57 protein-coding genes (2 of these 57 only partly in view) are annotated in these 54,517 nt (G+C 62.1%); 20 read left to right on the top strand and 37 right to left on the bottom strand.

The features are described 5' to 3' along the window. On the bottom strand, nt 1-762 hold the 5' portion of the coding sequence (locus NKJ13_RS11125; protein ID WP_352476915.1) for a ferredoxin--NADP reductase. Its footprint begins 66 nt before the window's first position; only the first 762 of its 828 coding nucleotides appear in the window; the start codon lies at nt 760-762; its stop codon lies beyond the left edge, outside the window. 218 nt (nt 763-980) lie between these two features. Here NKJ13_RS11125 and NKJ13_RS11120 point away from each other — a divergent pair, with 218 nt between their 5' ends. Both NKJ13_RS11120 and NKJ13_RS11115 read left to right on the top strand, forming a co-directional pair. Continuing rightward, entirely contained in the window at nt 981-3,065 is a 2,085-nt protein-coding gene (locus NKJ13_RS11120) for a hydantoinase/oxoprolinase family protein (RefSeq protein ID WP_352777723.1), read from the top strand. Between the two features lies 1 nt (nt 3,066). After that, nucleotides 3,067-4,809 carry a hydantoinase B/oxoprolinase family protein gene (locus tag NKJ13_RS11115; protein WP_352736905.1) on the top strand — a complete coding sequence of 581 codons (1,743 nt, stop codon included), beginning with the start codon at nt 3,067-3,069 and terminating at the stop codon, nt 4,807-4,809. A gap of 37 nt (nt 4,810-4,846) precedes the next feature. Here the strand turns inward: NKJ13_RS11115 and NKJ13_RS11110 are convergent, their stop codons facing one another. From NKJ13_RS11110 to NKJ13_RS11095, 4 genes are all read right to left on the bottom strand, one after another. Further along, nucleotides 4,847-5,503, bottom strand: coding sequence for a methionine ABC transporter permease (locus tag NKJ13_RS11110; RefSeq protein ID WP_352476918.1), 657 nt, complete (start codon nt 5,501-5,503; stop codon nt 4,847-4,849). After that, nucleotides 5,484-6,581: a methionine ABC transporter ATP-binding protein gene (locus NKJ13_RS11105; RefSeq protein WP_352736903.1), complete on the bottom strand. Its 1,098-nt coding sequence runs from the start codon at nt 6,579-6,581 to the stop codon at nt 5,484-5,486. The genes NKJ13_RS11110 and NKJ13_RS11105 overlap by 20 nt, the downstream gene beginning before the upstream one ends. A gap of 100 nt (nt 6,582-6,681) precedes the next feature. After that, the gene (locus NKJ13_RS11100; protein WP_352736901.1) at nt 6,682-7,530 is read right to left on the bottom strand and encodes a MetQ/NlpA family lipoprotein; all 849 of its coding nucleotides are present in this window, start codon (nt 7,528-7,530) and stop codon (nt 6,682-6,684) included. A gap of 308 nt (nt 7,531-7,838) precedes the next feature. Continuing rightward, complete coding sequence (locus NKJ13_RS11095; protein ID WP_254815751.1) at nt 7,839-8,138, bottom strand: DUF1236 domain-containing protein; 300 nt, start codon at nt 8,136-8,138, stop codon at nt 7,839-7,841. Nucleotides 8,139-8,340: 202 nt separating this feature from the next. On the opposite strand from NKJ13_RS11095, the gene NKJ13_RS11090 reads away from it, so the two are divergent. Beyond that, nucleotides 8,341-9,129, top strand: a complete 789-nt coding sequence (locus NKJ13_RS11090; protein WP_352686247.1) for a DUF1236 domain-containing protein — start codon at nt 8,341-8,343, stop codon at nt 9,127-9,129. A 117-nt stretch (nt 9,130-9,246) separates the two neighbouring features. Here NKJ13_RS11090 and NKJ13_RS11085 read toward each other — a convergent pair whose 3' ends face one another. Next, on the bottom strand, nt 9,247-9,489 hold the full coding sequence (locus tag NKJ13_RS11085; RefSeq protein ID WP_254815753.1) for a polymerase: 243 nt from the start codon (nt 9,487-9,489) through the stop codon (nt 9,247-9,249). A 233-nt stretch (nt 9,490-9,722) separates the two neighbouring features. After that, nucleotides 9,723-10,277, bottom strand: a complete 555-nt coding sequence (locus tag NKJ13_RS11080; protein ID WP_352507057.1) for a DUF4142 domain-containing protein — start codon at nt 10,275-10,277, stop codon at nt 9,723-9,725. A gap of 231 nt (nt 10,278-10,508) precedes the next feature. Here NKJ13_RS11080 and NKJ13_RS11075 point away from each other — a divergent pair, with 231 nt between their 5' ends. Continuing rightward, nucleotides 10,509-10,745, top strand: coding sequence for a hypothetical protein (locus tag NKJ13_RS11075; protein WP_352686251.1), 237 nt, complete (start codon nt 10,509-10,511; stop codon nt 10,743-10,745). Between the two features lie 74 nt (nt 10,746-10,819). Here the strand turns inward: NKJ13_RS11075 and NKJ13_RS11070 are convergent, their stop codons facing one another. Continuing rightward, the gene (locus NKJ13_RS11070; protein WP_352507056.1) at nt 10,820-11,131 is read right to left on the bottom strand and encodes a hypothetical protein; all 312 of its coding nucleotides are present in this window, start codon (nt 11,129-11,131) and stop codon (nt 10,820-10,822) included. 309 nt (nt 11,132-11,440) lie between these two features. Between NKJ13_RS11070 and NKJ13_RS11065 the strand changes: the two genes are divergently transcribed. Next, nucleotides 11,441-11,605 (top strand): DUF3309 family protein, encoded by a 165-nt coding sequence (locus tag NKJ13_RS11065; RefSeq protein WP_023677107.1) that lies wholly within the window; start codon nt 11,441-11,443, stop codon nt 11,603-11,605. Nucleotides 11,606-11,896: 291 nt separating this feature from the next. On the opposite strand, the gene NKJ13_RS11060 is transcribed toward NKJ13_RS11065, so the two are convergent. Then, nucleotides 11,897-12,094, bottom strand: a complete 198-nt coding sequence (locus NKJ13_RS11060; RefSeq protein WP_254815757.1) for a hypothetical protein — start codon at nt 12,092-12,094, stop codon at nt 11,897-11,899. Between the two features lie 498 nt (nt 12,095-12,592). Between NKJ13_RS11060 and NKJ13_RS11055 the strand changes: the two genes are divergently transcribed. Both NKJ13_RS11055 and NKJ13_RS11050 read left to right on the top strand, forming a co-directional pair. Further along, a complete protein-coding gene (locus NKJ13_RS11055) occupies nt 12,593-13,342 on the top strand; it encodes a Crp/Fnr family transcriptional regulator (RefSeq protein ID WP_502896173.1) in 750 nt (249 codons plus the stop codon). A gap of 166 nt (nt 13,343-13,508) precedes the next feature. Next, nucleotides 13,509-14,036, top strand: a complete 528-nt coding sequence (locus NKJ13_RS11050; RefSeq protein ID WP_254815759.1) for a YciE/YciF ferroxidase family protein — start codon at nt 13,509-13,511, stop codon at nt 14,034-14,036. Between the two features lie 135 nt (nt 14,037-14,171). Here the strand turns inward: NKJ13_RS11050 and NKJ13_RS11045 are convergent, their stop codons facing one another. Both NKJ13_RS11045 and NKJ13_RS11040 read right to left on the bottom strand, forming a co-directional pair. Further along, on the bottom strand, nt 14,172-15,170 hold the full coding sequence (locus tag NKJ13_RS11045) for an ATP-dependent DNA ligase (protein WP_352507054.1): 999 nt from the start codon (nt 15,168-15,170) through the stop codon (nt 14,172-14,174). A 30-nt stretch (nt 15,171-15,200) separates the two neighbouring features. Beyond that, nucleotides 15,201-15,368 carry a hypothetical protein gene (locus NKJ13_RS11040; protein ID WP_352507053.1) on the bottom strand — a complete coding sequence of 56 codons (168 nt, stop codon included), beginning with the start codon at nt 15,366-15,368 and terminating at the stop codon, nt 15,201-15,203. 225 nt (nt 15,369-15,593) lie between these two features. Between NKJ13_RS11040 and NKJ13_RS11035 the strand changes: the two genes are divergently transcribed. Both NKJ13_RS11035 and NKJ13_RS11030 read left to right on the top strand, forming a co-directional pair. Next, complete coding sequence (locus NKJ13_RS11035; RefSeq protein WP_352476927.1) at nt 15,594-16,298, top strand: MgtC/SapB family protein; 705 nt, start codon at nt 15,594-15,596, stop codon at nt 16,296-16,298. 103 nt (nt 16,299-16,401) lie between these two features. Further along, entirely contained in the window at nt 16,402-17,664 is a 1,263-nt protein-coding gene (locus NKJ13_RS11030) for a DUF763 domain-containing protein (RefSeq protein ID WP_352507052.1), read from the top strand. A gap of 10 nt (nt 17,665-17,674) precedes the next feature. Here NKJ13_RS11030 and NKJ13_RS11025 read toward each other — a convergent pair whose 3' ends face one another. The 7 genes from NKJ13_RS11025 to NKJ13_RS10995 all read right to left on the bottom strand — a co-directional run bounded on the left by NKJ13_RS11025 (nt 17,675) and on the right by NKJ13_RS10995 (nt 24,338). Next, nucleotides 17,675-18,118: a PPC domain-containing DNA-binding protein gene (locus tag NKJ13_RS11025; RefSeq protein ID WP_352507051.1), complete on the bottom strand. Its 444-nt coding sequence runs from the start codon at nt 18,116-18,118 to the stop codon at nt 17,675-17,677. A 24-nt stretch (nt 18,119-18,142) separates the two neighbouring features. Next, nucleotides 18,143-18,295: a peptide ABC transporter permease gene (locus NKJ13_RS11020; RefSeq protein WP_254815765.1), complete on the bottom strand. Its 153-nt coding sequence runs from the start codon at nt 18,293-18,295 to the stop codon at nt 18,143-18,145. Between the two features lie 107 nt (nt 18,296-18,402). Next, nucleotides 18,403-20,118, bottom strand: coding sequence for an HAD family hydrolase (locus NKJ13_RS11015; protein ID WP_352686262.1), 1,716 nt, complete (start codon nt 20,116-20,118; stop codon nt 18,403-18,405). A gap of 4 nt (nt 20,119-20,122) precedes the next feature. Then, entirely contained in the window at nt 20,123-21,094 is a 972-nt protein-coding gene (locus NKJ13_RS11010; protein ID WP_254815767.1) for an SDR family oxidoreductase, read from the bottom strand. Between the two features lie 190 nt (nt 21,095-21,284). Further along, entirely contained in the window at nt 21,285-21,587 is a 303-nt protein-coding gene (locus tag NKJ13_RS11005; RefSeq protein ID WP_352507049.1) for a hypothetical protein, read from the bottom strand. A gap of 471 nt (nt 21,588-22,058) precedes the next feature. Next, complete coding sequence (locus NKJ13_RS11000) at nt 22,059-23,459, bottom strand: phospholipase D family protein (RefSeq protein ID WP_352507048.1); 1,401 nt, start codon at nt 23,457-23,459, stop codon at nt 22,059-22,061. A 63-nt stretch (nt 23,460-23,522) separates the two neighbouring features. Continuing rightward, on the bottom strand, nt 23,523-24,338 hold the full coding sequence (locus NKJ13_RS10995) for an endonuclease/exonuclease/phosphatase family protein (protein ID WP_302893445.1): 816 nt from the start codon (nt 24,336-24,338) through the stop codon (nt 23,523-23,525). 177 nt (nt 24,339-24,515) lie between these two features. Between NKJ13_RS10995 and NKJ13_RS10990 the strand changes: the two genes are divergently transcribed. Next, nucleotides 24,516-24,926 (top strand): DUF427 domain-containing protein, encoded by a 411-nt coding sequence (locus tag NKJ13_RS10990; protein ID WP_352507047.1) that lies wholly within the window; start codon nt 24,516-24,518, stop codon nt 24,924-24,926. 30 nt (nt 24,927-24,956) lie between these two features. On the opposite strand, the gene NKJ13_RS10985 is transcribed toward NKJ13_RS10990, so the two are convergent. The 4 genes from NKJ13_RS10985 to ku form a co-directional block, all read right to left on the bottom strand. Next, the gene (locus tag NKJ13_RS10985; RefSeq protein ID WP_352507046.1) at nt 24,957-25,364 is read right to left on the bottom strand and encodes an HD domain-containing protein; all 408 of its coding nucleotides are present in this window, start codon (nt 25,362-25,364) and stop codon (nt 24,957-24,959) included. Between the two features lie 130 nt (nt 25,365-25,494). Then, the gene (locus NKJ13_RS10980; protein WP_254815773.1) at nt 25,495-25,866 is read right to left on the bottom strand and encodes an avidin/streptavidin family protein; all 372 of its coding nucleotides are present in this window, start codon (nt 25,864-25,866) and stop codon (nt 25,495-25,497) included. A gap of 75 nt (nt 25,867-25,941) precedes the next feature. Continuing rightward, the gene (locus tag NKJ13_RS10975; RefSeq protein WP_352736899.1) at nt 25,942-27,342 is read right to left on the bottom strand and encodes a PAS domain-containing HWE histidine kinase family protein; all 1,401 of its coding nucleotides are present in this window, start codon (nt 27,340-27,342) and stop codon (nt 25,942-25,944) included. A 93-nt stretch (nt 27,343-27,435) separates the two neighbouring features. Next, nucleotides 27,436-28,269, bottom strand: a complete 834-nt coding sequence (gene ku / locus NKJ13_RS10970) for a non-homologous end joining protein Ku (RefSeq protein ID WP_352476937.1) — start codon at nt 28,267-28,269, stop codon at nt 27,436-27,438. A 125-nt stretch (nt 28,270-28,394) separates the two neighbouring features. Between ku and NKJ13_RS10965 the strand changes: the two genes are divergently transcribed. Next, nucleotides 28,395-28,859, top strand: coding sequence for an NUDIX hydrolase (locus tag NKJ13_RS10965; protein ID WP_352736897.1), 465 nt, complete (start codon nt 28,395-28,397; stop codon nt 28,857-28,859). A 42-nt stretch (nt 28,860-28,901) separates the two neighbouring features. Here the strand turns inward: NKJ13_RS10965 and NKJ13_RS10960 are convergent, their stop codons facing one another. Beyond that, nucleotides 28,902-29,519 carry an alpha-ketoglutarate-dependent dioxygenase AlkB gene (locus tag NKJ13_RS10960; RefSeq protein WP_352777721.1) on the bottom strand — a complete coding sequence of 206 codons (618 nt, stop codon included), beginning with the start codon at nt 29,517-29,519 and terminating at the stop codon, nt 28,902-28,904. A 128-nt stretch (nt 29,520-29,647) separates the two neighbouring features. Here NKJ13_RS10960 and NKJ13_RS10955 point away from each other — a divergent pair, with 128 nt between their 5' ends. Then, on the top strand, nt 29,648-29,863 hold the full coding sequence (locus tag NKJ13_RS10955; protein ID WP_352736894.1) for a KTSC domain-containing protein: 216 nt from the start codon (nt 29,648-29,650) through the stop codon (nt 29,861-29,863). 133 nt (nt 29,864-29,996) lie between these two features. Then, on the top strand, nt 29,997-31,079 hold the full coding sequence (locus NKJ13_RS10950; protein ID WP_352736893.1) for a sensor histidine kinase: 1,083 nt from the start codon (nt 29,997-29,999) through the stop codon (nt 31,077-31,079). 34 nt (nt 31,080-31,113) lie between these two features. On the opposite strand, the gene NKJ13_RS10945 is transcribed toward NKJ13_RS10950, so the two are convergent. Both NKJ13_RS10945 and NKJ13_RS10940 read right to left on the bottom strand, forming a co-directional pair. Further along, a complete protein-coding gene (locus tag NKJ13_RS10945; RefSeq protein WP_352736891.1) occupies nt 31,114-32,295 on the bottom strand; it encodes an acetate/propionate family kinase in 1,182 nt (393 codons plus the stop codon). Beyond that, a complete protein-coding gene (locus NKJ13_RS10940) occupies nt 32,295-34,706 on the bottom strand; it encodes a phosphoketolase family protein (RefSeq protein WP_352736889.1) in 2,412 nt (803 codons plus the stop codon). The genes NKJ13_RS10945 and NKJ13_RS10940 overlap by 1 nt, the downstream gene beginning before the upstream one ends. A 303-nt stretch (nt 34,707-35,009) precedes the next feature. Here NKJ13_RS10940 and NKJ13_RS10935 point away from each other — a divergent pair, with 303 nt between their 5' ends. Next, nucleotides 35,010-37,010: a protein-L-isoaspartate(D-aspartate) O-methyltransferase gene (locus tag NKJ13_RS10935; RefSeq protein WP_352736888.1), complete on the top strand. Its 2,001-nt coding sequence runs from the start codon at nt 35,010-35,012 to the stop codon at nt 37,008-37,010. Between the two features lie 49 nt (nt 37,011-37,059). Beyond that, nucleotides 37,060-37,305 (top strand): hypothetical protein, encoded by a 246-nt coding sequence (locus tag NKJ13_RS10930; RefSeq protein WP_023720508.1) that lies wholly within the window; start codon nt 37,060-37,062, stop codon nt 37,303-37,305. A gap of 67 nt (nt 37,306-37,372) precedes the next feature. On the opposite strand, the gene NKJ13_RS10925 is transcribed toward NKJ13_RS10930, so the two are convergent. The 4 genes from NKJ13_RS10925 to NKJ13_RS10910 are packed head-to-tail and all read right to left on the bottom strand — an operon-like array spanning nt 37,373 to nt 42,789. Continuing rightward, nucleotides 37,373-37,963, bottom strand: coding sequence for a DUF1772 domain-containing protein (locus NKJ13_RS10925; RefSeq protein ID WP_352736887.1), 591 nt, complete (start codon nt 37,961-37,963; stop codon nt 37,373-37,375). Further along, nucleotides 37,960-39,498 (bottom strand): SpoVR family protein, encoded by a 1,539-nt coding sequence (locus NKJ13_RS10920; RefSeq protein WP_352736885.1) that lies wholly within the window; start codon nt 39,496-39,498, stop codon nt 37,960-37,962. Before NKJ13_RS10920 ends, NKJ13_RS10925 begins: the two co-directional genes overlap by 4 nt. Further along, nucleotides 39,498-40,820, bottom strand: a complete 1,323-nt coding sequence (locus NKJ13_RS10915) for a YeaH/YhbH family protein (RefSeq protein ID WP_352476946.1) — start codon at nt 40,818-40,820, stop codon at nt 39,498-39,500. Before NKJ13_RS10915 ends, NKJ13_RS10920 begins: the two co-directional genes overlap by 1 nt. 19 nt (nt 40,821-40,839) lie before the next feature. After that, nucleotides 40,840-42,789, bottom strand: a complete 1,950-nt coding sequence (locus NKJ13_RS10910) for a PrkA family serine protein kinase (protein ID WP_254815786.1) — start codon at nt 42,787-42,789, stop codon at nt 40,840-40,842. A gap of 270 nt (nt 42,790-43,059) precedes the next feature. On the opposite strand from NKJ13_RS10910, the gene NKJ13_RS10905 reads away from it, so the two are divergent. Next, the gene (locus tag NKJ13_RS10905) at nt 43,060-43,221 is read left to right on the top strand and encodes a hypothetical protein (RefSeq protein WP_254815787.1); all 162 of its coding nucleotides are present in this window, start codon (nt 43,060-43,062) and stop codon (nt 43,219-43,221) included. Nucleotides 43,222-43,237: 16 nt separating this feature from the next. Here the strand turns inward: NKJ13_RS10905 and ocd are convergent, their stop codons facing one another. Continuing rightward, nucleotides 43,238-44,305 carry an ornithine cyclodeaminase gene (ocd, locus tag NKJ13_RS10900; RefSeq protein WP_352736883.1) on the bottom strand — a complete coding sequence of 356 codons (1,068 nt, stop codon included), beginning with the start codon at nt 44,303-44,305 and terminating at the stop codon, nt 43,238-43,240. Between the two features lie 3 nt (nt 44,306-44,308). Further along, a complete protein-coding gene (gene rocF / locus NKJ13_RS10895) occupies nt 44,309-45,229 on the bottom strand; it encodes an arginase (protein ID WP_352476948.1) in 921 nt (306 codons plus the stop codon). A gap of 128 nt (nt 45,230-45,357) precedes the next feature. On the opposite strand from rocF, the gene NKJ13_RS10890 reads away from it, so the two are divergent. Beyond that, on the top strand, nt 45,358-45,795 hold the full coding sequence (locus NKJ13_RS10890; RefSeq protein WP_352476949.1) for an Lrp/AsnC family transcriptional regulator: 438 nt from the start codon (nt 45,358-45,360) through the stop codon (nt 45,793-45,795). 207 nt (nt 45,796-46,002) lie between these two features. After that, a complete protein-coding gene (locus tag NKJ13_RS10885) occupies nt 46,003-46,326 on the top strand; it encodes a hypothetical protein (protein WP_352736882.1) in 324 nt (107 codons plus the stop codon). Nucleotides 46,327-46,429: 103 nt separating this feature from the next. On the opposite strand, the gene NKJ13_RS10880 is transcribed toward NKJ13_RS10885, so the two are convergent. From NKJ13_RS10880 to cyoA, 6 genes are all read right to left on the bottom strand, one after another. Then, complete coding sequence (locus NKJ13_RS10880; RefSeq protein ID WP_352777720.1) at nt 46,430-46,609, bottom strand: hypothetical protein; 180 nt, start codon at nt 46,607-46,609, stop codon at nt 46,430-46,432. Between the two features lie 149 nt (nt 46,610-46,758). Then, on the bottom strand, nt 46,759-47,946 hold the full coding sequence (locus NKJ13_RS10875; protein ID WP_352736879.1) for a DUF3182 family protein: 1,188 nt from the start codon (nt 47,944-47,946) through the stop codon (nt 46,759-46,761). A gap of 281 nt (nt 47,947-48,227) precedes the next feature. Continuing rightward, nucleotides 48,228-48,656, bottom strand: a complete 429-nt coding sequence (gene cyoD, locus NKJ13_RS10870; RefSeq protein ID WP_352736877.1) for a cytochrome o ubiquinol oxidase subunit IV — start codon at nt 48,654-48,656, stop codon at nt 48,228-48,230. Next, on the bottom strand, nt 48,653-49,291 hold the full coding sequence (gene cyoC / locus NKJ13_RS10865) for a cytochrome o ubiquinol oxidase subunit III (protein WP_352736875.1): 639 nt from the start codon (nt 49,289-49,291) through the stop codon (nt 48,653-48,655). The genes cyoD and cyoC overlap by 4 nt, the downstream gene beginning before the upstream one ends. Next, nucleotides 49,288-51,294, bottom strand: coding sequence for a cytochrome o ubiquinol oxidase subunit I (gene cyoB, locus NKJ13_RS10860; protein ID WP_352507029.1), 2,007 nt, complete (start codon nt 51,292-51,294; stop codon nt 49,288-49,290). Before cyoB ends, cyoC begins: the two co-directional genes overlap by 4 nt. Before the next feature lie 2 nt (nt 51,295-51,296). Further along, entirely contained in the window at nt 51,297-52,220 is a 924-nt protein-coding gene (gene cyoA / locus NKJ13_RS10855; protein ID WP_352507028.1) for a ubiquinol oxidase subunit II, read from the bottom strand. Between the two features lie 633 nt (nt 52,221-52,853). Here cyoA and NKJ13_RS10850 point away from each other — a divergent pair. Further along, nucleotides 52,854-53,996, top strand: a complete 1,143-nt coding sequence (locus NKJ13_RS10850; RefSeq protein WP_352686285.1) for an extracellular solute-binding protein — start codon at nt 52,854-52,856, stop codon at nt 53,994-53,996. After that, a protein-coding gene (locus tag NKJ13_RS10845; RefSeq protein ID WP_352507026.1) for an IclR family transcriptional regulator crosses the window boundary here: on the top strand, nt 53,996-54,517 show its 5' portion. The gene runs 330 nt beyond the window's last position; the window shows 522 of its 852 coding nt (coding positions 1-522); its start codon is at nt 53,996-53,998; its stop codon lies beyond the right edge, outside the window. The genes NKJ13_RS10850 and NKJ13_RS10845 overlap by 1 nt, the downstream gene beginning before the upstream one ends.

The raw sequence follows: 54,517 nt of genomic DNA, 5'->3' as shown, positions 1-54,517 counted from the left end.
GTGGCTTTCAGCCAGCTCCTTGACGTCCTTGAGCATATGCATCGAGCCGCAGATCATGATGCGGTCGGTCTCGGGATTGAGCCTGTCGATGCCGAGATCGGTGTAGAATTTGCCCGAGCCGATCAGCGCGGTGATGCGGCCCATGCGCTCGGAGGTCTCGCGCGTCGTCGAATTATACAGCGTGACGCGGCCGCCGGTAAGCTCGCCGATCAGCGGATCGTTCTCCAGTGCGGCCACCAGTTCCTGGCCGTAGGTGAGCTCGGCATTGTCGCGGCAGGTATGGGTCAGGATAACCTGCTCGAACTTCTCATAAGTATCGGGATCGCGCAGCAGGCTGGCGAAGGGAGCAATGCCGGTGCCGGTCGAGATCATGAACAGGCGCTTGGCCGGCGTCAGCGCGTCGACCACCAGCGTGCCCGTCGACTTCTGCCGCATGATGACGGTATCGCCGATCTCGATTTTCTGCAGCTCCGAGGTAAGCGGGCCGTCCGGCACCTTGATCGAGAAGAACTCGAGTTCGTCGTCCCAGGACGGGCTGGCGATCGAATAGGCGCGGAACACTGGCTTCTCGGCATTGGGCAGGCCGATCATGACGAATTCGCCGGAGCGAAAGCGCAGCGACTGCGGCCGGGTGATGCGGAACGAAAACAGCCGGTCGGTATAATGCTTCACCGAGACCACGGTTTCGGCATAGACATTGGCCGGTATCGGGAACTGCAACGGCCGGGCGCCGGCTGTGTTGAACGCGGATGTGGTGTTCATCAAACCTAACCTTCTGGGCCGGCTCAGCGCCGGCGCCAAATCTCCACCTGCGCGCCCGAACCGGTCAGGTTCCAGCGTGCCGTTTGCACACTCCGAAGCGGTAAGCTCTTGTGTCCGGAATTTATTAGTATACAAACGATATTTGCGTCAAGACGCCGCCGTAAAACAGCTTTCCAAACTAAGGCATGTAGGCAGTTCGGGCATTTCGGGTTTCGACAATGGGACAGAATTTTTCGGCGCAAGCGCTGGATTCGACTGGCAGCGTCGTCGCCGGCATCGATGTCGGCGGAACTTTTACCGACCTCCTTCTGATCGACGGCCGTGACGGTGGCCGGGTGCACATCGCCAAGACCCCGACGACAGTCGACAACCAGGCGTTCGGCGTCGTTTCGGCACTTGGCGCCACCGGATTTCCGGTCGACGGCATCGACCTCATCGTGCACGGCACGACGACGACCACCAACGCGGTCCTGGAGCGCCGGCTGGCCAAAACCGGCATGATCACCACACGCGGCTTTCGCGACGTCATCGAGCTTGGCCGGCGGACACGGCCGCAGGCCTATGGCATGACGGGCACCTTCGTCCCGATCATTCCGCGTAATCTGCGGCTCGAACTGTCGGAGCGGGTCGAGGCCTCGGGCGCGGTGCGCATCCCGCTCGACGAGGCCGAGATGCGGACAGCGGTTTCACAACTGATCGCAGCCGGCTGCGAATCCCTGGTCATCCATTTCCTGCATTCCTACGCCAACCCGGCGCATGAGCGGCGCGCCGCCGAGATAGCGGCCGAGCTTTGGCCGAACGGCTACATCACGACAGGCCACGCCCTGCTTTCGGAAGCGCGCGAATTCGAGCGCGGCGTGACCGCTTCGGTCAACGCTTCGGTGCAACCGATCCTCGAACGCTATGTCGAGCGGCTGCGCAAGGAGCTGGCGTCAAAAGGCTACGCCCGCGACTTCCTGATTATGAACGGCAATGGCGGCATGATCTCGGCCCGCTTTGTCACACGTGAGTCGGCCAAGACCGTCATGTCCGGCCCCGCTTCCGGCGTCATTGCTGCCGCCTATACCGGCAAACGCGCCGGCTTCGAAAACCTGGTCACCTACGACATGGGCGGCACCTCGACCGACGTGGCGCTGATCCGCAACGCCGAGCCGGCGGTGTCGAACGAGATCGAAATCGAATATGCGATGCCGATCCACGTGCCGATGGTGGCGGTGCATACGGTCGGCGCCGGCGGCGGCTCGATCGCCCGCCTCGATGCGGCAGGCCTGATCCAGATTGGCCCGGAAAGCGCCGGCGCCAATCCCGGGCCAATCTGCTACGGACGCGGCGGCTTGGAGCCGACCATCACCGACGCCAATCTGGTGCTCGGCAGGCTAGCGCCGAAGAAGCTGCTCGCGGTGGAAAACCCGGTCACCGTCGAACGGGTCACCGGCATATTCGAGGACAGGATCGGCCGCGCCACAGGCTTGTCCGGCGTCGAGGCGGCGGGTGCGGTGCTGCGGCTCGGCAACGTGAAGATGGCCGGCGCCATCCGCATGGTCTCGGTGTCGCGCGGCCACGACCCGCGCGATTTCGCGCTGTTCGCCTTCGGCGGCGCCGGTCCGCTGCATGCGACGGCATTGGCGCGCGAACTAGGCTTGCCGAAAGTGCTGGTGCCGGCGCGGCCAGGCATCACCAATGCTCTCGGCTGCGTCGTCGCTGATCTGCGCCATGATTTCGTCAACACGGTCAACCAGCCGGTGGCCAGTCTCGATGAAAACCAACTCCGCGAGACATTGGAACGGCACCGAAACGAAGGCGAGGAGCTGATCGGCAAGGAAGCGGTGAAGCCGGAAGCAATCCGCGTCACGCATTCCGCCGACATGCAGTTCGTCGGCCAGACGCATATCATCAACGTGCCGCTGCCGTCGTCTGCGGTGACACGCCAGGTACTGCAGCAACTGTTCGAGAGTGCCTATTTCGCCCGCTTCAAGGTCGAGCTGCCGGAAATCCGCGCCAATCTGGTCAACCTCAACACGTCGGTTACCGGCGTGCGGCCGACGATCGATCTGTCCCGGCTGATCGACCCGGCCGGGCGCGCCAAAACGCTCGAAGAGGCGCGGCGCGAAATCCGGCCGGTCTGGTATGCCGGGCGCTGGTACGATACGCCGGTCTACAGCAGGGAAAAGCTGCCGCTCGACGCAGTCATCATGGGGCCGGCGATCCTCGAACAGATGGACGCTACTACCGTGCTCGAGCCCGGCGACCGGGCGCGCTCGGATGCCGACGGCAACATCATCATCGATATCGGTGAGGCCTGAGATGGCGCAGCTCGACACTATTACGCTTTCGGTCCTCCAGGCGGCCCTGCAGCAGGTCTGCGACGAAATGGACCTGACGTTTTCGCGCGCCGCGTTCTCGCCTGTTATCGCCGAGGCCAATGACCGTTCGGATGGCATCTATTCGGCGCTCGATGGTTCGCTGATCGCGCAAGGCAGCCAGGGTCTGCCGGTGTTCGTCGGCGTCATGCAGTATTCGACCAAAACGGTGATCGAGATGATCGCCGACGGACGCTGCCTGCCGCCCGAGCCAGGCGATATCTACATCGTCAACGATCCTTATCTCGGCGGCACCCATCTGATGGATGTGCGCTTCGCCATGCCGGTCTACCGGGACGGGAAGATCTTCTGCTGGCTGTCGAACACCGGCCATTGGCCCGACATTGGCGGTTCGGTGCCGGGCGGCTTCTCCGCTTCGGCAACGGCGGTCGAGCAGGAAGGCTTGCGGTTGCCGCCGGTGAAACTGTTCAAGAAGGGCGTGCTCGACCCGGAGATCTACGCCATCATCTGCTCCAACATCCGTGTTGCCGACCAGCGCATTGGCGATATCCGCGCGCAGGCGGCGGCACTGCTGATCGGCCAGGACAGGCTCAACGGAATCTTGGATCGTTACGGAGATGAAACGGTTGTCGAAGCGATCGCCGAATTGCGGCGCCGCGCCGCTGAACAGATGCGCGTCAACATATCGGCCATTCCCGACGGGATCTATCGTTCGCAGGCCTTCGTCGATTCAGACGGCGTGGTAAACGAGCCGCTGATCATCGCGCTGGCAGTCGAGAAAAAAGGCGACACGCTCAGCTTCGACTTCTCGGGCTCATCAAAACCCTGCGCCGGGCCGATGAACAGCGTTCTGGCGACGACCTTGTCCTCGGTCTATCTCGCCATGCGCCATATTTTCCCGGATGTGCCGATCAGCGCCGGCGCTTTCGAACCGCTAATCGTCAAGCGGCCGGAAGGCACCTTCCTCGACGCCAAATATCCGCGCCCTGTATCGGGCTGCGCAGCCGAGGTTTCGCAGCGCATCGCCGAGGCGGTGTTCGCGGCGATGGTGCAGGCTCTGCCGGACAGGGTGACGGCGGCTCCGGCCGGCTCCAGCGGCAATTTCGCACTCGGCGGCAACGACCCGGCGCGCGGCCGCGACTACGTCATGTACCAGATTTCCGGCGGCGGCTATGGCGGCAACGCCGATCACGACGGACTGACCAATGGCTGCTCGACCATAGGCATCTCCAAGTCGCCGCCGGTCGAAATCATGGAGCAGGCCTTTCCGGTGCTCTACCGCCACTATGCGCTGCGCGAAGGCTCCGGTGGCGCCGGCAAGCATCGCGGCGGTTTTGGGCTTGCCTATGAGGTGGAAATCCTGCGCGGCGATGCACGTGCCTCTTTCGTCATGGACCACGGCCGCTTCGGCCCGCAAGGCGCGCTCGGCGGCAAGGGCGGCGCGGTCAACACGGTGACCGTGTTCCACGACGGCAAGGAACATGTGCCGCCGCACCTGTCCAAGGAGCAGGACATCGCGTTGAAAGCCGGCGACCGCGTGCGCGTCGGCACGCCGGGCGGCGGCGGCTATGGTGATCCCTTGCAGCGGGACGCCGATCTGGTGGCGAGGGATGTCGCGCTGGGCTATTACACGCCCGCAGAAGCCGCCGAAAAGTTCGGGGTCGCTCTCTCGGCGGATGGATTGGGGATCGACCGGGCGGCCACGGAAAAGAGGCGCGCCGGATGACGGCGCGGCCTCGGATTCCCTCATTTGCGGCCAACAATCAGTTGCGGTGATCCAGCCTCGCGACCAGCCGGTCGCCGGCCCACTGGATGCCGCAGACCAGGACGATCAGGACGATGACCACGGCGATCATGACTGACGTTTCGAAGCGCTGGTAGCCGTAGCGGATGGCGAGGTCGCCGAGACCGCCGGCGCCGATGGCGCCGGCCATCGCCGAGGCGCCGATCAGCGTCACCAGCGTCACCGTGAAGCCGGCGACGATGCCGGGCAGCGCTTCCGGCACCAGCACCTCGCGAATGATCGTCCAGCGGTTGCCGCCCATGGCGCGCGCCGCTTCGATCAGCCCGTGGTCGACCTCACGCAGCGACACTTCGGCGATCCGGGCATAGTAGGGCGTCGCCGCGATCGACAGCGGAACGATCGCTGCCCAGGTGCCGATCGAGGTGCCGACGATCAGCCGCGTCACCGGGATCAGCGCAACCAGCAGGATGATGAAAGGCACAGAGCGGAAGCCGTTGATGACAGCGCCAAGCGCGCGGTTCACCCACAGGTTTTCGGCGATGCCGCCGCGGTCGGTGGCGACCAGCGCCAGGCCAAGCGGCAGCCCGAAAACCAGCGAGATGAGGCCGGAGGCGGCCGTCATCAGGATCGTTTCCCAGATCGAACGGACGAGAAGCTCAAACAGAACCGGCGACATGGCCAAGCACCTCCACCCGCGCTTGGCGGGCTTTCAAGAACGCGATCACCTCTGCCAGGTGAGCTTCATTGCTGCCGGCGACCGCAACGAACAGTGTCCCGACAGGCTGCTGCTGGACGTGATCGATGCCGCCATGCACGAGGCGGAACGAGCCGGGAACTGCCGAGGCAAGATCGGACAAAAGCGGGCTTCGCGCGGCCTCACCGGCCACGTCGATCCTGAGGATCGCCTCCACACCGGCGTTCTGCGTTAGCCGGCTTGCGATCTCCGCCGGCAATTGCGGCCGGATGCCGCCGAGCAGGCTCTGCGTGATCGCCGACTTGGGGTCCGCAAAAATCGACCAGACCGGGCCTTGCTCGACGATCCGCCCAGCGTCGATCACCGCGACACGATCGGCGATCGAACGGATCACCTCCATCTCGTGCGTGATCAGCAGGATGGTCAGGCCGAGCTGCCGGTTGATGTCTCTGAGCAAGGCAAGGATGGAGCGCGTCGTCTCCGGGTCCAACGCCGAGGTCGCTTCGTCCGACAGCAGCAGCACCGGGCGCGCCGCAAGCGCCCGGGCAATGCCGACGCGCTGCTTCTGCCCGCCCGACAGAGACGCCGGATAGGCTTTCGCCTTCTCCGACAGGCCGACAAGCTCGAGCAGCTCGGCGGCGCGCGCCAGGCGTTCGGCCCTGGGCCGGCCTTCGATCTTGAGCGGCAGCGCTACATTGTCTTCGACCGTCTTGGCGGACAGCAGGTTGAAATGCTGGAAGATCATGCCGATGCGCCGGCGCAGCGGCTGCAATTCGCGCTCGCCGAGCCGGCTGATGTCGCGGCCTTCGATGAAGACCTGTCCTGAATCCGGCCGCTCCAGGCCGTTCAGGCAGCGTATCAGCGTCGACTTACCGGCGCCGCTACGGCCAATGATGCCGAGGATCTCGCCCTGGCGCGCGCTGAGCGACACGCCGTCCAGCGCCGCTGTCGCGCCGAAACGGCGCTTCAGCTCGATGAGGCGCACGACGTCGTTCGGTCCCGCGGAGCGGCCGCCGACGGGATGCGTGACTTCGGTGACCGAGGCGAAATGCTGGTTCATAAAAGTTCCTGTATTGGTGTCCCGCAAACGCGATCGCGGTCCGCGTTGAAGCGCGGACCGCTTTATCATGCCGGGCTTCAGCGCCCAGTCGAGCTCGGCATCAATAGGCGCTGATGCCGGTTCCCTTGTAGACCCGGTCGAATTCGGCCTTCACCTTTTCGTTCTGATAGGAGGCGACCAATGTCTTTACCCAGGGCTGGTTTTCATTGCCGGCCTTGACCGCGATGAAATTGCGATAGGGATTGTCGGCCACCGCCTCCTGGGCGATGCGGTTCTCCGGTGTGAGGCCGCTTTTAAGCGCCCAATCCGTGTTGACTACGGCCCCGTCGAGGTCTTCCACCGAGCGCCCGACGATGCCTGCGTCCAGCTCCTTGATGACCAAGTGCTTCGGGTTTTCGGCGATGTCGGCGGTCGTCGCCAGAATGCCGGTGCCCTCCCTGAGCTTGATCAGATGTTCGCTCTGCAGGACGCGCAGTGCGCGGCCCTCATTGGACGGGTCGTTCGGCACGCCAATGACCGCGCCTTCGGGCAGGTCGGCAATATTCGCGTACTTCTTGGAATAAAGGCCGATCGGCCAGACCCCGGTATAGCCGACCGGGACGATGTGATAGCCCTGCGTCTTGATCTGGTTGTCGAGATAGGGCTTGTGCTGGAAGGCGTTGGCGTCGATTTCGCCACGCTCGAGCGCTTCATTCGGCTGGGTATAGTCGTTGAACACCACGGTCTCGATCGTCAGGCCCCTCTCCGCCGCCTGGGCGGTGACGACGCGCCAGACGTCCTCGTCCTCGCCGCTCATGATGCCGACCTTGACCGCCGTCTTGTCCTCGGCGAACGACGGCGCAGCAAGGCTGACAATCGCAACCGCTGATGCAAGAAGTACAGCGAAGCCGGCGCGCCGGCTTATAGTTGCCGAGAAGAATTGAAGCAAAGTGTTGGTGTTCCCAGGCATGGTCAATCTCATCGGTTTTGCAATCGTTGCGGCCAGGCGGAATGCGAAGCCTTGCGGGCATCATCGGAAATGCTGATCGCCAGATCAAAGAACAGTATTTCACACCAGATGAGGAGCCGGGAATATTCTCTCAAAGTTTCTGGCCTGGCGAGCACAGGACCCTGCCGCCTGGCGTGGTGACTCGCTATGTGGCCCGCCGTGCGTCGGAACGGCGGGCCTTTCTGCGTCGGAATGCCCAACAAGGGCAGCAGTCTGGGATGTCGACAATGCTGGACGCGCCGCATGTCCCTTCAAAGCGACGCGCTTGTTCACTCGATGACCTTCACGATCCTGCGCGTGCCAGGATCGACCAGGACGGTCCGATTGTCGACGACGACGTAGCGGTATTTGACGCTGGGAACTTCATGAAGCTCGACGGTATCGGGCAGTGTCGAGCCGACATTGAGCTCCACGCCGGGAAGCTGGACGGACGCCAGAGGCTGCTTTTTCACATACTCGCGTACGATCGTCTCCTGCTGCGGTTCGATGACCACGTCCTGGGCCGCAGCGGCGCCAACACCCGCAAGCAGCAAGAACCCAGCCGCAGCCGCGGAAAGATGCATTCTCATGATCGTCTCCTTTCGTCGTGAGCCACCTCTGCGCTGCGCCGCGTCATGCCGTTCGCAGCGGGGTCGCTAGGTCGGTAACGTCACCGGGCAAAGCTTGTTCCGCCGCTCGGATCGCTTGCCGTTTCGCTCGGTTAATTTGGAACAAAGTTTTTTAGCCGCAGTTTTACGCGGTGAAGGGACGCATTTTCCAAGGAGATCTCTCATGAAAGGCGTTCTGATTACCAGCATGCTAGCAATCAGCGTCAGCTGCGGAGCGGCACTTGCCCAGACGCAGCAGTCGACCGACGACCAGTCCGGCGCCAATTGCGCAGCCGGCACTGCCAACTGTCCAAATGGCGCAAAGATGGGCGAGCAGGCCCAGGGCAAGGCCGGCGCTACGACTGAACAACAGGCGCAGGGCAACAAAAAGCTGAAGACCGACGAGCAAGCCCAGGGCAAGGCTGGCGCTACGACTGACCAGCAGGCTCAGGGCAAGCCGAAAATGAAGACCGACGAGCAAGCTCAGGGCAACGCTGGCGCCACGACTGACCAGCAGGCCACGGGCAACACCAAAATGAAAACCGACGAGCAGGCCCAGGGCAAAACCGGAACCACCACTACCGAGCAGGCCCAAGGCAACACGAAAATGAAGACCGAGGAGCAGGCTCAGAGCAAGACTGGGACCACGACCAGCGAGCAGACTCAGGGCAACGCCTCTACGCAGACGCAGGACCAGAGTTCGACCGCTTCCATCAGCAATGTGACCGTTGAACAGAAGACAGAAATTACCCAGGTCATCAAGGAAACGAATGTCCAACCGGTTTCCAATGTCGATTTCGACATCTCTGTCGGCGTCGAGGTTCCGCGAAAGAAGGTCCGGCTGCATCGTCTGCCGGCGCGCATCGTCAAGATCGTTCCGGCTTACGAATCCTATGAATATTTCGTGCTGGCCGATGGCCGGATCGTCATCGTCGATCCGAATACCTACAAGATCGTGCTTATCCTGACCTAGTTGTAGCCGGACGGTTTGCAAGACCGTTTGATTGCACCGGTAAGCCCGCGGCGCGACTTGCGCGGCGGGCCTTACCGCATCCCGCTCCACAGCGTTGCAGCGTCTGCAAATCGCAGATCACGGTCCGTCCTCGGGGCGAGGAGCCAGCATGGTCTGATCGATGGTGTCGGGCAGGCATGGACTTGGAGCGCACCTTGTTCGGAATGACGCGGTGGCCATGGCATCAATATTCGGGACCAGCACCATTCTCGCGTAGTGCCGCGGCCACAGCGGTTCTCCAAACAAGATGAAGATGCCGCCAACCATCAGCGCCAGCAACAAGAGCGCCGTTGCGTTTGCAAATATCTCGCCGTAGCGCATGGTAACCTGTCCCGGCCGGAAATCGATTCAGCCTGTGACAGCGGCAATCGGAACGGCGCCGAAACCCAGCTCTACTGCCCTCGGCGCCTCGCGAATGCCGCCTCCCATTGGATCCTCCCGGGAATAGGCCAAGTGAATAACGGCACTCTCGGTACTTTGTTCCCGGGGCCGACGACAGCCGCTCCCTTCAAGCCCGGCGTCTCCGTTGGCGAAACCGCTGGCGGTCGTCGCCCTCATTGATGCGCGGCAGCGAGATCCTTCACGTGACGTTCGTGCATTTGCAGCACCGGCAGCGTCTTTTTGGCAAATTCCTTCATCGCCGGATCGTCGCCGGAATTTGCGTAAGCGGAAAACAGCGCCACCGCTTCCTTATGCGCCTGGGTCTGCATGTCGATGTATTTCGATTGGAAGCTGTCCCCGCTGGCCTCCTTGAGTTGGTCGAGCAGCGCCTGGTGCTTGGTGTCCAGCGGCGGGCCGGCTGGCGCGGTGGCCGAAGTCGTCTGACCCTTGCTGAGCGCCGCCTTGAACTCCTCGTCGGCCTTGGTGTGGTCCGTGACCATTTGCGCCGCGAAGGCTTTTACGTCGTCGGCCTTCGCCTGCGTCTGCGCAAGTCGGCTCGATTCGATTTCGAATGTATTGGCGATGGGCACCGTCTTGACGAACGTCGCAGTGTCAACCTTGCTCATGGTGTCGGTCGTTAGAGGCGTCAGCGTCGCCGATTGGGCAAAAGCAACCAAAGGCGCGCCGGCCATCATCGCTGCCGCAGTGATGGATAGAAGTGTTTTCATGGGAGCTCTCCGAGGCTGATGTCATCCCTCGATGGCTCAACGCGGAAGCTGCAGCGAGGTTGCCTGGTCGTGGCGCCAGAGCCGCCGCGACGCCAGACAATAGTTTGGAAACGCAAAACAAAGGACGCCGGCTGCGTCCCGCAAATTGCAACGCACGCGGCGAGATCGTACGCAATCGTACAAGCTCTTTCGCTTTGCCGCGGTCTTGCTATCGTTGGCCGGGAGAGATGGGTGGAGGCTTCCGTGGGGCAGATCAAGTCGCCGCTTGGTATGGATACCGACAAAGCCATTCATACCGTCATGGCCGACTACCATTCCGGCGATATTCTCTCGACCACCGTCGTCATAGCCGATTTGCGCAGACGCTTTCCCTGGTTCCGGCAAACCGACGAGGAGCTGGTTGGCTTCATCGTTCGCGCGTTGGACGGTCGGGAGATCGCGGTCAGTTTTGACCACCGCGGCCGTTAGGCGCTAATTTGCGGCAAAAACCAACAGGCCGCGGAGCCTATGCTCCGCGGCCTGGTGCTGTGATCACCGGGCGCTTACTTGCCGCAGTGGTTGTCGTTCAGCGTCGGGGCCATCGTGCCAGGAGCCTTGCCGGTCGCATCGGGCAGAGCCCCCTGCGGGCCTGGCGGGCAATTCCGGTCGGCATTCGAATTCGTCGTTGAGAAATCGCGAATGCTGTTGGTGATGGTCGAATCCGTGCCGCTGTCAGGGCCGCCATTATCCGGGACCACGATCGTCCGCCCGCTGCCGTCGGTAGCGTCTCCGGAGGGATCGCCGACGTTCTGGGCCATCGCTGACGTGGCCAGACCGATCGTAAGCGCGGAAGCTGCGAGAATTTTCGTGAACATGATGCTTCTCCTTTTTACGAGGGTCGTCGCGTTGCGACTAAGAAAACAACCGTTCGGGCGGGCGAAGGTTCCGACAAATTCCCCATGAATTTCAGCATGTTCTCAGGTGTTCAAGGCGGCCGCCATGCCATTCTCTGCAGGCATGCATCTGTGGACTTTTCTGACGGCACGGCCCGGCATTTTGCTTGCCGCATGAGTGTACGCCTTACCGTCCCGCCGGAACAGGAATGCTCCTTGCGAGTTCATACCTTTGTACAATGCGACGCGCTGATGCGAATGGCGGCAGCGCAAACAAGGAGAGCAGACATCATGGGCCTTGGAACCATTCTCATCATCATCTTGGTCCTTGCCTTGCTTGGCGGCTTCAGCGGCTTGGGCGGCGGACCGTTCTATGGCACCGGCTATTACGGTGGTGGCGGCCTCGGCCTGGTGCTGCTTATCGTCATTATCCTGGTCCTGCTTGGGCGCATTTGAGGCATGTCGCGCAAAAGCATGCCCCCGGGCTTGACCCGAGGGTGTGCAGCGGTTTTGTGATAACGACATGCATAAAACAGGAACCTAAAGTGCATCGCATGAGGCCGGTCAAGCGCGACACGCGTTAGTGTCACGCTCGCGACAAAAACGCCTGCCGCCTGGTAATAAGCGCCGGGCGTTTTGTCGTGAAAAGACAAGATTCCAAGTATCCTTGGCAAACCGGGGCCCTGGCCAGAAAGGGCGACTCGGTGCCGAACCTTTCGGCGCCGAGGACGCCACCATAGCAGCAGCTTAGTGTTGGCGATCGGCGGCCAGCGCTTCTTTCAGATCGGCGCTGAGCACACCCTCGTTGAACAGCGACATGATACGGGCTGCCAACCGCTCGCGGACAGGACTGTCGTCCGCAACACCCAACTCGCGGCAGCAGTCGTCGAGCGCTTTTCTCAGCACGCTCAGTTCGGCTGGAGTTGCTGCACCTTGCATCGACATGCCATCCTCCCTTGAAAAGGGCGAAAGCGCGAAGCGTCTTTCTAGCGTCCACTCGCCATGCCTGTGTGGACGACTCCAATTCAATTAGCGCCGCTCTCGTCCAAACTCAATGTACAGAAATTACCAAGCAGACAGTTTGGGAACGACTGTCTCGCACCTGCATTGTTGCTGCGATCCAACCCACCCTCATTTGGATCACTGGGCGTAGCCCACGACGCCCGAATGGAGCCCGTTGCATCCCTCGCGACGGGCTCTTTTGCGCCCGGCGATCTCAATTGTCGTTTTCGTACCAAACCGTCTTTGGTACGTTTCCGACTCTAACTTTCAGTCGGATGTTTTCGTAGGCAAGCGGCAGGAGAACTGCCGTGCATCGATTCATTTTTTTATTTAGTAGGCTCCATACCTTTCAGTGCTTATATAAGCGCTATCGTTCGCAGGTTATACCGGGCGCGGACGGCTGGGAGATAAAAAAGCTCTTGCCCTGTTTTGGGCCCAGCTATGTCTGATCCAGCAACTTCCAATAAGAATCCATATTCCAATAGAAATCCATACAAAAACAAGCTGTTGCGCCGAATGAGCGCCGGCGATTTCGCATCTCTCGAGCCGCACATCGAGCGCTGTTCGCTGGAGTTACGGCAATCGCTCGAAGTGTCCGGATCGCCGATCGAGGCCATCTATTTCCTCGAGGAGGGTATCGGTTCCGTGGTTGCGAAAATGCCGAACGGCAGCGATGCGGAAGTTGGCCTTGTCGGCTTGGAAGGTATGACCGGCTCGGCCCTGATAATGGGCGACGACCGTACGGTCCATGATTGCTATGTGCAGCTGGCGGGAGAAGCCGCCAAGATCGACGCCGAGCCGTTCAAAGCGGCGCTGACACAAAGCCCGACGCTGCGGCTGTTCTTGCTGCGCTACGTGCAATATCTGCATGTACAGACTGGCTTTACCGCGCTGGTCAACGCGCGATCGAAACTTGAAGACCGGCTGGCGCGCTGGCTGCTCATGTGTGACGATCGGGTGGACGGCGGCCGGCTGACGATCACTCACGAATTCCTGTCGATCATGCTTGGCGTAAGGCGCCCGGGTGTCACGGTCGCGCTGCAGCTGCTTGAGGGGCGAGGGCTCATCCGGTCCCGCCGCGGCGAAATTATCATCCGCGACCGCGATGGTCTCGTCGCACTGGCAGATGGCGGCTACGGCTTGGCCGAGGCCGAATACACCCGCCTGTTCGAGCATATCGGCGAGCGCTGACGGCGCTTTCCTGGCCGATTGCTGCCGCAGGTCGAGCCCTTGCGACACCACACGCGGGTCGGAAAAATTTTCAAAGCTCCCGTCGCTTCAGGGAACTTGTTTCCGGTCGGAGGGTTATCGGACGCCTCCACTTTGCGAGGCGGCACCAACCATTCGGGAGAGGATCATGGCGACCACGAAAAAGGCCGCGAAGGCGGCAAGCAAGGGCCTTGAGGATCTGTTCCTCGACGGGCTCAAAGACCTCTACTACGCCGAGAAGAAGATACTGAAAGCGCTGCCCAAAATGGCCAAGGGCGCGGAGTCGGAAGAAGTGACCGCCGCTTTCGAGAAACACCGCATGGAAACCGAAGGACATGTCGACCGCCTCGAGGAGGTGTTCGAGAAATTCGGCAAGCCGGCCCGCGGCAAAACCTGTCCGGCGATTGACGGCATCATCGAAGAGGGCTCGGAAATGCTCGAGGAGTATAATGGTGCTCCCGCGCTCGACGCCGGGCTTGTCGGTGCGGCGCAAGCTGTCGAACATTACGAGATCGCTCGCTACGGCACTTTGATCGCGTGGGCGGAAGAACTTGGCAAGAGCGACGTTGTCGAGCTGCTCAGGGCAACTCTCAAGGAAGAGGTCGCGACCGACGAAGCGCTTTCCAAGCTCGGCGAAAGCGGTGTCAACGAACGCGCAATGCAAGAAGCCGCTTGATTTCAAAACCGCAACCGAGCCTCGGAAATGTTGCCAAGGCTCGGTTGGCCGCGGCGAACCGGTGAATTTTGCATTGGTCCGTCATGAACGATAGAGCGGGCAGCTAGAGCCTTGAAGCGGTGCCTCGGAGCGGACTTACTCGATCTGCTCGAACGTGCATTGCCGGGGCTCCTTGTCCGGCCGCCAGCGCAACAGCTTTGTCCCGTGCCGGAACCGGTCCCCTGTCACATGGTCGAACCGAACCTCGACCACCAGTTCAGGCTTTATCGGTTCCCATTGTCCGCTCCGCTCCGTGCTCCAGCGGCTTGGTCCGCCCGGCGCCTTGCCGGTGAAACCCGGTTTGGCCCGCAGTTTTTCCAGCCGTCTGGTCAATGCTGCCCTGTCGTCCTTGCCGATGGTCGAGGTGAACCCGACATGGTCCAGCCTGCCTTCGTTATTGTAGAGGCCAAGCAGCAGGGATCCGACTTCGTTGCTGCCGGCGAGATAGCGAAAGCCGCCGACCACGCAATCCGCAGTGCGCAGTCGCTTGACCTTGACCATGGCGCGCTCGCCGGGCCGGTATGGCCCGGCTATCAGTTTTGTAACAACACCGTCGGTGGAGCCGTGGCCGGCGCCCTGCAGCCAGCGCTCGGCGGTGGCGGCGTCGTGCGTATATTTGGACAGGTGCAGTTCGGGCCGTGCCGCCGTCGCGACAAAGGCCTCAATCGCCTGCCTCCTGGTGGTGAGAGGCTCTTCGATGATGATCCTGCCGCCGGGTTCGGCCAGCATATCGAACAGGACCAGCCTGGCGGGCGTCTCAAGGCTCAACTTGCGGATCCTGCTTTCGGCGGGATGAAGGCGCATTTGCAGGGCCTCGAACGAGGACGATCCGTCGACCTCGATGACGATCTCGCCGTCGGCAACAAACCGTCGCGAGCGCACATCGCGCAGCACCCCGACGAGCTCGGGAAAATAGCGGCCGAGCGGCTTGCCCGATTTTGCACGCAGATCGACGGCATCGTCGCCCTTGAACACGAGGCAGCGAAACCCGTCCCATTTCGGCTCGTATTGCCAAAGCCCGTCGTCGCCAGGAATTGCATCGGCGGCTTTGGCTTCCATCGGACGAAGGTCGAGCGGCAACGGAAATGCGGTCATGGCTGGCCCGCGCCGCCGCTACGGCATTCGCTACCGCCGTCGGCCATTCCTCTGTGCCCCGCTTTGCTGCCTCGGCGCCTTGCGGCCGGCTTGGTCGGCTGAAGGCGACAGCGGATCGACCTCGCCAGACCCACCGATCTCCTTGGTGATGCGATAGGCCAGATAAGCGACGGCTCCAGCAAGCAGCAAGCGGACCATGACTGCAAATCCTTCGTTGGCGTGAACCCACCAACCCGCAGGCCGAAGGTTTTGTTCCGCCGCTGCCCATCGCCGGGTGAATCGTCGGCGGCGCAACCAAAATCCAGGCGCATCGTTTGTTGCTTATCGACAAAAAGAATTTGCGATGAAGACGCTCTTGCCCTTGTTCGCTTTGACCATGGCGCTATTCCTGGCCAGCAGCGCCTGGCCCGACGGGTGACCGCGATGCTCCTCGTTGTTCCGGTTTGGCAGGACATCGCGGCACGACTGCTTCTGACCGCACTCGCCGGCCTGTTGATAGGCCTCAACCGGGAGGCGCGCGGGCACGCGGCGGGGCTACGCACCACCGTGCTGGTAGGGTTGGCGGCTGCCATCGCAATGGTCCAGGCCAGCATTCTGCTGGGAACCGTTGGCAAGCACCCGGATTCGTTTGCATCGATGGACGTCTTGCGCTTTCCGCTGGGCGTGCTGACCGGGGTCGGCTTTATCGGCGGTGGCGCCATTCTTCGCCGTGGCAGTCTTGTCAGCGGCGTCACCACGGCGGCCACATTGTGGGTGATGACGGCGATCGGATTGGCTTTCGGTGGTGGCCAATACGGCTTGGGCGCGGCCGGCACGGCACTGACGCTGGCCACCTTGCTCGTCCTGAAATGGGTGGATCTTCGAATTTCGCGCGAACACCACGCCCAGTTGGCAGTGACCTGGAAGGCCGCAGCCCGACAGGAACTCGATACGATGATCGGGCCGCTTGGTTACCGGGCACGCCTCGTCGCGATAGAGAGGCGCCCGGATATCAAAGACCCTGTTTTCTCGTTCGAGATCAGTTGGAGGCGGCCGGACACTGGCGCACCGCCAATAGATCTGCTGGAATCGGTGGGCGAGCATTGCGAGATCCAGAAGTTTGATCTCCTCAGCGAACCTGCCCGGTAGCTGGCGGCTTGCAACGATCGCGGCCTGAATCAGGCCATAGCTTCTCCACACCCCTTTCGATACCTATCTGTCGAGGCAGGACTCAAGGAGCAAGCAAAAGACCGTGGCACAGCGATCGGGAAGTGCTGATCTCCCACTTCACGGCGGGCGCGTACCGAAATGGCTTGGCGACCGCATGACGCGGCTTGGCGCGGTCATGTGCGAGGCGATCATCCACCATTACGGCCGCGATGAATTGCTGCGCCGGCTGGCGCATCCGTTCTGGTTCCAGTCTTTTGGCGCCGTGATGGGGATGGACTGGCATTCCTCCGGCATCACCACCAGCGTCGTCGGAGCGTTGAAGCGCGGTCTGTCGCCGCTTTCCGGCGAACTCGGCATCCACGTTTGCGGCGGCCGCGGCGCGCATTCGCGCAAGACCCCGCATGAGCTCGCCCTGATCGGCGAGCGTGTCGGTCTCGACGGGCAAGGCCTCGCGACTGCCAGCCGGCTTGTCGCCAAGGTGGACAGCGCCGCGGTCCAGGACGGTTTCGATCTCTATCTGCACGGCTTTATCGTCACCGACGACGGCAAGTGGGTGGTGGTGCAGCAAGGCATGAACGGCGACAGCAAGGTGGCGCGCCGCTATCACTGGCTGTCCGAGGGCCTGAAGAGCTTTGTCGACCAGCCGCATGCTGCCATCGAGGGCGCCAATCAGGGCGAGATCGTCAACCTGACCGACCGCCGCGCCGAAGCGTCGCGCCAGGGACAACTGGACCTTCTGCACGACCTTGGACCGGATCGCATCGTGAGGGAACTTGCCGCTTTGGAGCGGGGTTCGGCGCCAGCGCCGGACCCGGCACAAAAGCTGCTGCCGCATCTGGTCATGCCGGCGCACCACGATGTGCGCGAAAGTGATGTCGTCATGCGCCGCCTGCACGGCAATATCGCCGCGGCGGCTGAGCGCGGTCCGACGGATTTCGCCGAGCTTCTCCTCGTGCCCAATGTCGGCGCGCGCACGGTGCGGGCGCTGGCGTTGGTCGCCGAAGTCGTGCATGGCGCGCCGTGCCGTTTTTCCGATCCAGGACGCTTCTCGCTGGCGCATGGCGGCAAGGACAGGCACCCGTTCCCTGTGCCGCTGAAAGTCTATGACGAGACGATCGGCGTGCTGAAGTCGGCTGTCCACAAGGCCAGGCTCGGCCGTGACGAAGAGATCGGCGCCTTGCGGCGGCTGGACGACCAGTCGCGGCAGGTCGAGCGCTATGTCACCGGCCCAAGCCTGAAGGAAATCGTCGCCGGGGAGTTCGAGCAATCGCATCTGCTCGGCGGCCGCAGCGCCTTCGGTTGGGAGGGTGTACCCGAAACGGCCGCAGTCAAATCAACGAAGTGATCGGCTCGGATCAAGGCTCCAGGTCGATCAGGGCGACGCCGAGTTCGGGATGATGCCTGCGGCGCAGATGGCCAGGCGTCTCCACCAATGTGACCTCGAGCGTCGGCCGCACGATTCCGTCCAGCAGATGACCACCCCTCGTGGTGCCGTCACTCAATCCAAGGACTGCGTGGACGTGCAGGCTGGGCCTGCCGTCGTCGCCGATGGCAACATCGCCGATCGCGCTCAGCACTTCACACTGTTCTCGAACGGGGATCTTCCGGTAGGTTCTTTCTCCAGGGTCGAACCAGCCGACGGTTGCCCTTTCGAAAGCGCCGAGCGCAGTCAGCGACGCGCCGCCGACGCCACGCTCGACCGCAAACGACGTCAGCTGCGCAAACGCCTCTTCGCCGGGATCAAGCACAACCACAAACGTTCTCTGCCCGGCGCTTTCGGCAACAAGTTGTGATTTCATGATTTCGCTCCAGCCGTCAGGAATTCAAACCCACCACACCAGCAATGCCAGAAAGACGAGACCCACCAGGCCGGCGATGAAAATGATCCGGCGCGCCCGCGTCCGCAGGATGATCTCGCCCTGCCGCGCCTGCTCCGCCGAAAAGACAGGACCATTCTTGTCCGGGTCGCTGCTCATCCATCGTCTCTTTCCGGGGCAATTATTCGGCATTGATTGGATCTGGCGCCCGATAGAACACAATTTCGTTTGGCGGATGAGGTTCCACGGCTGGGCGCCGTTTGCATCTATTCCTTTGGCGCGGTGGCGGGCGCGGTATAGCGGCGGCGCACTGCGTCCAGGATGTGGTTGCGGCTCTCCTGCGCCGAAAGTGTGCCGTCTTTCTCCGCCTCCGCGGTCTCGCGCGCCAGTTCCTTGTCCCTGATCTGGTGGCGAAACCATTCGGAATAGTCGCCGGCGCGCAGATGATGTTCCCAGGTCCTGTCGTCGATGCCCTCGGCGATCTGGGCGAAAATCATCAGATTATGGGCGCGGAGATTCATTGCATTGTCGGGACCGCGGAAATAGAAGCTGCCCTTCTCGTCGAGCTGGCCCTCGGCATATTTGCGGCTGTGGCGCTTGAGCGACTGCCGCGGCTCGATTGGCTCGACCATGGCGGGTTTCTTGTGCGCCTGCGGCCGCCAGAACAGCACGCGCTGGTCTTTTGGAGAGCTCAGATCCTTGTCCTTTGGCGGTTCGGTGCCGGTCTCGCGGCAGAACGTCTTGATGACCTTTTTCGCCTTGGGGCCGAGTGCGATGACGGCGGTGACCAGCCGCAATGCCTCGGTTGAGATCGCGTCCGGATGAACCGTGATCAGGATCGTGCCCGGCAATTCCATCGCCAGCACCATTGGAGTATCGTCGCGCCGCTTCGGCAGGAGGTGATGCGCCTCGTCGATGATCAGCCAGTGCGGTCGTGCCGTACGGAAACGAAGACTGCCGAGGCCCGGCAGCAGGTCGGCAAAGAAGTCCGGCCGCTCGTTGACGCGCAGCGCCAGGCCATTCACGACAAGATTGTTGTCAGGCTTCTCCAGGAGATCGAGCAATTGCGTTTTCGTCGGCGCGTTCGAGCCGTCGCCCAGCCGGACTGCGCCTTCGAGGCCATCGTAGTCGCCTTCCGGATCGAAGATGCAGAACTGGAACTTTCTCTCGACGAAGCGCTCCGTCAGTGCGGTCGCCAGGGTCGATTTGCCGATGCCGGAGCTCCCGGCGATCAGCACCGTATCGGTTGGCGACAGATACACCTCCTTGCCGTCCTCCGAGCCAAGCACAATGCCGTCGCGGCTCGGCACAAGCTCGCGATCGCGCTCCACCACCTTGGCGATCAGTTCCTCGACGCCCTTTCCGCGCGCGCCGCGTGTCACGAGATCCGCCGTTTCCTTGACTGCCGGCAGTGCGTTGTCGACGGCGACGCTGAAGCCGCAGGCGCGCAGGAAGGCGTGGTCGTTTTCGGCGTCGCCGACGCCGACGACGTTGTGCGGCGACAATCTGAGGTCCTGAAGCGCGGCTGTCAGGCCGGTCGCCTTGTTGATGCCGCTGGGCAGGATCATCACCGCGCCCTTGTTGAAGATGATTTCCAGCTCCAGCCCCAATTTCTTGATGACCTCGAGCGCGGTAGCCTGATGCGGTTCCCAGGTTGCGACGATCGAGCGTCCGACCGAAAGCGGTTTGACACCGCGTTTCCTGAGTTTGGCGATGAGCTCGGGGGCGGGCGGCGGAGATATCGTCCGCTCCTCCTCGCTGGCCGGCGTGTAGATCAACGCGCCGTTTTCGGCGACGACCTTGTCGAAGATCGCGACTTCGGGAAAGACGCGTTTGAGGTCGGGCAGCTCGCGCCCGGTGACGAGAATGAGTTTGCGGCCGCTCTTCTTGAAGCGTTCAAGCGCCGCAAGCGTCTTCTCGGCAACGATCCCCTCATGCGCCAGCGTGCCGTCATAGTCAGTGGCCAGGGCAATGAAATACATGCCGTCAGTAGCCGCCCACGATCGGCAATATCTCGCCGGTGATATAGCTCGAGCAGTGCGGCGAGGCGAGGAACACGTAGGCCGGCGCGATCTCCTCCGGCTGGGCGGGCCGTTTCATCGGCGTATCGGCGCCAAATTTCGAAACATCGCCGGCTTCCTTGTCCGAGGGGTTGAGCGGCGTCCAAACCGGCCCCGGCGCCACGGCGTTGACCCTTATGCCCTTGTCGACAAGGTTGCCCGAGAGCGCGCGGGTGAAGGCATGAATGCCGCCCTTGGTCATGGAGTAGTCGACCAGTTGCTTCGAGCCCTCGATGCCGGTCACTGAACCGGTATTGATGATTGCCGAACCGGGCTTCATGTGCGGTACCGCTTCCTGCGCCATGTGGAAATAGCCGTAGAGGTTGGTCTTCAGCGTCGTGTCGAAATGCTCCTCGGTCAGCTCGCTGAAATCGCTGGAGTGGATCTGGAAAGCGGCGTTGTTGACCAGCACGTCGATGCGCCCAAACTCCTGCACGATCTCAGCCACCGCGTTGTGGCAGTGGTCGCGTTCGCTGACATCGGCCTTGATCAGGATGCAGCGCCGGCCTTCGGCTTCGACGGCCCTTTTGGTCTCTTCGGCGTCCTTGTCCTCCGAGAGATAGACGATCGCCACATCGGCGCCTTCACGCGCATAGAGCACGGCCACCGCACGGCCGATGCCTGAATCGCCGCCGGTAATGACGGCCACTTTGCCGTCGAGCTTTTTCGATCCGATATAAAATGGCGCATCATAAAGCGGCGCCGGCTCGATCGCCCATTCATGCCCCGGCTTGGGCTGGTGCTGCTCGGGGAAGGGCGGCTCGGGATATTTGCGGGCGCCGGCCTGCATAGCGCCTTTTTGCTTGCCATTGGATTTGGACTTGTCCTTCTCGTCGATACGGCGCTGGATATGCCGCTGCTTGGCGGCCTCGCCGGCGATTTCCGATTTCATCTGCATGGTCATCTCCCTGGCTTGAAACCCAACAACGCATGTCCGGCGAAAAGGTTTATGCCATGGCGTCATTCCTTCAGTCCGGAGCGGATCGTGCGAAGTCTGAGCCACGGCAACCCGCTGCAGTACGAACCCGCTGAAAATGCCCAGGAGATTGCGGCGTCCTCAGCGGCGCATTTGTTCGGCCCGCCCTGAATCACAGATTGTTCTGCAGTGTCGCCCGACCGCTGGCTTCAGCCGTTCTATTCATGTCGCTGCCCTTGCCATTGAGTTGCCTGGCCTCGTCCTCGGCTGCGTCTTCGAGCTTGGCGACGAGCAGATCCTTGAGGTCGCCAACCTCTTCCTCGATGTCTTCGATGGGTACCCCGGCGTTGGCCGCCTCTTGCTTGCATTCCTTGGCGAGGATTTCCGCCTCCTTTTCAAGCCTGATCGGAGGCGGCGGCACATGAACGTTTTCGTGAATCCAGTCCTGCAAGAATTCTATCGCATTAGCACTCATGGTGCTCACCTGTAACGGCAAACTGTAGTGTCATTAACGTACGTGCTGCAAAATGGATGCTTGGCAACGCCGAATTTCAAACAGCGATACTTAACGATAGCGTGATCGCCAAAGAGCTAGAGCTTTGCAGTCAAGCGAAATCATTTGGCGTCGCAGAATGTCGCTAACCAGACATTTGGGGCGGGGTGTAATTTGCAGGCATCCCGCCCTAAGACGCGTTGCGCCGTCGCGCCGGTGTTGCGCGGTTCGGGTCGCCTGACGGCCGAACATCGTCACCTGCGGCAGATCGTGTCGGCCGCTCAGCGACACGGTCGGCGCGCATTTTGCGTTTATGCGCCATCCAGAACGGCAAGAGCTCAGCAAGAAAACTGTATAGCGTGGTCTTCATCGGCATGCTCCGGACCGGATTACAACTCGTGATCCCGCATTTCCGTTCCGACAAAGAGTCGCGTTCCGACAAATCCGTCGCTTCTACAATTGCGATTCGATCGGCAGGCACCCAACCAGCGCTGCAACGATGCGCCGATAGAGACTGGCCTCCGGTTCACGCGAATATTGCCGCATCTCGCCATCCGCCAAGCCGAGCCACCGCAAGGCGCCTTTGTCCAGGACCAGCTGGTAGCTCGTCTGCGGTGACTTTTCGTGCTCGAACAGCCGGCGCAACTCCATCACCAGATTGATATCGTGGAAAAGCACGCCCATTTCCGCATTCAACGACACCGAACGCGGATCGAAATTGAAGGAACCGACAAACCCCAGCGTGTCGTCGACCGTAAAGGCCTTGGTATGCAGGCTGGCTCCCTTTGAGCCGAAAACGGAGATGTTGGCCTGGCGGTCGAAGGGCTGCAATTCGAAAAGCTGGATACCTTTTTTAAGCAGCTTGCGGCGGTATTTGGCATAGGCGCCGTGCACGGCGGCGACGTCCGTCGCGGCGAGCGAGTTGGTCAGGATTGCAACCTCGGCGCCACGGTCCACCAACTTCGACAGGATGGCCAACCCGGTGCGGCTGGGGATGAAATAGGGCGAGACAATTTCGAGGCGCTGCCTGGTCGCCGCGATAGCGGGAAGCAGCTCCTTTGTCAGCCAATTCCTGCGCCTCTTGCCGCGCACCTTTTCCGGCGGATCGGAAATGACGCGAACGCCTTTCGTCCAGCAGACGTCGCTGTGCGCTACAATGAACTCCGTGATCGTGCGCCAGGCACGGAGGCTGTTCAAAAGCTGGCCGTCCGCGGTCGCATCGAGATTGTCGAGGAAATCGGCGCGCGAGCCCGCTGTAGCCGGGTTGAGCAGTTCGATAGGCTTTGCCGCCTCGCAACTCCAGAACGCCTCGAAGATCTGCATCGTCTGCCCTACGGCAGGACCGAGAAGCAACAGGTCGAGATCGCGAAAATTCGTCTCCGCAGCGTCGAAATAGGCATCGCCGATGTTCCTTCCGCCGACGATGGCCAGGCTCCCGTCGGCGATCCAGGCCTTGTTGTGCATGCGGCGGGTCATCGCAAACAGCCGGGCGACCATCTCCAGCGAGCGAAAGATGCTGCCGTTCCTCATGCCGCTGGGGTTGAACAGCCTCAGCTCGATGTTCTTGTAGCTGTTGAGCGCCAGGTAAGCGGCGTCGCTGTTGCGCGGATTGATGTCGTCCAGCAGCATGCGGACGCGGACACCGCGCTCCGCCGCCTTGACGACCTCCTGCATCAGCAGCCGGCCGCTATGGTCGTCGTGCCAGAGATAGTACATCAGGTCGAGGCTGCTGGTGGCACTGCGCGCCGCAAGGATTCGCGCGGCAAACGCGTCATAATTGTCGGCGATCAGCAGCAACCCGCTATTGCCGGCCGCGATCTTGTCCCGGGCAAACCGCGAAATGGCTGTATCCATGAAGTGCACCGACAAACATCAGCGAAGCAAACCGTCTGAAATCTGACTAACAACCCTTCAGGTTCATTCTGGTTGCAGTCGCGGCTGCCGTATCGCGTCCAGGTTCAGCCGGGCCTTGATCGGCAGATGATCGGAAGCGCGCTGCGCCAGCGGCGTCTTGTGCACCTCGATGCTGGAAATCAGGTGCGGCGGCCTGGCCAGGATGCGGTCGAGCGCAAACAGCGGAAAGCGCGACGGAAAGCTCGGCAGAACCGCATCGATCGGACCGAAATGCGGCAGCAGGGCCAGCAGCGAAGACCTGTTGCGGACGCGCCATTCGTTGAGGTCGCCAAGCAGGATTGTCGGCCGCAGAACCGGGTGCGTGGCTTCGACCAGCGCGTTGGCCTGCTGCGAGCGCGACCGCCGCAGCAGGCCAAAATGTGCGGCTATGATCCTGAGCGAGACGCCCTTCAGCTCCAGATCCGCGATGACCGCACCGCGCGGCTCAAGGCCGGGCAGCCGGATCTGGTTCACGCTTTCGACCACGCCGCGGCGCGCCAGGATCAGATTTCCGTGCCAGCCATGGCTGCGGCGGTTTTCCGGGACATGTGTGGGGACGAGGTCGCTGTCCCGCTCGAGCGCTGCGAGATCGAGCAAACCCTGCCTGCTTCCGGTCCTTTCGTCGGCCTCCTGCAAGGCAATGATATCGGCGTCGAGTTCCTTGACCACGGCTGCGACCCGCTCCGGATCGAACCTGCCGTCGGTGCCGACGCATTTATGCACATTGTAGGATGCAACCGTGGTGCACGAAATTTCATTGCCGGGCGCCGTAAACCGCGGCACTTCCCTTCGCAGCGCAGCGCCAAGCGACCTTGGAAGGGTAGGCGATCGATCCAGCATGTGATCCATTTGCTGTTGAGTCGGCGAGTGGCGGCCATTGCGATTATGGCGCGTGCGGAGGTCTGAAACAACGACGACCTTGCAAAACCGTTCCACCACCGGCCTCGGCGCGCGGTCTGGAACCCTGACGGGCAACAACACGTTTCGGGAGGGCAGCGCAGTCAACGGAGAAGTCGAATGCAGCCCTTAGCCGCAAATTCCGCCCCCCGCTCAGGCCCGCTCAGGATCGTCCCGTTCGATGGAACCGTAACCGTTCGGTTCTCCGACGCCATTATTGCGTCGAGCGCGCGGGCAAAGCTGCTCTACGAAGACGGTCATGATCCTGTCTTCTACATACCCTTCGAGGACATCTATTTCGACCTTCTGGAGAAGACGAACACAACGAGCCACAGCCCGCTGAAGGGCACGGCAAGTTATTGGCGTGTTCATGCGGTCGGCTCGTCGGCAGAAGACTTCATGTGGGCCTACGAGACGCCCGACACCCCGGCACTGGCGATCGCCCGCCACGGCGCGTTCGATCCCGGCCGGGCGCGGATTGAGGCCGATCCCGCGGAGGACAAGCGGCATACGCCGCACGTCACCGAATAGACTCACATTGGCAACGGCGCCAGCTTTCCGTCAGAACTCTTCAAGGATGCGCAGGCTGTCTTCGTATTTCTCTGTCGAGGCACCGATCTGCCGTGCCTGCCATAGATTGTCGACAAGATCGGCGCGCTTGACCGGCAACGCCAGCGGATTGGCCGCAGCCCTACGAACGAACACGGAATCGTCCTCGTTCGGCCGCCGCGTCAGTGCGTCGACGGCCGATACGATGGACGGCCCGAACCCGGCCGCCTCAAGCCGGTCGCGATTCCAACCGTCGCCTTTTTCGATGACGTCGTGAAGATAGGCGATGGCTTTCTGATCGAGCGTTTCGACGGCATCGACGACCCGGCGGCAATGTTCGATATAAGGCCGCCCTGTCTTGTCCGTCTGCCCGGCATGGGCCTGTTCGGCGATTTTCGCTGCGCGATAAAGCACGCTCATTGGGTCGATCCCGTAACGAACAGCACATGTCCTGGCGCACCAACGCGCCATTGTCAGTGCGAGTTCCTACGCGCCGCGGGACCCTGCTGCCTCGCTTGCGAGCTGAATGCCGCGGTGGCGGGCGGAATAGTCAGGAGACGCGTTCAAAACTGTCGAGGCTGGTTCCAAAGGCACGCCAGGCGGGGAGTTTCCTGGCTCGGGCCGGCGCCCCTTCCTTTTCCGCCGACAAAGCGGCATCCGCAACGGTGTGCCACAGCATCTCCAGCTTCCCGTTCCTGAGGATGCCGGTATAGCTCACCGCCGCGGCTCCGACCCGCCCTTCGGCCGCGCAGGTGAATCCGATGACATCTCCATGGCAGGCTCCGAACAGCGGCACCGTCGTGCCGAAGAAGGCGCTGTCCTCCAGCGCCGTCCTGAAGGTTCCGCTGATCCGTCCGCCCTCTTCGCTGGTCAGTTCGACGACCGACCCGTACTGGTTCCGCCAGGTGCCCAGCCAACTCATCGCTGCTCCTCCTGATTGCTGCCATAGGGATTGCGTTGGCACACGGCCTCCAAGCCGCGGCCGAGGTAGCGGCCTTCAATCAGCCGCAATGCCAGCCATCGACATCTGAACGAAGCGCAGCGGCGCTTCCAGCGTCCAGGTGATGCCGTGCCTCTCAAATTCCAGGCGGCCGGTGCCGCTGAGCGCCTGCGGGGTGACGCGTTTGAGCACGACCGTTCCGAAACCGCGTCGCGTGTTTTCATCGACCAATGGTCCGTCCAGTTCCCGCCAGACAAGGCGGAAGCCGTCGCTGCCATCGGCGGCTGGCGTCACGGTCCATTCGACCTCGACCCGCCCGTCAAGGCGCGACAGCGCTCCGTGCTTTACCGAATTGGTGGCCAGCTCGTGAAAGGCAATGCCGAGATATTGCACCGCATTCGGCTGCAGCATGATCATCGGCCCGCTCATCGATAGCCTGGCCTGTGTCGCGAAGGCCTTAGTCTGGGCATGGATTAGTTCGCCGATGGTCGCGCCACGCCATTCGGCATCGACCAGCAGATCGTGTGATTCCGAAAGTGCCATGATGCGTTCCCGGACTTGGGAAAGGAAAGCCTCTGGCGTACCCGCCAGCTTGCTGGTCTCGCGGATCATCGAGACGATCACCGAATACTGGTTTTTAACGCGATGGTTGACTTCGCGCATGAGTGTGCGGATACGCCGTTCGCTGTCCTTATGCGGGCTGATGTCGCGCGCGATCTTGGAAGCGCCGACGATACGCCCAATGCCGTCGCGTATCGGCGAGATGGTGAGCGAAACCGGAACCAGGGTGCCGTCCTTGCGCTGCCGAATAGTCTCATATGAAGGAATCCGTTCGCCGGCGCGAATGCGGCTGATGATCATGGTCTCCTCATCCAGGTGGTCGGGCGGGATGAGCATCGTCACCGGGCGACCGATCGCCTCCGCGGGCGTGTAGCCGAACAGGCGTTGTGCCGCGTCGTTCCAGCTGGTGATAATGCCGTTCAGGTCTTTCGACACGATCGCGTCCATCGAAGATTCGACGATGGCAGCGAGCCTTATGCTGGCGTCGTCAGCCAGCGCCTGGGTGCGCAGGTCGAGCAGGGTGTTAATGGCGCCGACGACCTCGCCGTTCGCATCGCGAAGCAGGACCGGATGCGCGCTGAACGGGATGAACTGGCCGTCCGGCCGCTCGGCGATCGCCCGGCCCCCAAGAACGTCCCGCTCCTCCAGCAAGGCAACGGCCATCGGACATTCGTCGTGCGCCATCGGCCGTCCGTCGAGGTGACGAAGCTTCCATGATCCGCACCAGCGGTCCTGGCCGATAACCGGACGATATCCCCAGAGATCGGCAGCGGCTTCATTGAAGAACGAGATGTAGCCTTGTCTGTCGGTGGTGTAGACAGCCACAGGCAACGCCTGCATCAGATCGGCGGAGGAAACTTGCGGGATTCCGCCAGTCTTTAGTTCAACGACGTCCACCAGTCCCCCGCTCCGCTTGGCTTGCCGACGGATTGCTACGTCATCTAAATGCGCGCGAGCGTTTTCGGTTCCGTTCGATCCGCTTTCGGACATTCAGGCTGATCTGCGTTTCGCGGCCGTTCCCGGACCTTTGTTAGGAGCCTTGCCGCCTTCCTGCGCCAGGCTTCTGCGCAGAATATCGGCGAGGTTGACGACATTCGTCCTCGGCGCAGGTGCCGGCTTGGGCGGTTTCTTGCCCTTGCGCTTGGCTTCGATCATCGCAACCAGCGCCTGTTCATAAGTGTCTTCGAACTTCGACGGGTCGAATTTGGCGGGCTTCTTGTCGATCAGCAATTGCGCGATTTCCAGCATCTCGGGATCGACCTTGCGAGCCTTCAGTCCTTCGAACACCGCGTCGGTTGCGACCACTTCATTGTGGTTGCGTAATTCCGTCATCACCATGCCCTTGCCCAGCGGCTGGATCAGCACCTCTCGGCCTCGCTGGTACAGCACGACGCAGGAGCGGGCTGCCACTTTCTTCCTGGCCATGGCGTCCCGGATCACCGCGAAGGCCTCCGTGGAGGGCGCGTCGGCCGGGACCAGATAATAGGGCTTTTCGAGGTAGCGTGCGTCGATTTCGGCGGTGGGCACAAACTCGCCGATCTCGAGCGTGTGCTGCGATACCATCTTTAGTTTCTTGATTTCGTCCGGCTCTATGCGGATGAATTCGCCCTTCTCGACTTCATAGCCCTTTACCTGGTCGGCAGCCTCCACCGTATCGCCGGTCTCCTCGTCGATATAAGCGCTCTTGACCGGGAGACCGTCCTTGCGGTTCAGGATCCTGAAATGCACTTTCTCGGCCTCGCTGACGGCGCCGATGATCTTGACGCCACAGGAAACCGATCCGACTTTCATAAAGCCCTTCCAGGCAGCTCGCGGCGTCGCCATGTCAATCACTCATTTGCCGAACGGACGGAACGGCTGCGAGCCGAAATCGTTCCGCCGTGGCAGGCTGGTCCATACGCCGGCCCGGACGAGAACATTCGGTTCATTTTCGTCAGGGGAATAGCGGAATGGCCAAACGCAGCGCAGGGTTGCTCATTTATCGCCAAAACCGAGGTTCACTTCAGGTGCTGCTGGTGCATCCCGGCGGCCCATTCTGGGCGAAGAAGGACGACGGCGCATGGTCGATCCCGAAGGGCCTGGTCGACGGGAACGAAGACGAACTGGCGGCGGCAAAACGCGAAGCCGAAGAGGAGCTCGGGGTCGCCATCGATGGAGTTTTCGAACACCTTGGCAGCTATCGGCAGCCGGGCGGCAAGCTCGTCGTCGCATGGTGCGTCGAAGCGGACTTCGACAGCGACGCCATAAGCAGCAACACCTTCGTCATGGAATGGCCGCCAAGGTCCGGCTCGATGAAGGAATTTGCCGAAGTCGACAGAGCGGGCTGGTTCTCCCTGCCTGAAGCCAACCTCAAGATCCTGAAAGGCCAGCGCGCCATGCTGGCGGATTTGGCCGGTCGGCATGGCGACCGATGAAATCGTATCGGCTCAGTACTTCAGGGCGGCGCCTGGCTTGCCTTACGGCGCTATCCCAAGCGAATTTTGAGCGCGCAGCGTGCGTAATGTGATCGAATAGCGGTGCTCGGCGACCGGCGGAATGCTGTGCTCCCATTCGTTGCGCGCAGCACCCGTCATCAAATAGGCTGATCTTGGCTCGACGGTGACCGTCTTGCGATCCCATCGCGTGCCGTTTTTCCGGCGCAGGCGGAAGCTGCAGGCGGCCAGCAGCGAAACGCCGGCGACCACTTCGAAATGAGGCTTGTCGCGGTGCCAGCCGATACCGGCGCCCGGCCGGTACTCGTTGATCAGCACCTGCACGAAGGTTTCGGCCGGCAGGCGGGCAAAGGCTGCAACTTTGTCCCTGAGCGGCAGCAGAAAGCCGGGTATCGGCGGTGCTTCGACGACTTCGCGCCGGTCGTAGTCGTAACGCAGCCCGAAGCCGACCACCCGCCGGTTTGCCAGATGGCCGTGAAAGTCGAAGGGCTGAAAAGGCAGGCCGTCGAGCTGGCTTGCCAACGCTGCTTCCTCCTCCGGCGTGATCAGTTCGGGCCGGTAGCGGAATCCTTCCGGCAGGTCGTCGGTGGCGGCAAAGAGATCGCCCTGACGGGCTGCAGCCGATGTCTTGAGTGGTGGCATCAACTGTACTTGGTGAAGCCGGCCCGTAGCGGCAAGGCTGCTTCGGCAGCAAGGAACCTCGCTCTCCGTGCAGGGTTATTCACACGATGGCGTGGATTGGAGCACTGCCGAGCATTGGAGCTGTCGAGATGCCTTCAACTGCGATCAGAAACATCGACTACCAGCCGGCGACGAGGGTACTCTCGGTGTGGTTCGTCCCGAGCGGAAACCGCTATGATTACGAGGACGTTCCGCCGCAGGTCCACGCCGCGTTCCGCAAGGCTTCGTCGAAGGGCCGGTTCTTCAACGAACATATTCGCGACCAATACAAGTATCATCTGGTCGAGCAGAGCCATTCGAACTGAGCCTTCAGACGCTTTCTCAACCATGATCTCGGCTGTCCGCCCATGGGCGGCGCAACGGCAATGAGCGGACTTCGCAGTTGGCGAATGACCTGATATTGATCATGGTCCCACCCGAAGACATCGAAAGCCTGGAATGTCCGCCGAAGCCGAAAAAACCGAGCAGATCCAGCAATTGCTCGACACCCCCGATCTGGCGGGCGTGCTGGATAGCGAACAATTCAAGAGATTTCTCGACCAGCTGCCGATCGCGATCGCAATTTCCGATCTCAGCGGCGACGAACGTGTCGTCTATGTCAATTCCGAGTTCCAGAAATTGTCAGGCGTATCCGTCGCCGAGCTCGAGCGCTGGAACTGGGCCGCACTGAGCGGAGGAGGCTTGAGCGAATACAAGGACCGGCCGCTGGCCCGGGCCATCGTCGAGGATATCGATCGCGCGGGAAGATTCAGGATACAACGTGCCGCAGCAGCGCCAGCCATCGTCGATGTCTATTCGAACCTGATCGAGGACGAGCGTGGGCGACGGTCCTTTCGACTGGTCGCCCTTGTCGACGTTACCGCGCACAAGGCAAGCGACAGCGAGGCCATCGAACAACGCATTCGGGAAAAGGACATGCTGCTGCGCGAGTTGCAGCATCGGATGAAGAACAATCTCCAGATGATCACGGCTCTCATCAGGTTGGAGGCCCGCAGTGCGGCGTCACCCGATCAGAAACGCTTCGAGCGCCTCGCCGGCCGCGTCGACGCGCTCGCAATTCTCTACCAGACGCTGTCGGTCGACGAACAGAAGGCCGAAGTGGACCTTGGCGTCTATCTCAGCCAGATCGCTTCCGCCGTGATGACGTCGCACGCCATGCAGGGCATCCGGCTGGACATGAAGGTCGATGCCTATCCCGTGTCCATCAACGTGGCGATGCCAACGGGTCTGGTGGTCAATGAGCTTTTGACGAACGCGCTGAAACACGCCTTTCTGGGTCGCGAAGGCGGGACGATCACGCTGCGCAGCATCGTCGACGGAGACGGTTTTCGCATCGTAGTCGCCGATGACGGCATCGGCCTGCCCGAAGGCGAGACCTGGCCGAAACCCGGCAAGCTCGGAGCGTTGATCGCTCAATCGCTGACTGAAAATGCCAAAGCCCGGTTCGAGGTGGATTCTGCCCCCGGCAAAGGAACGCGGGTGACCATCGTGTTCAACAGATCGGCCGCCGTCGCGACGTAGCCGGCCGAGCAAGCGCCATTCAAGGCCATCCGCATCAGCCAGGCCCGTCGATCACCTTGCGCGTGTGGCGGGCGATGACGCCTTCTTCGTCGGTCGCGATGACGCGGACTTCGACCTTGCTGTCCGCCTGGCTTATGAGCGCTTCATGGGAGTTGTTGTCGGCTTCGTCGATCGCCACGCCGAGCCAGCCAAGCCTGCCGCAAATCGCTTTGCGGGCCGCGGCAGAGTGCTCGCCGATGCCGCCGGTGAACACCAGGCATTCCAGCCCGCCCAGCGTGTTGGCGAGGGCGGCAACTTCCCTGGCGGCGCGGAAGGCGAAAAGCTCCACCGCTTCGCGCGCCCGGCGGTCGTCGCTGGCCTCCAGCGTGCGCATGTCGCCGGAAATGCCGGACACACCGAGCAGGCCGGATTCCTCGTAGAGCATGTCTTGCAGCGCCTCTCCCGAAACACCTCTTTCCAGCAGCAGGTACAAAAGCACGCCCGGATCGATGGCGCCGCAGCGTGTGCCCATGACCAGGCCGTCAAGCGCCGAAAAGCCCATCGTCGTATCGACGCTTCTCCCGTCGCGCATGGCGCACAGGCTCGCCCCGTTGCCGAGATGGGCGACGATGGTTCTTTTCGCCGCCAGATCGGGCGATATCTGCTTGAGCCGGCCCGTGACATATTCGTAGGAAAGCCCGTGAAAGCCGTAGCGGTGGATGCCGTCTGCCTCATAGCGGCGCGGCAGCGCAAAACGGCTGACCAGAGGCTCGATGGTCCTATGGAAGGCCGTGTCGAAGCATCCGACCTGCGGCAGGTCGGGCCGCAGCGTGGCAAGCGCCCGGATTGGTGTGAGGCTGCGCGGCTGGTGCAATGGCGCAAGCGGCGTCAGTCTGTCGAGAGCCTCGATAACTGTCGGCGTCAGGCGAACAGGTTCGACGAACTCGCGCCCGCCATGGACGATGCGATGGCCGCCGGCGATCAGTTTCCTTCCGCCAAGTTCGTTCTCGATCCATTGCAGCATCTGGCCGAGGCCCATGTCGCGTGATGCGTCAGCGGCAAGTGGCCGATCGCACTGCAACTCGCCATCGGCGGCTTTCGCGGTCAGCCTTGGCGCATCGCCCAGATCCAGCGAGCCGCGCGAGGCAAGATCCAGCTCGGCGGATGCTGCAAGGTCGTAAAGTCCGAACTTGATGCTCGACGAGCCGGCATTCAACGCAAGGACCGATCGTCGCATCAATCGCCGGCCCTTGTCGCGCCGTCCTGCGGCCAGGACCATTTCTGGATCTCGGGCATGTCCTCGCCATGTTCGCGGACATAGGCTTTGTGCTCGGCTAATTTCCCATGCAGCGCCGCGGCAAGCTCCTTCGCCCGCTCGGCCAGCCCCGGCACGCGCGCGATCGCGGCGAGCGCCAGATGATAGCGGTCGAGCTGGTTGAGCACGACCATATCGAACGGCGTCGTCGTCGTGCCTTCCTCGCGAAAGCCATGCACATGCATGTTGTCGTGGTTGGCGCGCCGGTAGGTCAGACGGTGAATGAGATAGGGGTAGCCGTGATAGGCGAAGATGACCGGCTTGGCCTTGGTGAACAGCGCGTCGAATCTATGGTCGGCAAAGCCATGCGGATGCTCGGAATTCGACTGCAAAATCATCAGGTCGACGACATTGACGACGCGAATCTTCAGGTCCGGAACGCCCGAGCGCAGGATGTCGGCTGCGGCAAGCGTCTCCAGCGTCGGCACGTCGCCGGCGCAAGCCAGGACCACATCCGGATCTTCGCCCTTGGCAACCGTCCCGGCCCATTCCCAGATGCCCGCGCCGGCCTTGCAGTGCGCTTCCGCGTCCTCGGCGGACAGCCATTGCGGCGCCGGCTGCTTGCCGGCGACGATGACGTTGATGCGGTTGTAGGTTTTCAGGCAATGGTCGGTTATCCACAGTAGCGTGTTTGCATCCGGCGGGAAATAGAGCCTTACCGTGTCGGCCTTCTTGTTGGCGACGAAATCGGCAAAGCCTGGATCCTGATGGCTGAAGCCGTTGTGATCCTGCCGCCAGACATGCGAGGTCAGCAGGTAGTTTAGCGAGGCGATCGGCTTGCGCCAGGCAAGTTCGCCGGAGGTCTTCAGCCATTTGGCATGCTGGTTGACCATGGAATCGACGATGTGGACGAACGCCTCGTAGCACGAGAACAGGCCGTGGCGGCCGGTCAGCAGATAGCCCTCCAGCCAGCCCTGGCAAAGGTGCTCGCTGAGCACTTCCATGACGCGGCCGCCGCGGGAAAGATGAACGTCGTAAGACTCGATCCGCTCCATCCAGACCCGGTCCGTAACCTCGAACACGTCGTCGAGGCGGTTCGAGGACGTCTCGTCGGGTCCCATCAGCCGGAAATTCCTGGCCTCGGCGTTCAAGCGGATCACGTCGCGAAGATAGCTCCCCACGGTCCGCGTCGCCTCCCCAACAGTGCCGCCCGGACGCGGTACGTCGAGCGCCAGGCCTTTCCAGTCGGGAAGCACGAGGTCTTGCTTCAGCAGGCCGCCATTGGCGTAGGGGATTGCGCCCATGCGTCTTGGCCCTATGGGCGCCAGCGCCGCGATCTCCGCCAGGAGATGCCCGCCTTCATCGAACAGCGTCTTCGGTTCGTAGCTGCGCATCCAGTCTTCGAGGATCTGGCGGTGCGCCGCGTCGCCGCGCGCGTTCGACACCGGCACCTGGTGCGAACGCCAGGAATCCTCGACTCGTCTGCCGTCGACCTCTTTCGGCCCGGTCCAGCCCTTTGGGCTGCGCAGCACGATCATCGGCCACAGCGGCCGCTCTCCCTTCCAGCCCGCGGCTCGTGCAGGCTCCTGGATGGAGTGGATCCGGTCGAGCACGGTATCGAGCGTGCGGGCCATCTCCCGATGCATCGGGGCAGGCTCGTGGCCTTCCACGAAAAAGGTTTCGTAGCCATAGCCGAGGAACAGGCTGCGCAACGCCTCGTCTTCCATACGGCCGAGGATCGTCGGGCTGGCGATCTTGTAGCCGTTGAGATGCAGGATCGGCAGGACGGCACCGTCGGATGCCGGGTTCAGGAACTTGTTGGAATGCCAGGCCGCGGCGAGCGGGCCGGTCTCGGCTTCGCCGTCGCCGACGACGCAGGCAACCACAAGGTTCGGATTGTCGAAGGCGGCGCCGAAGGCATGGACCAGCGCATAGCCGAGCTCTCCGCCTTCGTGGATCGAGCCGGGTGTCTCCGGGGCCGCGTGGCTCGGCACTCCGCCGGGGAACGAGAACTGGCGGAACAGCTTTCGCAGGCCGTCTTCGTCCCTGCCGATCTCGGGATAAATTTCGCTGTAGGTGCCCTCGAGCCAGGTGTTCGCGACCATTGCCGGGCCGCCGTGACCCGGCCCGCAGATGAACAGAACATCGAGACCACGTTCACGGATGATCCGGTTCAGATGCACATAGATGAAATTGAGGCCGGGCGTCGTGCCCCAATGGCCGAGCAGCCGCGGCTTGATGTGCTCGGGCCGCAAAGGCTCGCGCAAGAGCGGATTGTCGAGCAGATAGATCTGACCAACCGAGATGTAGTTCGCGGCGCGCCAGTAGCGGTCCATCAGATCCATCTGGTCAAGGCCGGTTGTTTGCGCAGTCGTGCGGGCCTCGTCGTTCATGGAATGCCTCCGGAATACCCTCGTCCGTCGTTATCTGGAGTGGCGTCGCCTCGGAGAAAGGATTTGCCTCGAAATAAGTTTGGGCGGGCGCGGCCAGCTCCCGCTTGCCGATCCTGCAACCCGCCTCGCGCGACAAAAAGCGGGTCGGTCTTTTGGGGAACCTCGGGGCTTGCCAACGGTTAGGAAGCTGCACCGCATTGCATGAATCCAAGGGGACTGCCGAGGCCCCCGGGACATCGACTGGCCAAAGTGCCGTTGAGCAGCTTGGGCGATTGTGGCGGAGGCCCGTAGGAGGAGCAAAAAATGCTCGATCTCTCCCATGCCCGCAACCAAATGGTCGACATTCACCTAAGCCGCCGTGGCATTCGCGACCGCAATGTCCTTCAGGCGATGCGCGAGGTCCCGCGCGAGGCTTTCGTCGAGCCCGGTTTTGAAGAATTTGCCTATGAAGACGGGCCGCTGCCGATCGCCGAAGGTCAGACGATATCGCAGCCCTATATCGTTGCGTTGATGATCGAAATGGCCGGGGTCGGAGCCGGTGACCATGTTCTCGAGGTCGGCACCGGCTCGGGCTATGCGGCTGCCGTAATGAGCCGGATCGTCGAACGTGTCTACACCATCGAGCGCCACGCCGCGTTGGCTGAATCGGCAAGGCAGCGGTTTAAAAAGCTTGGCTACGACAATATCGAAGTCCGCACCGGCGACGGCACCAAGGGTTGGCCAGAGGCTGCACCCTTCGATGCGATCCTGGTTGCAGCCGCTGGACCCGGCGCACCGCTCGCTCTGCAAGAACAGCTCGACGTCGCCGGCCGGCTTATCATCCCGGTCGGCGATGAATTCGACGCGCAGCGCCTACTCAAGGTCACCCGGACCGGCGCAGCAACTTACACCGAGGAGGATTTCGGCGGCGTGCGGTTTGTTCCGCTGATCGGCGAGCAAGGCTGGGGCGAGCCAGGCAGCGACAGCCAGATAGCGGCCGATCTTCCGCACCGGCATCAGCGCAGGAGCAGCCTGCCGCAGATGATAGCGGCCGCCGCCGAACCGCTTCCGGTTTTCGACGATCCGGCCTTCGGTGCGCTGTTCGACCGGTTTGCCGACCGCCGCGTCGTCTTGCTCGGCGAAGCCAGCCACGGCACGTCGGAGTTCTATCGTGCGCGCGCCGCGATCACTCGCAGGCTGATCGAGAAGCATGGCTTCACCATCGTCGCGGTCGAGGCCGACTGGCCCGATGCCGCGGCGATCGACCGTTACGTCCGCCACCGGCCACCACGGCCGGGCGCCGATCCGCCGTTCCAGCGCTTTCCCACCTGGATGTGGCGCAACACCGACGTCGCGGCGTTCGTCGACTGGATGCGAGAGCATAATGAGCGGATCAGGATATCCTCCCGGCGGGCCGGGTTCTATGGCCTCGACATCTACAATATGGGCGGGTCGATCGCGGCGGTCCTGCAATATCTCGACCGGGTCGATCCGCAGGCGGCGAGGATCGCACGCGAACGCTACGGCTGCCTGACTCCGTGGCAGAACGACCCGGCCACTTATGGCCGTGTCGCACTCACCTCCGGCTACCAGAAATGCGAGAAGGCCGTGCTCGAGCAATGCCGGGAACTGCTTGCCAGAGAGCTCGACTATGCGCAGCAGGACGGGTTCGATTTCCTCGACGCCACCCAGAACGCCCGCCTGGTCGCCTCCGCCGAGCGCTATTACCGCACCATGTATTATGGCGGCGCGCAATCCTGGAACCTGCGCGACACCCACATGTTCGAAACGCTGGAGCACCTGCTGCAGGCCCGCGGCCCGAACGCCAAGGCGGTGGTGTGGGCACATAATTCCCATATTGGCGATGCCCGCTATACCGAGATGGGGATCGTCAGGGACGAATTGAACATCGGCCAGCTCTGCCGCCAGCGTTTTGGCGACGAGGTTGCCTTGATTGGGCTCAGTACGCATTCCGGGACGGTGGCCGCTGCCACCGACTGGGACGGCGACATGGAAGTGAAACCGGTTCGGCCTTCCCACAACGACAGCTATGAGCGGCTTTGCCACGACAGCGGCGTCTCGCCTTTCCTGCTCGATTTCGAGCGCGACGACACGCTGCGCCAACGGCTTCTGGAGCGCCGGCTGGAACGCTTTATCGGCGTCATCTACCGGCCCGAGACCGAGCTCCACAGCCACTATGCCGACGCCTCGCTCGCCCGCCAGTTCGATGCTTTCGTCTGGTTCGATGAGACCAATGCCGTGACGCCGCTTGGGCCGGAGCATGCGGGGACAGGCCTTCCCGAGACTTATCCTTTCGGGCTGTAGCGAATCTGGAACTTGGGGAAGCGGAAAATCGAAAGGAAGGAGGTCACCAATGGCCGGAAAGAAGACTCATGAGCAGCAATTGCGCATCATCGAAGAGCGCGAGAACACGAAAAACGCCGGCAAGGATTTCGACGCGGAAGCGGATTTGAAAAAGACCAGGCAAGAGCGCGAGGCGTTCCGGCGCGGTGCCGAGCTCAGATCGGACCCGAAGGATATTGCCGATCCCGACGATCGCAACATCATCCGCGGCGAGCACCAGGAAAGCGCCCACAACAAGCATCGCGCCGACCGCTGAACGGCCGGATCGCTTGACGTTAAGTCAATACGATGCCGGGTCCGTCCCTTGACCTTAATCCCTGGGGCTATTCGGCAAAAAATGTCGCGGCGACAGCAATTGAGACGAGGCTCAGCATTGCCAGGCCTGCCCTGACCACATGCGAAGCCTCCCAGACGTTGCGCAAATCTCTCCAGTCGCCGGTCTGCTTTCGAGAGAACATTGAAAAAAACGTCGCGGCGGATTTCGGCAGGACAGTGTCTTGCACCCAGAAATTATTGACGGGGTGGGTGACCAACCAATAGGTCGCGTGCTCCGCCAGCAATGAGACAAGCGCCGCCAAGGTCCACCAGAATCGGGCGCTTGGATAGGGCGTCAGGTAAAGCAGGACGGCGAGTGCAATGATGCCGCCGATCTCGGCGAACCCGCCGATTGTGAAGCCGGGATAGTAGATCGCCTGCACTGATCTGTAGGTGGCCTCCTTGAGGCGCAACTTGCCGGGCAATTCCAAAGCGTGCGCGAGCGAGAGCGCCATCGAGACGGCGACCAACAGAAGCGTGGCGATCGTCAATGCGCGCATGTTTCCTGCTCCCGACCATGCCCTCGTGGCGCGCGCGTAGACAGGGTGGTTGGTGATCCTGAAAAGGCGCCCGACTTCGCCGGCAGGCTGTTCGGTCATTCCCCGATCTGGCTGGTCGAGCGTTCGTGGAGCCTGGCGCCGGTCTGCGCGTCGACCGCGACCATGCTGACCTCGTAGCCCCAGAGCTTGCGGATGTGGCGCAGCGTGGCGTCGCGGCTGCCGCCTTCCAGCACGATGCCGTCCTTGACCTTGTGCTGCAGGCGCAGATGCCGGTCGCCGAGCAGGTCCACATCCACCACCTGGATGTCAGGCCGGCTGGCGCCGATGTCGTAGCTGTGGGCGAGTGCGCTGCGGATACTCTCGTAGCCGCGCTCATTGTGTATCGAGGCGACTTCGTAATGGGGGTCGTTGGCAGCGTCGGCAAGCACAAAGAACCGCCATTTCCGTATCAGGGTAGGGCTCAGATATTGGCGGATGAAGGACTCGTCGCGATGGTTGGCCCAGGCGTCCAGCAAGGTCTGGCGCCAGTTGCCGTTGCCGGCGATATCGGGGAACCAGTCGCGGTCCTCGGCCGTCGGCGCGGTCGAGATGCGCTGGATGTCCTGCATCATGTCGAGACCCAGCGCGTAAGGGTTGATACCGGAAAAGCGCGGATCGTCGAAGCCCGGCTGGAAGATCACGTTCGAATGGTTGCGCAGGATCTCCAGCATGGCACCTTCGCCGATCAGCCCGCGGTCGAACAAAAGGTTCATCAGCGTGTAATGCACGAAGGTGGCGCAGCCCTCGTTCATCACCTGCGTTTGGCGCTGTGGATAGAAATATTGCGCGATAACGCGGACAATCCGGATAACCTCACGCTGCCACGGTTCCAGGATCAGGCTGTTCTTCTCCAGGAAATAAAGCAGGTTCTCCTCGGGCAGCTTGAGCGATTTCTTGCGCTCCGCCATGGTGTCCGTCTCGCGGACCTTGGTGCCGTCCTTGGACGGCGGCAGCGTGCGCCACAGATCGTTGTAGGAGCGCTCCTCGTATTCCAGGCGCTCGCGAAGGCCCTCGCGCTGCTTTTCCGACGACAGCTTCGGCGGCCGGTGATATCTGAACACGCCCTGTTCCATCAGCGCGTGTGCGGCATCGAGGATCTCTTCCACCGCATCGACGCCGTGCCGCTCCTCGCAGCGGGCAATATAGCCCTTGGCGAAGTCGAGATAGCTGAGGATGGCGCCGGCGTCCGTCCACTGCCGGAAAAGATAATTGTTCTTGAAGAAATGGTTATGGCCGAGTGCTGCGTGCGCCGTCACCAGGGCCTGGAGGGCCATGGTGTTTTCCTCCATCAGATAGACGATGCAGGGATTCGAATTGATGACGAGTTCATAGGCGAGCCCTCGCCCGCCTTTGCGATAGAGCAGTTCCTGGTAGAGGTAGTGCTTGCCGAAGGACCAGTGCCGGTACATCAGCGGCATGCCGACCGAGGAATAGGCGTCGAGCATCTGTTCGGACGAGATGATCTCCATCTGTACCGGATAGGTGTCGAGGTGGAGCTCTTCGGTGGCGATCGCCTCGATGGTCTCGTAGGCGCGCGACAGCGTCCTGAAATCCCAGTCGGAACCGGAAAACAGCAGCCCGGATCTGCTCGCCATCAGCCCCCTCTTTCACCGCTCTTTTGATAGCCCGGCTGTCTGGCGAAGAGCTGGCGGAAAACCGGGTAGATGTCGGCCGCGGTGGCGATGCGGCTCATCTGGAAATTCGACCACCTCAGCTTGACCGCACTGTAGGCACGCCATAGCGACGTGCCGTTGTCGGTAGCGCCGAAGATGTGGCTCTCGCGCTCGTCGAGGATCTCGACATAGGCGAAATACTGGCACAGCCGCATGATCTGTTCGTCGAGCAGGGCGATGCAGCGCTCGGAATCGGTGACGAAATTGTCACCGTCCGAGGCCTGGGCGACATAGATGTTCCATTCGCGGCTGGGATAGCGTTGCTCGACGATGCGGTGCATCTCCTCGAGCGCGGTGGAAACCACCGTACCGCCGCTCTGGGTGTTGTAGAAGAAGGTTTCCTCGTCGACCTCCTGCGCCTCGTGGGTGTGGCGGATGAAGACCACCTCGGTCCGGTCGTAGCGCCGCTTCAGGAACAGGTGCAGCAGCACGAAGAAGCGCTTGGCCAGATCCTTCTCGCGTTCGCCCATCGAACCGGACACGTCCATGAGGCAGAACATCACCGCGTTGGCGTTCGGCACCGGCTGCGCGTCGAAGCGGTTGAAGCGGATATCGACCGGGTCGACATAGGCGATCCGCTTGCGGCGACGCTCCAGTCGATCGAACTCTTCCTGCAGCGCCACGATGCGCTGGCGCATCTCGACGTTTTGCGGCTTCGCCTCCAGCGACGCAATCTCCTGCGCGATCGCATCGAGGTCCTCCTGCTTGGGACGCCTGAGCGCTATGCGGCGGCCATGGCTGTTGCGCATCGTGCGCCCGACATTGATGTTGGTCGGCGAGCCGGTCGCGGCGAAGCCGGCCCGGCGCGGCTTGAAGGCGAGGATCTCCTTGAGGTTGAGCTTGACCATGTCAGGCAGTTCGAGGTCTTCGAAAAAGAGGTCGAGCACCTCTTCGCGCGACAGCACGAAACGGAAATCGTCCTCCGATTCGGTTCTCCCCGGGGCGGACCCCATGCCGCCGCCCTGGCCGGGCTTGGGCAGCCGGTCGCCTGGGGAGAAATGCTTGTTGCCGGGCAGGACGTGCTGGCGGCTGCCGCTGTTCCTGGCATCGTTGAAGCTCGGCTCGCCGGTGCCCCGCGCCGGCATCGAAACGGCATGCTCGGCGTCCACGTCGGCGATCTTGCCGGTGCGGATCTGATCGCGGATCGTGCGCTTCAACTCTTCGCGCGCCCGCCGCAGGAAACGCTGCCGATTGCCGAGGCTTTTGTCCTTCGGGTTCAGTCGGCGATCGATGAAGATCGGCATATGTTACCCCGGGCTGGCTTCAACCCGCCTTGTTCACCCGCATGTACCAGTCCACCAGCCGGCGAACCTGGCGTTCGGTGTAACCGCGCTGGATCATCCGCTGCACGAATTCGGTATGCCGCTTCTCCGTCACGCTGTCCTGCTTGGAGCCGAAGCTGATCACCGGCAGCAGGTCCTCGACCTGCCCGAACATCCGCTTCTCGATGACTTCGCGCAGCTTTTCGTAGCTCGTCCATGACGGGTTGCGGCCATGGTTTCTGGCCCGCGCGCGCAGCGTGAACTTCACCACTTCATTGCGGAAGTCCTTGGGATTGGCGATGCCGGCCGGCTTTTCGACCTGCGACAGTTCGTTGTCCAAAACCTCGCGATTGAGGATCTGGCCGGTATCGGTATCCTTGTAGTCCTGATCCTCGATCCAGGCATCGGCATAGGCGATGTAGCGGTCGAACAGGTTCTGGCCGTATTCGCTGTAGGATTCCAGATAGGCCTTCTGGATCTCGTGGCCGATGAACTCGGCATAACGGGTGGCCAGCTCCGACTTTATGAAATCGAGATAGTCCGCCTCTGTTTCCTTCGGGAACTGCTCGCGCTTGATCGCCTCTTCCAGGATGTACATCAGATGCACCGGATCGGCGGCCACCTCTTCGGTGTCGTAGTTGAAGGTCTGCGACAGGATTTTGAAGGCGAAGCGGGTGCTGACGCCGGTCATGCCTTCATCGACACCGGCGGCGTTTCGGTACTCCTGGACCGACTTCGCCTTGGGATCGGTTTCCTTGAGGTTCTCGCCGTCATAGACGCGCATCTTGGTGTAGAGCGGCGAATTGTCGTGTTCGGCCAGGCGGGTCGAGACGGTGAACCGGCTGAGGATGTCGAGCACTTCCGGAGCGCAGGGGCTGTTAGCCAGTTCGCTTTCGCGCAACAGCTTCTCGTAGATCTGCCGCTCTTCGGTGACGCGCAGGCAATACGGCACCTTGACCACCAGGATGCGGTCGAGGAACGCCTCGTTGTTTTTGTTGTTCTTGAACTGCAGCCATTCCGATTCGTTGGAATGGGCAACGATGATGCCCTGATAGGGGAAAGCGCCGAAATTCTCGGTGCCGTTGTAGCTGCCTTCCTGGGTGGCGGTCAGCAGCGGATGCAGCACCTTGATCGGCGCCTTGAACATCTCGACGAATTCGAGCAGTCCTTGCGTCGTCCGGTTCAGCCCGCCGCTATAGGAATAGGCGTCCGGATCGGACTGGCTGAAGTTTTCCAGCTGCCTGATGTCGACCTTGCCGACCAGGGCCGAAACGTCCTGGTTGTTCTCGTCGCCCGGCTCGGTCTTGGCGATGCCGATCTGGCGAAGCCTGGACGGCATCAGCTTGACGACGCTGAATTTGGAGATGTCGCCGGACAATTCGTCGAGACGCTTGGCCGCCCAGGGCGAGATCAGGCCGGTCAGCCGCCGCCGGGCGATGCCGTATTTGTCCTCCAAAAGGTCGCCCATGCGGTCGGGATCGAACAGCCCGAGCGGTGATTCGAAGACCGGGCTGACCTGGCCGCCGACCTTCAGCGTATAGATCGGACGCTGCTCCATCAGCCTTTTCAACTGCTCCGCAAGCGAGGACTTGCCGCCGCCGACCGGGCCGAGGAGATAGAGGATCTGCTTGCGTTCCTCGAGCCCTTGCGAGGCATAGCGGAAATAACCGGCGATACGCTCGATCGTATCCTCCATGCCGTAAAAGTCGGCGAAGGTCGGATAGATCTTGATCGTCCGGTTCGAAAAAATACGGCCGAGCCGCTCGTCCTTGCTGGTATCGACAAAGGTCGGCTCGCCGATCGCCTCGACCATCCGCTCGGGCGCCGAGGCGTACATCGACTTGTCCTCGCGGCAGGCAAGCAGATATTGCTGCAGGCTTATCTCCTCCTGCGCCGCATTCTTGTAAACCTCGGAAAACAGATCGAAGACGTCGGATTGATTCTCACGCATGGTATTCCTAGCCCCGGAGCCGATGTGGCTGCATGTTTGTCTCTTGAACAACCAAATGTTGGAAAGCCCTTGTGGTTCCCTTCACTTCGCAGAGAGTGCATGTGACCGAACGATAAGAGTCTAGATAAGGGCATCCTGAGTGCAGACAAGGCGTGGAACGTCCTGCTCGCGGCACAAAATCCTGAATCGCACGACGTCCTGCGGGCGACATCCAACAAGACGGAGGAACGGTTCGGGTCCTTTCCGGTTGTGAGGGAAAGGAGACGGTCGATGTCTGGGAATAGTTTGTGGTTGCTCGTTGTTGCAGGCGGTCCACTGCTGCTGGCAGTCCTGATCGCCTACGCCCTGCTCACGCAGCGCCGTCGCGGCCCGGCGGAGCGCAGGGAAAGCGAGCGTGCGACCGAGCGCCTGTATCAGGAAAAGAAGGACTGACCGACGGGATCGCAGCTCAGCTGCCGGCAACCGCCAGCCCGGTCGCTTTTTCGGCGCGCAGCAGCATGCCAAACAGGTCGCGCGGCTCATCGGGATCGGCCAGAAGGTCTAGTTCCTCGTAAAGGCCGGTCCGCTGCAGCTGATCGCGGACGTAGCGCAGCGCGGAAAAATCCTCGATCGCAAAGCCGACGGAGTCAAACAATGTGATCTGTCGGGCATCCGTCCGGCCTGCTGCCTTTCCTGTCATCACCTGCCACAATTCGGTGAGCGGGTGATCCGCATCGAGCTGCTGGCTCTCGCCTTCGATGCGCGTCTGCGGCGGATATTCGACGAAGATGTCCGAGCGCAGCAGAATGTCGCGATGCAGCTCGGTCTTGCCCGGGCAGTCGCCGCCAACCGCGTTGATGTGCACGCCGGATCCGACCATGTTGTCGGTCAGGATTGTTGCCGACCGCTTGTCGGCGGTAACCGTGGTGATGATCTCTGCACCTTCGACGGCTTCCTGCGCCGACGCGCAGAGCTTGATGTCGAAACCCATGCCGGCAAGGTTCCTCATGCATTTCGTCGAGGCCGCCGGGTCGATATCGTAGAGACGCAGCCTGTCGACGCCAAGCAGCGCCTTGAACGCAATCGCCTGGAATTCCGATTGCGCGCCATTGCCGATGATCGCCATGCACCTGGCAGCCTCGGGAGCGAGGTATTTCGCCGCGACCGCCGAGCTTGCGGCGGTTCTGAGCGCCGTCAGGATGGTCATTTCCGAAAGCAGCATCGGATAGCCATTGCCGACATCGGCAAGCACGCCGAAAGCGGTCACGGTCTGGCGGCCGTCACGCGTATTCTTCGGATGGCCGTTGACGTATTTGAACCCATAGAGCTGCCCGTCGCTGGTCGGCATCAGCTCGATCACGCCGTCAACGCTGTGCGAGGCGATGCGCGGCGTCTTGTCGAACAGCTCCCAGCGCCTGAAATCCTCTTCGATATAGGCGGCAAGCTCAAGCAGGAAGCGCTCGATGCCGATGGCAAGCACCAGCTTCATCATGCGGTCGACGCTGACGAACGGGACGATGTTCAAATTGACGGTCATGGCTCAGAACCCCCTCGTCGGACGGTCCATGATCCGCCGGCCCATCAGGCTCGCGGTCAGGTCGACCAGAAGCGTGGCGGTGCGGCCGCGTTCGTCGAGAAAAGGGTTGAGCTCGACTAGGTCGAGACTGGTGACGAGGCCGCTGTCATGCAGCATTTCCATTGCCAGATGCGCCTCGCGGAAGGTGGCGCCACCTGGAACGGTGGTGCCGACCGCCGGGGCGATCGACGGGTCGAGAAAATCGACGTCGAGGCTGACGTGCAGCATGCCGTTGGCGGCGCTCACCCGCTCGAGAAAGGCGCGAAGCAGTTGCGCAATGCCGTGCTCGTCGATCGAACGCATGTCATGGACCGTCACGCCGGCTCTGCGCAACGCTTCCCTTTCCGCCAGGTCCACGCTGCGGATCCCCAGCGCGCATATGCGAGCCGGGTCCACCTGCGCTGCAAGGCGGGGGAAATAGCCCTCGAAGCCGGGCTGCCCGCTGGCGTAGGCCAGCGGCACACCATGCAAATTGCCGCTGGTGGTCGTGTCGAGCGTATGAAAATCGGGGTGCGCATCGAGCCACAGCACGAAGAGCGGCCGGCCGGCATTCGCGGCCCGGCGGGCAATGCCGGCGAGCGTACCGGCCGAAATGCTGTGGTCGCCGCCGAGAAAGATCGGCATCGCATCGGCGCTCGCGGCATAGGCCGTTTCGCTGATTGCTGCCGTCCAGGCGGCAATTTCCGGCAGCGCCTTCACCGCCGCGTTGCCGTGTACGACAGGACGCATGTCGGCCGGGACGATCGTTCCGAGGTCGGTCAGCGTATGGCCGAGCTCGGTCAGTGCGGTGGCCAGGCCGGCCGTGCGCAGCGCACTCGGCCCCATCTCGCAGCCCATGCGGCCTGAGCCGGCCTGGATCGGTGCGCCCACGATCGTGCAATGCATTCTCATACCCCGCCAATTACGATGCCTTTATTGAAGCCCGCATCGCTGGCAGAATGAACATGTCAAATTGGCAAATTTGTCGAAATGCCTTGCCATAGTGGCATCATCTACTTCCGTTGTGAGCAATCATGGACCAGCTCGACGAGCAGATCATCACCTCTCTGCGGCACGACGCCCGGCGCAGCATTTCCGATCTTGCCGTCGGCCTGGGTGTCTCCCGGGCAACGGTAAGGTCCCGGATCGAGCGACTTGAGAGGGACGGCGTCATCGTCGGCTACACCGTCATTCTGCGCGCCGACGCGGTCGATCAGCGCGTGCGTGGCATCATGATGATCGAGATCGAAGGCCACGCCGCCGATCGCGTCATCCGGGCGCTGGGCGGCTTCTCCGAGGTCTCGACCATCCACACCACCAATGGCCGCTGGGATCTGGTGATAGAACTCGGAACCCAGACCCTGAGCGAGTTCGACGCCGTGCTGAGACGTATCCGCCTGATCCCCGGAATTACCGGCAGCGAAACAAGCCTGCTCCTGGCAACGCCACGCACCACCAAGGCTCGGCTGTGACTTCGAGGAACTGCGCTTGACCTGCAGCGGTAACGAAATCCGCCAAGGAACCTTCAATTGCCGCCGCGGTTAGAGCAGTTCCAGTAAAAGTGTGGAACGGTTTTCCGTTCGGAATTGCATCGGAACGAAAAGATAGAGCGGGTCAGCGTTTCCGGGAAACGACGAACCGTTCTGGGCCGGACAGGCCTCCTTCGAGGGAGAACAATCATGGCTCACGCCCAGCAGGAACTGGTCGAATTCGTTATCAGCAAAGCCTTCAACCCGGTCATGCGGGCCAAACCGGACGGAAAATCCGATGCCGAGCGCAAGACGCTCGAACACGTCCAGCAGGCCACGAAGACCGAGATTGAGCGCTATCGCCGTTACGGCTCGGCCGAGGAGGTCGCGACCAATTTCAAGCGCGACCTGAATTCCGACGCTGCCAAAAAGTTGCACGCCCAGCTGCGCCGACTGCATCTGCCGACGATCGAGGACATTCGTGACGACTTCGAGGACAAGGCCCGCAAGTTCGGGGTCAAGGCCTCGTCGTAGATCCGCGACAGATCGCCTCGGTGACGTCCGTCAGGCCGTCATCACAATCCATCCTTGGTCGGAGGCCACCCTGACCGAGCTGTCTCGGGGATGTTGTCCGACGTCAGCTCGCCGCGATTGAGCTTTTCAATCGCTTCATCTCAATCGCTTCATCGGCTTCGCTTTCGTCGAGACCGGAAAGCGGCAAGCCATCGACCACGACGGCTTCGTCGCTCTCGCTGTCATAGACCTCCCAGAGGCCTTCCGGATCCTGTCGTTTGTCGTAAACGGTTGGCATGGCCATTTCTGTAACCACTCCGGCAGGCAACGCCGCTATTGCACGCCCGCCACCCAGGGCCCGGGCCTTTTCTGACTTGCTGCCTGCCCGAAACAAACTCGGGCCATTGGTGGATGTTCCCTGCCGGAGGCGTGCTTGACTTCAACCTGACATGGCTAGAATCGGCCGGCTTCTCCGATCGGCCCTCGCATCGCCTGGGTCACGACGGTGTAACGCGTGATTTGACCCTCCTCCGGGTCCTCCCCGTGGAAATGGATTGCCGCGTTCGGCGGCAGCCGCGCAGTGCTGCCGAACTGCTTGACGGCGGAGACATGCACGATCTGCATGTCGGGGTCGCGCGTCATGGCGTCCATCGCTGCCAGCTCGGCGCTGCTGCTGCCACCGATCCGCCAGCTGGCTTCCAGCACACCCGATCGCCAGATGCCCGAGGAATCGACACCTTGGCCGATGTCGTAGTTGCGTCGCGAAGCGAAGAATCCTGGATAACCATCCATCGCTGCGTCATAGGTCCTCGCCTGCGCCACGGCCAAACCCAGCGCCGGAGATAATCGCAGCTCATCCAGCGCCTCCCATCCGCCGCGCACCACAACCAGATCGGATCCGCCGTAAACGGGCTGTCCGTCGTTGTCGGTCGTCGTCCGCTGGGTGCCGTAATAGCTGATCGACAATTCGTCGATCATGGTTCTGCCAACGCTCAGCGTAACGATGTCGCGAAGCTGCGTTTCGAGAACAAGGCCGTATTCGCTTAGCTCAGACGATGGATATTGGTCCAGCAGCCTTTCGACATCGCCGACTGTCGCGGCGGTGTGCTGGTCGCGGCCCCGCGAAGCGCGCGGTGGCTTGAACCGGACCAGCCCGAGCTCCAGCAGACGTTGCGCTGCGCGCAGCGCGTCATGGCGTGAAAATGCAGTGTAGCCGGGCAGTACGGCCGCGGCGACGGCGCTGCCGAAGCCGGCGGGCCATTCTTTTGGCCGTGCCGCCGATCCGTCCACCAGCTCGTGGGTTATGGCCTTGGTGGTTGCGAGGCGCCAAGGCACCACCCCGCCGAAGAGATCGTCGGGCCCGTTTATGCCCAGTTGAACCGCATCGGCAGCAAGCAGGCTGTCGTCCGGCACGAAATACAGCCCGCCGCTGTCACCGCCACCTTCACGCAGGCCCTCGCGGAAGGAAAATCCCTTCAACGCTGCAATCGTGCGCGCGACGGCAGCGACGGTTTCCCGTTCATGGGCGTAGATGGTCTCGCCGCCCGGCGCGGAGAATGCGACCACAACACCTTTCGCCCCGCTTGGTTGCCTACCGCTTAGCCCGGTCATGTCGCGCCCTTCGTCCATTGCCGAGCCCATTGCCGTTTCCGCGGCAATGCGTCCGAACCAAAAAACCCGTTGGCGCGGCGAATGTTCCGGCCAACGGCCGGCTGCGGGTTTGACCGGGTGGCTGCCCGGAGCTTCTTTCGGTCGACGTCGAGACGCTGCGTCCCGGCGAGAAGGCCGCCGTGGACGACGTGCTGAAGGAGGCCGCCCCACACGTCCTGGGAGACGCCGACCTCGTCGGCACATTCGAACGGGCTTGAGACCGGAGTTCGCTGTCGCATGAACTGCGGCCGATGGCCGGAATAATCGCTAAATCAGCGGTTCATGTTCATGATCGCGTTCATCGGCATCAAATTGTGGTCGAGATTGGCCATGATCCAGATCGAGCCGCCGATCACCAGAACTACGATCAGCACGCCGAAGGCAAGCGCCAGGGCGTTGTTGGTGTTGTCCGGTCCCGTCGTGATATGCAGGAAGAAGACGAGATGCACGCCCATCTGGGCGATCGCCAGCACGACCAGCGCCACCGGAACGCCGGGTGCCCATATCAGGTCGGTCCCGTGCAACCAGAACGAGGCGATGGTCAGCAGCGTTGCCAGCCCGAGGCCGATCACATAGCCACGTAGCCCGGATCCGACGTCGGTGTCGCCGAGGTATTCGTCACCCGGCGCCGTATCGATGTCGTAGCGCTCCAGGCCATGGGTGTCGCGCCGTTGCGCGTGGCGATCATCCGCATTGCTCATCGACTTGCTCCCAGGAGATAGACCACGGTGAACAGCGCGACCCAGATGATGTCGAGGGCGTGCCAGAACAGGCTGAAGCACATGAAACGCCGAAGAATATCGTCGCGGAATCCCTTGGCGAAGATCTGCGCCATCATCGTGAGCAGCCACAGCAGCCCCGCCGTGACGTGAAGGCCATGGCATCCCACCAGCGTGAAGAACGCCGACAGGAAAGCGCTGCGCGTCGGTCCGGCACCACTGGCAACCATATGCACGAACTCGCGCAACTCGAGCAGGATGAAGGTGGCGCCGAGCACGAAGGTGACAGTCATCGCGACATAGAACCAGGCGCTTCGCCGCGCTGTCACGGCAAGGCCGGCAAGACCGCAGGTAAAGCTCGACAACAGCAAAGCGGCCGTCTCGATCGCGACGTTGCGCAGGTCGAACAGCTCGGCCCCGCTTGGTCCGCCCGCCGTCTTGCCCGCCAGCACGGCATAGGCCGCGAAGAAGGCGGAGAACATCACGATGTCGCTCAGAAGGAAGATCCAGAAGCCATAGCCGACGACGATCCGGATCGGGGCCGGGCCGCCGGGTGCATGGCCGTGCCCGCCATGGATACGGTAAGGGTCACGCTCTCGAACGTCTATCGCGGTCATGGCCTTGGCCCCGTGTAGGTAGCCAGTGCCTCGCGGCGCGCGCTTCGGTTGGCGCGGTCGATCCGGGCGACTTCGGCGGCAGAAATGACGTATTCGGGTTTGTCGCGCCATGCGAATACGACGAAGGTAGCGAAAGCACCGAGCGCGCCGAGTGCCACCATCCACCAGATGTGCCAGATGAGAGCGAAACCCATCACGGTCGCAAAGAAGGCGCAGATGAACCCGGTGGGACTGTTGCGCGGCATCTCGATCGGCTCGTATTCAGGCTCGTCGCGCAGGCGGTTTTGCTCGCGTGCCCGCTGCTTGATGCTCCAGTAGGGCTCTTCGCCCTCGACGTGCGGAAGCGCGGCGAAGTTGAAGACCGGCGGCGGCGAGGGCGTGGCCCATTCCAGCGAGCGCCCGTCCCAGGGATCCCCTGTGGAATCTCGAAGCGCCGCACGCTGCCGGATGCTGACGACGAGCTGTATGATCTGCGCGACCACGCCGGCGGTGGTGATGATCATGCCGGCGCCCGCAACCAGCACCCAGGGATACCAGGCCGGCACGTCGAAATGCTGCATGCGGCGGGTCATGCCGAGCAGGCCGACGGCGTAGAGCGGCACGAAGGTGGCGTAGAACCCGATCAGCGTCAGCCAGAAGGCCAGCTTGCCCCAGCCCTCGTGCAGCCGGAAACCGAATGCCTTGGGAAACCAGTAGGTATATCCCGCGAAGGCGCCGAACAGCACGCCGCCGATGATGACGTTGTGGAAATGCGCCACCAGGAACAGGCTGTTGTGGAGCAGGAAATCGGCCGGCGGCACCGCCAGCAACACGCCCGTCATGCCGCCGATGACGAACGTCACCATGAAGCCCAGCGACCACAGCATTGGGGTCGCGAAGCGGATGCGGCCACCATACATGGTGAACATCCAGTTGTAGATCTTCACGCCGGTACCGACAGCGATGATGCTGGTGGCGATGCCGAACGCAGCGTTGACGTCGGCGCCGGCGCCCATCGTGAAGAAGTGGTGCAGCCACACCATGAAGGAAACGATGCAGATGAAGAGTGTCGCGGCCACCATCGAGCGGTAGCCGAACAGCGGCTTGCTGGAGAAGGTGGAGATGACCTCCGAGAAGATGCCGAACGCCGGCAGGACGAGGATGTAAACCTCGGGATGGCCCCAGGCCCAGATCAGGTTCACGAACATCAGCATGTTGCCGCCGGCTTCGTTGGTGAAGAAATGAAAGCCGAAATAGCGGTCGAGCGTCAGCATCGCGAGCGTGGCTGTGAGGATCGGGAACGCGGCGACGATGAGCAGGCTGGCGGCGAGCGAAGTCCAGCAGAACATCGACATCCTGAGATAACTCATGCCGGGCGCCCGCATCTTCAGGATCGTGGTGACGAAATTGATGCCGGTGAGCAGCGTTCCGACACCCGCTATCTGCACCGCCCACAGATAGTAATCGACACCGACGCCCGGCGAGTAGGCGGTCTCGCTGAGCGGCGGATAGGGCAGCCATCCGGTGCGCGCAAACTCGCCGATCACCAGCGAGATGTTGACCAGCAGCGCGCCGGTGGCGGTGAGCCACAAACTCACCGAGTTGAGCGTTGGAAAGGCAACGTCGCGGACGCCGAGCTGCAGCGGCACGACCAGGTTCATCAGGCCGATGACGAACGGCATCGCCCCGAAAAAGATCATGATGGTACCGTGGGCCGAAAAGACCTGATTGAAGTGGTCGGGCGGCAGATAGCCGGGCGCCTGGAACGCGAGGGCCTGCTGGGACCGCATCATGACGGCGTCGCTGAAGCCGCGCAGCAACATCAGCAGCGCCAGCAGCACGTACATCACGCCAATCCGCTTGTGATCGACGCTGGTGATCCATTCGCGCCACAGATAGGGAAAATGGCCGGCCAGGAAGACCCAGGCCAGCACGCCGAGGATTGCCAGGGCGACGACCGCCGAGGCGATCATCGGCAGAGGCTGATCGAACGGAATGACGTCCCAGCTCAATTTTCCGAGCATTGTCAGCCTCCTGTCTTGGACGATACGCTCGGCTCGGCGCGACCGGCCTGGGGACCGGGCGCGGGCGGAACGCCCTGCGTCGCGATTTCATGGAAAAGGTCCGGCTCGACCGAGCGATAGGTCGAAGGCGGCACGTTGATGCTCTGTCTGGCTAGTTCCTGGTAGCTGACCTTGTCGAGTGCCTGTCCCTGGCTTCGCGCCGAATTGACGAACGCGTCGAAGGCATCCGCTGCGACGGCATGCAGCACGAATTGCATGCCTGGAAAACCGTCGCCGCTGAAATGGGCCGACCGCCCATAGAATTCGCCGGGCTGATCCGCCTGCAGGTGAAGCTGCGTCGTCATGCCGTTCATCGTATAGATCATGCCGCCGAGCTGAGGCACGAAGAACGCATTCATGACGCTTGCCGAGGTGAGCGAGAAATGCACCGGCCTGCCCGCCGGCACCACAAGCTGGTTGATGCTCGCGACATTCTGCTCGGGGTAGATGAACAGCCATTTCCAGTCGAGCGAGACGACCTGCACCTCGAGCGGCTTTTGCTGGGAATCCAGCGGCTTTATTGGATCGAGGTCATGCGACCCGATCCAGATGATGCCGCTCAAAAACAGGATGACGAGGATGGGGATCGACCAGACCACCAGTTCGATGCGCCCGGAATAGGCCCATCCCGGCAGGTACTGCGCCCTTGTGTTGGTTTCCCGGAACCACCAGGCAAAACCGAGTGTCGCCAGGATCGTCGGGATGACGATGGCCAGCATGATGGCGACCGAATTGAGCAGGATCGTCCGCTGCGCGGCGCCGACTGGTCCTTGCGGGTCGAGTACGCCGCCCTGGCAGCCGGCAAGCAGCGCGGCCAGCAGCATCGTCGCGCCGACGCGGCCAACACGGATGGCCGCACAATTTCGAACGATCGCCCTCAGCAACATGAGATCTCGCCGTGTCCTGAAAACCGATTGAACGTTGCAGGCAGCGTGGCTGCCAACCCCGAATGTGCGCGCCGGTGTGCTCCTGGCGACAGTTTCTTCACGCACGGGGCCCCGGCTCGCAGAACCACATGCGGCGGATGTCATCGTTAAGCGGTCGACCTGTCGAGAACCCCTCCAAATCCTAAAAACCAGCGGCAAATCCCAAGCAACCAGAGCCAAATCCTAAGAAAACCAGAACCAAATCCCTAAGAAACCAGAAACAGTATCCAGATCGAAGTTATCGCCAGAAACGTGGCGAATGCCAAGGCGGCAAACCGATTCATGGCCGCGCCCATGGTTGGTCCATTTAGTCCGCTCCCTGCGACGTGGCTGCTGAATCCAGTGATGCTGCTCTGGAGGGCTGCGCCAACCGAACGAATGTTCGTCGCGAAAGTTCCCAAAAACCTAGATCCACCGCAGCCTTTGGTTGCAGCGCAGAGCAGCAACGCGATGCGAACCATGGGCGGCTGGGCGGCTTTCTGCCAAACCGGAAGGAGTTCGGCTTTGCGTATGTAAAAACTACTTGTGTAGGTGAAAATAGTTGCTACTAATCAGCTGGGCCGGCGCATGGGCGGCTCTGGGAGGAATTTCGGCATGACAAGACTGCGCGGCCTCGCGTGGGATCACCGACGCTGCTGGGGTCCGCTCGAGGCCAGCATCGGGCCGTATTGCGCCGCCAATCCCGGTCTTGAGATCGAATGGGACCGCCGCAGCCTCTATGAGTTCGGCGAGGGCGCGCTTGGTCCGGTGCTCGGCGCCTATGATCTTGTCGTGTTCGATCATCCGTTCATCGGCGATATTGCCGAAGGCGGGCTGATGGTGCCGTTCGATTTGTCGGCTGAGCAGCGCCGCGGCTTCGAACGGGATTCGGTCGGCGCATCCTGGCAATCCTACGCGAGGGACGGGCGCCAATGGGCGTTGCCAATCGATGCTGCCTGCCAGGTTGCCTCGTATCGCCCTGATCTACTGGAGCGCTACGGTTCGTTGCCGCACAGCCATGATGACGTGCTGGAGCTCGGCCGGCGCGCCTTGAAGGACGGCAAATGGCTTGGGCTGCCGTTGGTGCCGACTGACGCCATGTGCCTGCTTTTGACGCTGGGTGAGCCCCGCGAAGACGGCGACGAGTTCATTGCTGGGGAAAAAATCGAGCAGGCCGTCGGGCAGTTGCGCCAGCTTGCGGCGCTGTCGCACCCGAACTCGCCGAAATGGAACCCGATCCGCTGCTACGATCATATGATCGCGCATGACGACGTGGTCTACGTGCCGTTCGCCTTCGGCTATGTGAACTACGCCTCCAGGGCAGACAGGCCGTATCTGCGCTTCGCCGACGTGCCGACACCGCGATCCGCCGGCGCCTTGCTCGGCGGTGCCGGCATCGGCGTCAGCGCTCAATCGAAACACAAGCAGGCAGCCATCGATTACGCGCTGTTTCTGTGCTCGCCCGGCTATCAGCGCGGCGACTACGTGAAATCCGGCGGACAGCCGGGATCGCTGGCGGCGTGGCAGGATGCCGAGGTCAACGCTCTCTCAGGCGGCTTCTTCGCCTCGACGCTGGCGACGATCGAAGCTTCCTATCTGCGCCCGACCCATCCGGGCTTCATCAGCTTCTTCCGCCAATGCGCCCCTCACGCCGCGGCGGCCATCACCGGCGAATTGCCGGCGGCGGAGCTCGCGGACCGGCTGAACCGGCTCTATCGCGAGACCAGGCATGGCCAGCCGCAACGGAGCGTCGCGTAATGGCCACCGATATTGCCCAGATCGTCGACGAAGGCGAAAGCGGCCGCAACGGCTACCGCGTGCCCGCTGTGGAGAAGGCGCTCGACATACTGGAATTCATGGCTGCCAGCGGCGAGCCGCTGACCCAGACCGAGATCGCCACCGGAATGGGGCGCTCCATTCACGAGATCTACCGCATCCTGCTGCTGCTGGAGAAGCGCGGCTACATTTTCCGGACGCAATCGGACCGCTTCCGCCTGTCGCTGAAGCTGTTCGAACTGGCGCATATGCATCCCCCGGTGAACCGCCTGGTCGAATGCGCGCTGCCGGTGATGCGCGGCCTGGCCGCCAATGCCGACCAGAGCTGCCATCTGGTCGTCCGCGAAGGCGAGAGCGCACTGGTCGTGCTGCAGATCGATTCGCCTTTGCCGATGCGTTATTCGGTTGCCCTTGGCTCGCATTTCCCGATCCTCGAAACGAGTTCCGGCGCGGTGCTGCTGGCGCATTCTGGCCGCGCCGAGCGCGACCGCATCGTCGAGCGG

This window comes from Mesorhizobium sp. M0174 (genome assembly GCF_040322275.1).
In the GTDB taxonomy this organism is placed as follows: Bacteria; Pseudomonadota; Alphaproteobacteria; order Rhizobiales; family Rhizobiaceae; genus Mesorhizobium.
This window is presented reverse-complemented; position numbering and strand designations above follow the sequence as displayed.

Excerpts from the sequence above, each read along its gene's own strand:
- cyoC (WP_352736875.1), bottom strand. The coding sequence starts at position 49,291 with ATGACCGCGATAGACGTTCGAGAGCGTGACCCTTACCGTATCCATGGC.
- NKJ13_RS11010 (WP_254815767.1), bottom strand. The coding sequence starts at position 21,094 with ATGCAGATGAAATCGGAAATCGCCGGCGAGGCCGCCAAGCAGCGGCAT.
- NKJ13_RS10885 (WP_352736882.1), top strand. The coding sequence starts at position 46,003 with ATGGCTCACGCCCAGCAGGAACTGGTCGAATTCGTTATCAGCAAAGCC.
- NKJ13_RS11060 (WP_254815757.1), bottom strand. The coding sequence starts at position 12,094 with ATGTCGATGCAAGGTGCAGCAACTCCAGCCGAACTGAGCGTGCTGAGA.
- NKJ13_RS10915 (WP_352476946.1), bottom strand. The coding sequence starts at position 40,820 with ATGCCGATCTTCATCGATCGCCGACTGAACCCGAAGGACAAAAGCCTC.
- NKJ13_RS10940 (WP_352736889.1), bottom strand. The coding sequence starts at position 34,706 with ATGAACGACGAGGCCCGCACGACTGCGCAAACAACCGGCCTTGACCAG.
- NKJ13_RS11050 (WP_254815759.1), top strand. The coding sequence starts at position 13,509 with ATGGCGACCACGAAAAAGGCCGCGAAGGCGGCAAGCAAGGGCCTTGAG.
- NKJ13_RS10960 (WP_352777721.1), bottom strand. The coding sequence starts at position 29,519 with ATGCCACCACTCAAGACATCGGCTGCAGCCCGTCAGGGCGATCTCTTT.
- NKJ13_RS10890 (WP_352476949.1), top strand. The coding sequence starts at position 45,358 with ATGGACCAGCTCGACGAGCAGATCATCACCTCTCTGCGGCACGACGCC.
- NKJ13_RS10910 (WP_254815786.1), bottom strand. The coding sequence starts at position 42,789 with ATGCGTGAGAATCAATCCGACGTCTTCGATCTGTTTTCCGAGGTTTAC.
- NKJ13_RS11040 (WP_352507053.1), bottom strand. The coding sequence starts at position 15,368 with ATGGTCCGCTTGCTGCTTGCTGGAGCCGTCGCTTATCTGGCCTATCGC.
- ocd (WP_352736883.1), bottom strand. The coding sequence starts at position 44,305 with ATGACCGTCAATTTGAACATCGTCCCGTTCGTCAGCGTCGACCGCATG.
- NKJ13_RS10950 (WP_352736893.1), top strand. The coding sequence starts at position 29,997 with ATGTCCGCCGAAGCCGAAAAAACCGAGCAGATCCAGCAATTGCTCGAC.
- NKJ13_RS10945 (WP_352736891.1), bottom strand. The coding sequence starts at position 32,295 with ATGCGACGATCGGTCCTTGCGTTGAATGCCGGCTCGTCGAGCATCAAG.
- NKJ13_RS10935 (WP_352736888.1), top strand. The coding sequence starts at position 35,010 with ATGCTCGATCTCTCCCATGCCCGCAACCAAATGGTCGACATTCACCTA.
- ku (WP_352476937.1), bottom strand. The coding sequence starts at position 28,269 with ATGGCGACGCCGCGAGCTGCCTGGAAGGGCTTTATGAAAGTCGGATCG.
- NKJ13_RS10920 (WP_352736885.1), bottom strand. The coding sequence starts at position 39,498 with ATGGCGAGCAGATCCGGGCTGCTGTTTTCCGGTTCCGACTGGGATTTC.
- NKJ13_RS11035 (WP_352476927.1), top strand. The coding sequence starts at position 15,594 with ATGCTCCTCGTTGTTCCGGTTTGGCAGGACATCGCGGCACGACTGCTT.
- NKJ13_RS11095 (WP_254815751.1), bottom strand. The coding sequence starts at position 8,138 with ATGAGAATGCATCTTTCCGCGGCTGCGGCTGGGTTCTTGCTGCTTGCG.
- NKJ13_RS10850 (WP_352686285.1), top strand. The coding sequence starts at position 52,854 with ATGACAAGACTGCGCGGCCTCGCGTGGGATCACCGACGCTGCTGGGGT.
- NKJ13_RS11045 (WP_352507054.1), bottom strand. The coding sequence starts at position 15,170 with ATGACCGCATTTCCGTTGCCGCTCGACCTTCGTCCGATGGAAGCCAAA.
- NKJ13_RS11025 (WP_352507051.1), bottom strand. The coding sequence starts at position 18,118 with ATGAAATCACAACTTGTTGCCGAAAGCGCCGGGCAGAGAACGTTTGTG.
- rocF (WP_352476948.1), bottom strand. The coding sequence starts at position 45,229 with ATGCATTGCACGATCGTGGGCGCACCGATCCAGGCCGGCTCAGGCCGC.
- NKJ13_RS10905 (WP_254815787.1), top strand. The coding sequence starts at position 43,060 with ATGTCTGGGAATAGTTTGTGGTTGCTCGTTGTTGCAGGCGGTCCACTG.
- NKJ13_RS10875 (WP_352736879.1), bottom strand. The coding sequence starts at position 47,946 with ATGGGCTCGGCAATGGACGAAGGGCGCGACATGACCGGGCTAAGCGGT.
- NKJ13_RS11085 (WP_254815753.1), bottom strand. The coding sequence starts at position 9,489 with ATGCGCTACGGCGAGATATTTGCAAACGCAACGGCGCTCTTGTTGCTG.
- NKJ13_RS10880 (WP_352777720.1), bottom strand. The coding sequence starts at position 46,609 with ATGGCCATGCCAACCGTTTACGACAAACGACAGGATCCGGAAGGCCTC.
- NKJ13_RS11080 (WP_352507057.1), bottom strand. The coding sequence starts at position 10,277 with ATGAAAACACTTCTATCCATCACTGCGGCAGCGATGATGGCCGGCGCG.
- NKJ13_RS10965 (WP_352736897.1), top strand. The coding sequence starts at position 28,395 with ATGGCCAAACGCAGCGCAGGGTTGCTCATTTATCGCCAAAACCGAGGT.
- NKJ13_RS11100 (WP_352736901.1), bottom strand. The coding sequence starts at position 7,530 with ATGCCTGGGAACACCAACACTTTGCTTCAATTCTTCTCGGCAACTATA.
- NKJ13_RS11070 (WP_352507056.1), bottom strand. The coding sequence starts at position 11,131 with ATGTTCACGAAAATTCTCGCAGCTTCCGCGCTTACGATCGGTCTGGCC.
- NKJ13_RS11020 (WP_254815765.1), bottom strand. The coding sequence starts at position 18,295 with ATGAGCAGCGACCCGGACAAGAATGGTCCTGTCTTTTCGGCGGAGCAG.
- NKJ13_RS11120 (WP_352777723.1), top strand. The coding sequence starts at position 981 with ATGGGACAGAATTTTTCGGCGCAAGCGCTGGATTCGACTGGCAGCGTC.
- NKJ13_RS10980 (WP_254815773.1), bottom strand. The coding sequence starts at position 25,866 with ATGAGTTGGCTGGGCACCTGGCGGAACCAGTACGGGTCGGTCGTCGAA.
- NKJ13_RS11105 (WP_352736903.1), bottom strand. The coding sequence starts at position 6,581 with ATGAACCAGCATTTCGCCTCGGTCACCGAAGTCACGCATCCCGTCGGC.
- NKJ13_RS11055 (WP_502896173.1), top strand. The coding sequence starts at position 12,593 with ATGTCTGATCCAGCAACTTCCAATAAGAATCCATATTCCAATAGAAAT.
- NKJ13_RS10990 (WP_352507047.1), top strand. The coding sequence starts at position 24,516 with ATGCAGCCCTTAGCCGCAAATTCCGCCCCCCGCTCAGGCCCGCTCAGG.
- NKJ13_RS10930 (WP_023720508.1), top strand. The coding sequence starts at position 37,060 with ATGGCCGGAAAGAAGACTCATGAGCAGCAATTGCGCATCATCGAAGAG.
- NKJ13_RS11015 (WP_352686262.1), bottom strand. The coding sequence starts at position 20,118 with ATGTATTTCATTGCCCTGGCCACTGACTATGACGGCACGCTGGCGCAT.
- NKJ13_RS11115 (WP_352736905.1), top strand. The coding sequence starts at position 3,067 with ATGGCGCAGCTCGACACTATTACGCTTTCGGTCCTCCAGGCGGCCCTG.
- cyoD (WP_352736877.1), bottom strand. The coding sequence starts at position 48,656 with ATGAGCAATGCGGATGATCGCCACGCGCAACGGCGCGACACCCATGGC.
- NKJ13_RS11065 (WP_023677107.1), top strand. The coding sequence starts at position 11,441 with ATGGGCCTTGGAACCATTCTCATCATCATCTTGGTCCTTGCCTTGCTT.
- NKJ13_RS11000 (WP_352507048.1), bottom strand. The coding sequence starts at position 23,459 with ATGGATACAGCCATTTCGCGGTTTGCCCGGGACAAGATCGCGGCCGGC.
- NKJ13_RS10985 (WP_352507046.1), bottom strand. The coding sequence starts at position 25,364 with ATGAGCGTGCTTTATCGCGCAGCGAAAATCGCCGAACAGGCCCATGCC.
- cyoA (WP_352507028.1), bottom strand. The coding sequence starts at position 52,220 with ATGTTGCTGAGGGCGATCGTTCGAAATTGTGCGGCCATCCGTGTTGGC.
- NKJ13_RS11090 (WP_352686247.1), top strand. The coding sequence starts at position 8,341 with ATGAAAGGCGTTCTGATTACCAGCATGCTAGCAATCAGCGTCAGCTGC.
- NKJ13_RS11110 (WP_352476918.1), bottom strand. The coding sequence starts at position 5,503 with ATGTCGCCGGTTCTGTTTGAGCTTCTCGTCCGTTCGATCTGGGAAACG.
- NKJ13_RS10925 (WP_352736887.1), bottom strand. The coding sequence starts at position 37,963 with ATGACCGAACAGCCTGCCGGCGAAGTCGGGCGCCTTTTCAGGATCACC.
- NKJ13_RS10995 (WP_302893445.1), bottom strand. The coding sequence starts at position 24,338 with ATGCTGGATCGATCGCCTACCCTTCCAAGGTCGCTTGGCGCTGCGCTG.
- cyoB (WP_352507029.1), bottom strand. The coding sequence starts at position 51,294 with ATGCTCGGAAAATTGAGCTGGGACGTCATTCCGTTCGATCAGCCTCTG.
- NKJ13_RS11005 (WP_352507049.1), bottom strand. The coding sequence starts at position 21,587 with ATGAGTGCTAATGCGATAGAATTCTTGCAGGACTGGATTCACGAAAAC.
- NKJ13_RS10955 (WP_352736894.1), top strand. The coding sequence starts at position 29,648 with ATGCCTTCAACTGCGATCAGAAACATCGACTACCAGCCGGCGACGAGG.